The organism is Noviherbaspirillum aridicola (assembly GCF_019656455.1).
Taxonomy (GTDB): Bacteria; Pseudomonadota; Gammaproteobacteria; order Burkholderiales; family Burkholderiaceae_D; genus Noviherbaspirillum; species Noviherbaspirillum aridicola.
In genome coordinates, this window is sequence record NZ_BPMK01000017.1 from 1 (window position 1) to 53,431 (window position 53,431).

Below are 53,431 nucleotides of genomic sequence, written 5' to 3' on the forward strand. Positions count from 1 at the left end.
GGCGATAACGTCTCGATCACGGTCAAGCTGATCAACCCGATCGCGATGGAAGAAGGTCTGCGCTTCGCCATCCGCGAAGGCGGCCGTACCGTCGGCGCCGGCGTCGTTGCCAAGATCATCGAGTAATTCGCGCACGGATCACTCTGTCGCTCTTTGACTGAAATCGCCGCGGGCGCACCCCGTCCGCGGCTCGCTCTTTTTAAGGAATTAGCATGCAAAACCAGAAAATCCGTATCCGCCTCAAGGCATTCGACTATCGCCTGATCGACCAGTCCGCACTGGAAATCGTCGAGACCGCCAAGCGCACCGGTGCAGTCGTCAAGGGCCCGGTTCCGCTGCCCACCCGCATCCAGCGTTTCGACATCCTGCGTTCCCCGCACGTCAACAAGACCTCGCGCGACCAGTTCGAGATCCGCACCCACCAGCGTCTGATGGACATCGTCGACCCGACCGACAAGACGGTCGACGCGCTGATGAAGCTGGACCTGCCGGCCGGCGTCGACGTCGAGATCAAGCTGCAGTAATCACCGCATCGTGACCCTGCACATACCACAACTCAAGCGATTAGTGGTTGTGGTGTGAAAAAACGCGGGTTATAATGCTCGGCTTCGGTACTGGCACGGAAAGTCCGTGCCAGTACGTTTTTGTAGTACAAACATCAGCCCCGCCCAATCGCAGGCGGGAATGGAGAAAACAATGACCCTCGGCCTTGTTGGTCGCAAGGTTGGCATGATGCGCATCTACACGGATGACGGCGATACGATCCCCGTTACCGTGCTCGACGTGTCGAACAACCGCGTGACGCAAATCAAAACTGACGAAACCGACGGCTATACTGCTGTTCAGGTCACCTACGGTCAGCGCCGTGCTTCCCGCGTCAACAAAGCGGCAGCCGGTCACCTCGCCAAGGCGGGTGTGGAAGCTGGTACCGTCCTCAAGGAATTCCGTATCGAGGCAGCGAAAGCAGCCGAACTGAAGGCTGGCGACACCATCGCTGTCAGCATCTTCGAAGCAGGCCAGAAAGTGGACGTGCAGGGCGTGTCCATCGGTAAGGGCTATGCCGGTACGATCAAGCGTTACAACTTCGGCTCCGGCCGTGCAACCCACGGTAACTCCCGTTCCCACAACGTTCCTGGCTCCATCGGTATGGCGCAGGATCCGGGTCGCGTGTTCCCGGGTAAGCGCATGACCGGTCACCTCGGTGACGTCACCACCACCGTCCAGAACCTGGAGATCGCCCGCATCGACGCAGAGCGTCAGCTGATCCTGGTCAAGGGCGCAGTGCCGGGTGCAAAGAACGGTCAAGTCATCGTTCGTCCCGCAGTCAAAGTCAAAGCAAAGAAGGGAGCGTAATCGATGGAACTCCAGCTCCTGAATGAACAAGGTCAAGCTGCTTCCAACGTCGCAGCGCCGGATACGATTTTCGGCCGCGACTACAACGAAGCGCTGATCCACCAGGTCGTCGTCGCCTATCAGGCGAATGCTCGCAGCGGCAACCGCAAGCAGAAGGACCGTGAAGAAGTCAGCCACACGACCAAGAAGCCGTGGCGCCAGAAGGGCACCGGCCGCGCTCGTGCAGGTATGTCCTCCTCCCCGCTGTGGCGCGGAGGCGGTCGCATCTTCCCGAACAGCCCCGACGAAAACTTCTCGCACAAGCTGAACAAGAAGATGTATCGCGCAGGTGTCTGCTCGATCCTCTCCCAGCTCGCTCGCGAAGGCCGCCTGTCGGTCGTCGAGAACCTGTCGGTCGAAGCGCCGAAGACCAAGCTGCTGGCGCAAAAGCTGAAGGGCATGGGCCTGGACTCCGTGCTGGTTATTACCGACAACGTCGACGAAAACCTGCTGCTCGCTTCGCGCAATCTGCCGAACGTGCTGATCGTCGAGCCGCGTCATGCCGATCCCGTGTCCCTGGTGTTCTACAAGAAGGTCCTGATCACCAAGCCGGCATTGGCCAAGATTGAGGAGATGCTGGCATGAGCGCGACCGTGAAGCATAGCGAAGAGCGTCTGATGAAAGTGCTGCTGGCTCCGGTGATTTCGGAGAAGGCCACCTTCGTCGCTGAGAAAAACGAGCAAGTTGTTTTCCGCGTCGCCCCGGACGCAACCAAGCCGGAAATCAAAGCGGCTGTCGAGTTGCTGTTCAAGGTGCAGGTGGATTCCGTGCAGGTCGTGAACCGTCAGGGCAAGCAGAAGCGTGCCGGTCGTTTCATCGGTCGCCGCAACCACACCCGCCAGGCATATGTCTGCCTGAAGCCGGGTCAGGAAATCAACTTCACCGAGGAGGCTAAATAATGGCACTCGTGAAAATGAAACCGACGTCGGCAGGCCGCCGCGGCATGGTCAAGGTCGTCAACCCCGACCTGTACAAGGGCCGTCCGCTCGCCTCGCTCGTCGAAAAGAAGTCCAAGACCGCCGGTCGTAACAACAACGGCCACATCACCACCCGTCATATCGGTGGCGGTCACAAGCAGCACTACCGCGTTGTCGACTTCCGTCGCAACAAGGATGGCATCCCCGCCAAGGTCGAGCGTATCGAATACGACCCGAACCGCACCGCGCACATCGCACTGCTGTGCTACGCGGACGGTGAGCGTCAGTACATCATCGCTCCGAAGGGTATCGCTGTCGGCGACCAGGTCATGAACGGCTCGGAAGCGCCGATCAAGGCCGGCAACTGCCTCCCGATCCGCAATATCCCGGTCGGTACCACGATGCACTGCGTCGAAATGCTGCCCGGCAAGGGCGCCCAGATGGCCCGTACCGCGGGCGCCGGCGTTGTGCTGATGGCACGCGAAGGCACCTACGCTCAGGTCCGCCTGCGTTCCGGCGAAGTGCGTCGCGTGCACATCGAGTGCCGCGCCACCATCGGCGAAGTCGGCAACGGCGAGCACAACCTGCGCAAGATCGGCAAGGCCGGTGCAATGCGTTGGCGCGGCGTGCGTCCGACCGTCCGCGGTGTCGTGATGAACCCGATCGACCACCCGCACGGTGGTGGTGAAGGCCGCACCGCTGCAGGCCGTCACCCGGTGTCGCCGTGGGGCCAGCAGACCAAGGGCAAGAAGACGCGTAGCAACAAGCGCACGACTTCGATGATCGTCTCGCGCCGTGGCAAGAAATAAGGGGTAACACATGACACGTTCATTGAAAAAAGGGCCGTTCTGTGACGCCCACCTGGTGAAAAAGGTCGAAGCTGCGCAAGCAACGAAGGACAAGAAGCCTATCAAGACTTGGTCCCGTCGTTCGACCATCCTGCCGGACTTCATCGGCCTGACGATCGCAGTGCATAACGGCAAGCAGCACGTGCCGGTTTATGTATCCGAGAACATGGTTGGTCACAAGCTCGGCGAATTCGCGCTGACCCGCACGTTCAAGGGTCACGCCGCTGACAAGAAGGCTAAGAAATAAGGTCCGATATGGAAACTAAAGCTTCCCTGCGTGGCGCACGCCTGTCGGCCCAGAAAGGCCGTCTGGTCGCCGACCTGATCCGCGGTAAAAAAGTTGATCAGGCGTTGAATATCCTGGCCTTCAGCCCGAAAAAGGGCGCGGTCATCATCAAGCAGGTTCTGGAGTCCGCAATTGCGAACGCCGAACACAATGATGGCGCGGATATCGACGAACTGAAAGTCAAGACGATCTACGTCGAAAAAGGTGCGGTCCTCAAGCGCTTCATCGCGCGTGCCAAGGGCCGTGGTGATCGCTTCTCGAAGCAAACCTGTCACATCTACGTGACTGTCGGTAACTAAGGAGTCACGATGGGACAGAAAATTCATCCGACCGGTTTCCGTCTTTCGGTGACGCGTAACTGGGGCTCGCGCTGGTATGCAGGCAACACCAATTTTGCCTCCATGCTGAACGAAGACCTCAACGTTCGCACCTACCTGAAGAAGAAACTGAAGAACGCCTCGGTGGGCCGCATCCTGATCGAGCGTCCGGCCAAGAACGCCCGCATCACGATCTACAGCTCCCGTCCGGGCGTTGTGATCGGCAAGAAGGGCGAGGACATCGAAGTCCTGAAGTCCGAGCTGACCAAGCTGATGGGCGTGCCCGTGCACGTCAACATCGAAGAAATCCGCAAGCCGGAAGTCGATGCGCAGCTGATCGCCGACTCGATCGCTCAGCAGCTGGAAAAGCGGATCATGTTCCGCCGTGCCATGAAGCGCGCGATGCAGAACGCGATGCGTCTCGGTGCCCAGGGCATCAAGATCATGTCGTCGGGCCGTCTGAACGGTATCGAAATCGCCCGCAAGGAGTGGTATCGCGAAGGTCGCGTGCCGCTGCACACCCTGCGCGCCGACATCGACTACGGTTTCAGCGAAGCCGAAACGACCTACGGCATCATCGGCATCAAGGTCTGGGTCTACAAGGGCGATCGCCTCGCCAGCGGCGAAGCGCCGACCATCGAGGCACCGGCCGAGGAAGACAAGAAGCGCCGCGGCCCGCGCCGCGACGATGGCAAGCCGGGCGGCCGTCCGCGTCCCCGTGGCGCCGAAGGTGCAGGGGCACCGGGTGCCAAGCGCGTTCGTGCCTCCGCTCCCAAGAGCGGTGCGCCGGCTGAGAAAGCAGGAGAATAATCATGCTGCAACCCGCACGCAGAAAATATCGCAAGGAACAGAAGGGCCGCAACAAGGGCATCTCGCACGAGCGCGGCACCGGTGTGTCGTTCGGCGAGTACGGCCTGAAGGCTGTCGGCCGCGGCCGTATCACGGCGCGCCAGATCGAAGCGGCACGTCGTGCCATGACCCGTCACATCAAGCGTGGCGGCCGCATCTGGATCCGTATCTTCCCGGACAAGCCGATTTCGCAGAAGCCCGCTGAAGTTCGTATGGGTAACGGTAAGGGCAGCCCGGAGTACTACGTCGCCGAAATCCAGCCCGGCAAGGTGCTGTACGAGATGGACGGTGTCGACGAGGCGCTTGCACGCGAGGCGTTCCGCCTGGCCGCCGCCAAACTGCCGCTGGCGACCACGTTCGTGCTCCGCCAAGTCGGTCAATAACAGGAGTGAAACATGAAAGCATCTGAACTCCGCGGCAAGGACCAGGACGCTCTGCAGAAAGAGCTCAACGAGCTGCTCAAGGCCCAATTCAGCCTGCGCATGCAGATCGCAACGCAGCAGCTGAACAACACCGCGCAGCTGAAGAAGGTACGCCGCGACATCGCGCGCGTGAAGACCGTCATGAACCAGAAGGACGCCAAATAATGAACGATCAAGTGAAACAGTCGCTCAAGCGCACCCTGGTCGGCAAGGTGGTCTCCGACAAGATGGACAAGACCGTGACCGTTCTGGTCGAGCGTCGCGTCAAGCATCCGCTGTACGGCAAGATCGTCATCCGCTCGAACAAGTATCACGCGCATGACGAAGCCAATCAGGCCAAGGAAGGCGACACCGTCGAGATCCAGGAAGGTCGTCCGATCTCCAAGACCAAGGCATGGACCGTCACCCGCGTGGTGCAGGTCGCCCAGGTCGTCTGAAGATCGAAAATAGTAGTTGCGTGCCCGGCCTTGTGGTGACATAATGCCGGGCTTGGTTCCCGCAAAGCCATTTTGCGGGAATCTCGTTTGCAGTACCCTGCAGTTCGAAAAGATTGCGCAGCAGTCAGGCGCTCCAAGTAGTTTTGTAACCGTCCACCTAATCGGCGTGGCTTAGCTCTAAGTCGGCTGACAGGACCAAGACTGACCGCGGGCCCGCATTAGGCGGATGAGCGGATTAAGTTGGGAAAGAAAATACTATGATTCAAACTGAAAGCCGGCTCGAGGTAGCCGACAACACGGGTGCGCGTGAAGTCCTGTGCATTAAGGTGCTTGGCGGTTCCAAGCGCCGTTACGCCAGCATCGGCGACATCATCAAGGTCACTGTGAAAGACGCTGCGCCGCGCGGTCGTGTGAAGAAGGGCGAAATCTACAACGCCGTGGTGGTGCGTACCGCCAAGGGCGTGCGTCGCCAGGATGGCTCGCTCGTCAAGTTCGACGGCAACGCCGCCGTTCTGCTGAATAACAAGCTCGAGCCGATCGGCACCCGTATCTTCGGGCCGGTCACCCGCGAGCTGCGCACCGAGCGTTTCATGAAGATCGTCTCGCTCGCGCCTGAAGTTCTGTAAGGAGTCGTGATGGATAAGATTCGGAAAAACGACGAAGTCATCGTCCTGACCGGTAAAGACAAGGGCAAGCGCGGTGTGGTCAAGCAGCGCGTCGACGCCGAGCACGTCGTGGTTGAGGGTATCAATGTCGCCAAGAAGACCGTGCGGCCGAACCCGATGACCGGTGCTACCGGCGGTATCGTCGACAAGGCGATGCCCATCCACGTGTCCAACGTCGCGCTGTTCAATGCCGCTACCGGCAAGGCAGATCGCGTGGGCGTCAAGATTGTCGACGGCAAGAAGGTGCGCGTCTACAAGTCCAACGGCGAAGTCGTTAAGGTGTAAGCATCATGGCCCGTCTCCAACAATTTTACAAAGATAAGGTCGTCGCCGAGCTGACCTCCAAGTTCGGCTACAAGTCGGTGATGGAAGTGCCGCGTCTGACCAAGATCACGCTGAACATGGGTCTGTCGGAAGCGGTCGCTGACAAGAAGATCATCGACCACGCCGTCGGCGACATGACCAAGATCGCCGGCCAGAAGCCGGTCGTGACCAAGGCTCGCAAGGCAATCGCCGGTTTCAAGATCCGCGAAGACTATCCGATCGGCTGCATGGTGACCCTGCGTGGCGCCCGCATGTACGAATTCCTGGATCGTCTGATCACCGTCGCGCTGCCGCGCGTGCGTGACTTCCGTGGCGTGTCCGGTCGTGCATTCGATGGCCGTGGCAACTACAACATGGGCGTCAAAGAGCAGATCATCTTCCCGGAAATCGAGTACGACAAGATCGACGCGCTCCGTGGCATGAACATCAGCATCACCACGACCGCCAAGACCGACGATGAGGCGAAAGCACTCCTCGCCGCATTTAAATTCCCGTTCAGAAACTGAGGCTGCCATGGCAAAACTGGCACTGATTAACCGTGAACAAAAGCGCGCAGACCTGGTGAAGAAGTACGCCGGCAAGCGTGCCGAGTTGAAGGCAATCATCGACGACCAATCGAAATCGGAAGAAGAGCGCTACGAAGCGCGCCTGAAGCTGCAGGCGCTGCCGCGCAACGCCAATCCGACTCGTCAGCGTAATCGCTGCTCGATGACCGGTCGTCCCCGTGGCACTTTCCGCAAGTTCGGTCTGGCCCGTACCAAGATCCGTGAAATCGCCATGCGCGGCGAGATCCCGGGTGTAACCAAAGCTAGCTGGTAATAGGAGAACACAGTATGAGTATGAGCGATCCTATCGCCGACATGCTGACCCGCATTCGCAATGCCCAGGGCGTGCAGAAGACGAGCGTCGTGATGCCGTCGTCGAAAGTCAAGGTTGCGATTGCCAACGTCCTCAAGGACGAGGGTTACATTGAAGATTTCGCAGTCTCCGAAGCCGAAGGCAAGGCCGAACTGAAGATCGGCCTGAAGTACTACGCCGGCCGTCCGGTAATCGAGCGCCTGGAGCGCGTGTCCCGTCCGGGCCTGCGCATCTACAAGGGCAAGAACGATATCCCGAACGTGATGAACGGCCTTGGTGTGGCAATCGTGTCCACCCCCAAGGGTGTGATGACCGACCGCAAAGCGCGCGCAACCGGTGTCGGTGGCGAAGTGATTTGCTACGTGGCCTAAGGAGTGCAAGATGTCTCGTGTAGGTAAGATGCCGATCGCGCTTCCGGCTGGAGTGGAAGTCACGATCACCGCTGACAGGATCACTGTCAAGGGACCCCAGGGTACCCTGTCCATGCCGCTCAACGGCCTGGTCAAAGTTGTGAACGAAAACAATACGCTGCTGTTCACGCCGGCTAACGATTCCCGTGAAGCCAATGCGATGTCGGGTACCCTGCGCGCACTGGTGAACAACATGGTCACCGGCGTGACCAAGGGCTTCGAGCGCAAGCTGTCGCTGGTTGGCGTGGGCTTCCGTGCCCAGGCGCAGGGCGACACCCTGAACCTGTCCCTCGGTTACTCGCACCCGGTCGTGCACAAGATGCCTGCGGGCGTCAAGTGCGCTACCCCGAGCCAGACCGAGATCGTGATCTCGGGCGCCGACAAGCAGAAAGTCGGTCAGACTGCTGCTGAAATCCGCGCCTACCGCGAACCCGAGCCCTACAAGGGCAAGGGCGTCCGCTACTCGGACGAAGTGGTGGTCATCAAAGAAACCAAGAAGAAATAAAGGGGCTGACGATGGACAAGAAACAATCCCGTCTGCGTCGTGCAACGCAAACTCGCGCCAAGATCGCAGAGCTGAAGGTGGTCCGCCTCGCGGTGCACCGTACCAACCTGCACATCTACGCGAACATCATCGGCCCGGACGCGAAGATCCTGGCCTCCGCATCGACCGTCGAAGCGGAAGTGCGCAAGGAACTGGCCGACAAGTCGGGCAAGGGCGGCAACGTCGCTGCTGCCGCGCTGGTTGGCAAGCGCGTTGCGGAGAAGGCTCTCAAGGCCGGCATCTCCGAAGTCGCGTTCGACCGTTCCGGTTTCCGTTACCACGGCCGTGTGAAGGCGGTGGCAGACGCTGCGCGTGAAGCCGGTCTGAAGTTCTAAGGAAGAATTGTCATGGCAAAAATGCAAGGTAAGCCGCAACAAGGCGAAGAACGCGACGACGGCATGCGCGAGAAGATGATTGCGGTCAACCGTGTGACCAAGGTGGTCAAGGGTGGCCGGATCATGGGTTTCGCCGCGCTGACCGTGGTCGGTGATGGCGATGGCCGCATCGGCATGGGCAAGGGCAAGTCGAAGGAAGTGCCGGTGGCCGTGCAGAAGGCGATGGAAGAAGCCCGCCGCAAGATGATCAAGGTGTCGCTCAAGAACGGCACGCTGCAGCACACCGTGACCGGCCAGCATGGCGCGTCCAAGGTCATGATTTCGCCGGCCAAGGATGGTACCGGCGTGATCGCCGGCGGTCCGATGCGCGCGATTTTCGAAGTGATGGGTGTGACCAACGTGGTGGCCAAGTCCTACGGCTCGACCAACCCGTACAACATGGTCCGCGCAACGCTCGACGGCCTGTCGAAGATGAACACCCCGTCCGAAATTGCTGCCAAGCGCGGCAAGTCGGTCGAAGAAATTCTCGGTTGAGGTGATCAGCATGGCAAACACAATCAAAGTGAAACTGGTGAAGGGCCTGATCGGCACCCGCCAGGACCACCGCGCCACCGTTCGCGGTCTCGGTCTGCGTCGTGTGAACTCGGTTTCCGAGCTCCAGGACACGCCGGCGATCCGCGGCATGATCAACAAGGTTGCGTATCTCGTTAAGGTTGTCGAGTAAGCCTAGCGCTTGCGATCGATACGGAGTAGAACATGGAATTGAACACTATCCGCCCGGCAGAAGGCGCCAAGCATGCGAAGCGTCGCGTGGGCCGCGGTATCGGCTCCGGCCTGGGCAAGACCGCGGGTCGCGGTCACAAGGGCCAGAAGTCCCGTTCCGGCGGCTTCCACAAGGTCGGTTTCGAAGGCGGCCAGATGCCGCTGCAGCGCCGTCTGCCCAAGCGTGGCTTCAAGTCGCTGGCAACGCCGTTCAAGGCTGAAGTCCGTCTGGGCGACCTGGCAAACCTGCCGGTCGAAGAGATCGACATGCTGGCCCTGAAGCAGGCTGGTCTGGTGCCCGAGCTGGCACGCAGCGTGCGCATCATCAAGGCTGGCGAAATCAGCAAGAAGGTGACGGTCAAGGGCCTGGTTGCGACCAAGGGCGCCAAGGCTGCCATCGAAGCCGCAGGTGGTTCGGTTGCTTAAGCAACCGGTTCGTTCGGAGCGTTAATTGGCGACTTCACCGCAACTTGCCAAGAGTGCAGCAAGCGGTTTTCCGTGGGGCCGCCTGTGGTTCCTGCTTGCTGCGCTGGTGGTTTACCGCATCGGCGCGCATATCCCGGTTCCGGGTATCGACCCTGATCAGCTGGCTGAGCTGTTCCGCCAGAACCAGGGCGGCATCCTGGGCATGTTCAACATGTTCTCCGGCGGTGCCCTGTCTCGCTTCACGATCTTCGCACTGGGGATCATGCCGTACATCTCGGCATCGATCATCATGCAGCTGCTGACGGTGGTTTCGCCGCAGCTGGAAGCGATCAAGAAGGAAGGCGAGGCGGGACGGCGCAAGATCACCCAGTACACCCGCTACGGTACGCTGGTGCTGGCGCTGTTCCAGGGCCTGGGTATCGCAGTGGCTCTGGAATCGCAGCCGGGGCTGGTGATCGATCCGGGTCTCGCATTCCGTTTCACGACGGTGGTGACGCTGGTGACCGGCACGATGTTCCTGATGTGGCTGGGTGAGCAGATCACCGAGCGCGGTCTGGGCAACGGCATCTCGATCATCATCTTCGCGGGTATCGCGGCAGGTCTGCCGAGCGCCCTCGGCGGTCTGTTCGAGCTGGTTCGTACCGGGTCGATGAGCGCGCTGTCGGCGATCCTGATCTGCGTGATCGTGGCTGCCGTGACTTACCTGGTGGTGTTCATCGAACGCGGCCAGCGCAAGATCCTCGTGAATTATGCAAAGCGCCAGGTCGGCAACAAGATCTACGGCGGGCAAAGCAGTCACCTGCCGCTGAAGCTGAACATGGCAGGCGTGATTCCGCCGATCTTCGCATCGTCGATCATCCTGTTTCCGGCGACGATCACGAGCTGGTTCACTTCGGGCGACGCAACCAATGGTTTCGTACGCTTCCTGAAGGACCTGGCTGCGTCGCTGGCGCCGGGCGAGCCGATCCATGCCCTGTTGTATGCGGTTGCCATCGTGTTCTTCTGCTTCTTCTACACCGCACTGGTGTTCAACAGCAAGGAGACCGCGGACAACCTGAAGAAGAGCGGCGCGTTCGTTCCGGGTATCCGCCCGGGTGAGCAGACGGCGCGGTACATCGACAAGATTCTGATGCGTCTGACCTTGGTCGGCGCGCTGTATATCACGCTGGTGTGCCTGTTGCCCGAGTTCCTGATCGCGCGCTGGCAGGTGCCGTTCTACTTCGGTGGCACGTCGCTGCTGATCATCGTTGTCGTGACGATGGACTTCATGGCGCAGGTTCAGAACTATGTGATGTCGCAGCAGTACGAGTCACTGCTTCGCAAGGCGAATTTCAAGGGCGGCATCCCGATGCGCTGAAGCGATCGGCACCCAGGATAACGAGCGGAACGAATGGCAAAAGACGACGTAATTCAGATGCAGGGGGAGATCCTGGAAAATCTTCCCAATGCAACATTTCGAGTCAAGCTGGAAAACGGGCATGTGGTTCTCGGACACATCTCGGGGAAGATGCGGATGAATTACATCCGTATCCTCCCCGGGGATAAAGTGACGGTGGAATTGACACCCTATGATTTGAGCCGGGCACGCATCGTGTTCCGAACCAAGTAAGAGTAACTAGAACTGGAAGAAAGAGGGCAAACATGAAAGTGCTCGCATCAGTCAAGCGGATCTGCCGCAACTGCAAGATCATCAAGCGCAAGGGTGTCGTTCGCGTCATTTGCACCGAACCGCGCCATAAGCAGCGCCAGGGTTAATTAACGTTATTGATCGAGGAATAACGAATGGCACGTATTGCAGGGGTCAACATCCCCAACCACCAACACACTGTTATCGGCCTGACCGCCATCTATGGCATCGGCCTGTCGCGCTCCAAGCTGATCTGCGAGCAGACCGGTGTGCCGACCAACAAGAAAGTCAAGGATCTCGACGACAGCGAGCTCGAGCGCCTGCGCGACGCGATCGGCAAGTTCGTGGTCGAGGGTGACCTGCGTCGTGAAGTGTCGATGAGCATCAAGCGCCTGATGGACCTTGGTTCCTATCGCGGCCTGCGTCATCGCAAGGGCCTGCCGGTCCGCGGTCAGCGTACCCGCACCAATGCTCGTACCCGCAAGGGCCCGCGCAAGGCAGCCCAGTCGCTGAAGAAATAATCCCGCTCGTCTGAGCAGCAGTCGGATTCAAGGAAATCATCATGGCAAAAGCCCCGAATAACGCCGCAGCAGCACGCGCGCGCAAGAAAGTTAAGAAGAACGTCGCCGAAGGCGTCGCGCACATCCACGCGTCGTTCAACAACACCATCATCACCATCACCGATCGCCAGGGCAACGCCCTGTCGTGGGCGACCTCCGGTGGCGCCGGCTTCAAGGGCTCGCGCAAGTCCACCCCGTTCGCGGCACAGGTTGCTGCCGAAGCGGCTGGCCGCGTTGCGCAGGAATGCGGTGTGAAGAACCTGGAAGTGCGCATCAAGGGCCCGGGCCCGGGTCGCGAGTCCGCTGTTCGCGCACTCAACAACCTCGGCATCAAGATCACCGTGATCCAGGACGTCACCCCGGTTCCGCACAACGGCTGCCGTCCGCCGAAGCGTCGTCGTATCTGATTCGCGACTTTCGCGTACAATCAGCTGTTTTTCGCAGTAAAGCAGCCCGCCAGCAGTTTGGCGGGTTTTGTTCTTAAGACCACCGTCTGACCGCAGGCAGATCAGACTAGCGCCCGCCGGCCTTTCCGCGGCCGGGGCGTCATTTGAATAAGGAAATTAACGTGGCACGTTATATCGGACCGAAAGCAAAACTGTCCCGCCGTGAAGGCACCGACCTGTTCCTGAAGAGCACCCGCCGCTCGCTGGATTCCAAGTGCAAACTGGATTCCAAGCCTGGTCAGCACGGCCGCACTTCGGGTGCCCGCACCTCCGACTACGGCAACCAGCTGCGTGAAAAGCAGAAGGTCAAGCGCATCTACGGCATCCTCGAGCGCCAGTTCCGTCGCTATTTCGCCGAAGCCGACCGCATCAAGGGCAACACCGGTGAGAACCTGCTCAAGCTGCTGGAGTCCCGCCTGGACAACGTCGTCTACCGCATGGGCTTCGGCTCGACCCGCGCTGAAGCGCGCCAGCTGGTCAGCCACAAGGCCATCACGGTCAACGGCCAGGTCGTGAACATCCCGTCCTACCTCGTCAAGGCCGGTGACGTCGTCGCCGTTCGCGAGAAGGCCAAGAAGCAGGCACGTATCGCCGAATCCCTCTCGCTGGCCGAGCAGAGCGGCTTCCCGAGCTGGGTCGCCGTCGACGGCAAGAAGATGGAAGGCACCTTCAAGTCGCAGCCGGACCGCTCCGAAATCGCCAACGACGTCAACGAGTCGCTGATCGTCGAATTGTATTCGCGCTAATCCGCAGTTCCCGCCCGCCTCGTCTCCGACGGGGCGGGTTTCTTTGTAATGCCATCAGCCTTATCGGTGTAACGAGCCGAGGGTATTGAAAAGGACATTCATTCATGCAAAACAGCCTGTTGAAACCCCGTATTATCGAAGTCGAGGCACTCGCTCCCGGCCATGCCAAGGTCGTGATGGAGCCGTTCGAGCGTGGCTACGGCCACACGCTCGGCAACGCGCTGCGCCGCGTATTGCTGTCGTCGATGGTTGGCTATGCGCCCACCGAAGTGACGATCGCCGGCGTCGTGCACGAGTATTCCTCGCTCGACGGTGTGCAGGAAGACGTCGTCGACATGCTGCTCAACCTCAAGGGCGTGGTGTTCAAGCTCCACAACCGCGATGAGGTGACGCTGTCGCTGAAGAAGGAAGGCGAAGGCGCCGTGCTGGCATCGGATATCGATCTGCCGCATGACGTCGAGCTGATCAACCCGGATCACGTGATCGCCCACCTCACCGCGGGCGGCAAGCTGGACATGCAGATCAAGGTGGAGAAGGGCCGCGGCTATGTGCCCGGCAACGTGCGCCGCCTGTCCGAAGATGCGAACAAGACCATCGGCCGCATCATCCTCGACGCTTCGTTCTCGCCGGTTCGCCGCGTGTCCTATGCGGTCGAGTCCGCCCGCGTGGAACAGCGTACCGACCTCGACAAGCTGGTCATGAACATCGAGACCAACGGCGTGATCTCACCGGAAGAAGCGATCCGCCAGTCGGCGCGGGTGCTGGTCGACCAGCTCAACGTGTTCGCCGCGCTCGAAGGCACGGAAGCCGCCGCCGAAGCACCGCAGCGTGCGCCGGCAGTCGACCCGATCCTGCTGCGTCCGGTCGACGACCTCGAGCTGACGGTCCGTTCCGCGAACTGCCTCAAGGCCGAGAACATCTACTACATCGGCGACCTGATCCAGCGCAGCGAGAACGAACTGCTGAAGACGCCGAACCTGGGCCGCAAGTCGCTCAACGAGATCAAGGAAGTGCTTGCTTCCCGTGGCCTCACCCTGGGCATGAAGCTCGAAAACTGGCCGCCGGCCGGTCTGGAGAAGTAATACCGCCGGGAGCCGTTATAATGCCGCTCCCGAATTTTCAGCTGTACCAACCCAAGTATTTACCGGCCCGCGCCGGGCGACAGCCCGAGCGATAGAAGAGCTGGATTCAAAACTCAACGAAAGGAAATACCATGCGCCACCGTCACGGCCTCCGCAAACTGAACCGCACCTCGTCGCACCGCCTCGCGATGCTGCGCAACATGACCGTTTCCCTGCTGCGCCACGAAGCGATCAAGACCACCCTGCCGAAGGCGAAGGAACTGCGCCGCGTGGTCGAGCCCATCCTCACCCTGGGCAAGACCGACAACCTGTCGAACAAGCGCCTGGCTTTCTCGCGTCTGCGCGATCGCGAAATCGTCGTCAAGCTGTTCTCCGAACTGGGCCCGCGCTACGCCAACCGCAACGGCGGCTACCTGCGCATCCTGAAGATGGGCTTCCGCCAGGGCGACAATGCGCCGATGGCCTTCGTCGAACTGGTTGACCGTCCGGAAATCAGCGACGCATCCGACGTTCCGACCGCCGAGTAATACCGGCGCACCGTCAAGAAGCCAGGCCGAGCGCCTGGCTTTTTTGCTTTCTGAGCCCTTGTCCACAATATGGCAAGATGAGGCTTTCGCTCTTCGACTGTGGGCATGAGCAATCCCGACATTCTCTCCGTCTCCGGCCTGCGCAAGTGGTTCGGCAGCGGTGCCGCACGCACCGTCGTCGTCGACGGGCTCTCGTTCGCGCTCCGGCGCGGCGAGTGCTACGGCCTGCTCGGGCCGAACGGCGCCGGCAAGACAACCACGCTGAGGCTGTGCCTCGGCCTGACCGCGCCCGACGGCGGCAGCATCACGCTGGTCGGTCATCCGGTTCCCCAGCAGGCCCGGGCCGCGCGGCTGCGCGTCGGCGTGGTGCCGCAGGCGGACAACCTGGATCCCGACTTCACCGTGGCCGAAAACCTGATGGTCTTCGGTCGCTACTTCGGACTGCGGGACGACTGGATCGCCCGGCGCATTCCCGGCCTGCTCGAGTTCGCCAGCCTCACCGCCAAGAAGGATGCCACCATCGCCGAGCTTTCCGGCGGCATGAAGCGCCGGCTCACGCTCGCGCGGGCACTGATCAATGACCCCGACCTGATTTTCATGGACGAGCCGACCACCGGGCTCGATCCGCAGGCCCGGCACCTGATCTGGGACCGGCTCAAGACCCTGCTGGCACAGGGCAAGACCATCTTGCTGACGACGCATTTCATGGACGAGGCGGAGCGGCTGTGCGATCGCCTGGCCGTCATCGATCACGGGCGCATGATCGCGGAGGGCGCGCCGCGCGATCTCATCCGGCAACATATCGAGGCCGAGGTGGTCGAAGTCTACGGCGAGAAAGCCCGTGCCTGGGCCGAGCGCGACGGCCGCGGCCGCTCCGCCCGGCTGGAGACCAGCGGCGAGACGGTCTTTTGCTATACCGAAGATGCGGGGGACCTGCTCGCCAGCCTGCAGCATGAAACCGGCGTGCGCTATCTGCATCGGCCTGCCAATCTCGAGGATCTTTTCCTGAAGCTTACCGGGCGCGAAATGCGCGACTGAGGACGATACGATGCAAGCCGCCATCTATGCCGTGCCCAGCTTTTCGCTGCGCTTCCTGCCGATCTGGCGCCGCAACTTCCTGGTCTGGAAGAAGCTCGCCGTCGCCAGCATCCTCGGCAACATCGCCGAACCGCTGATCACCCTCGTCGCGTTCGGCTACGGTCTCGGCAGCCTGCTGCAGACGGTGGACGGGATCCCCTACATCCAGTTTCTTGCATCGGGCTCGATTTGCATGTCGGTGATGATGGCGGCATCCTTCGAGACGCTGTACTCGGCTTTCTCCCGCATGCATGTCCAGAAGACCTGGGACGCGCTGCTGAACGCGCCGCTCGCACTCGACGACGTGGTGCTGGCCGAAATGCTGTGGGCCGCGACCAAGTCCATGTTTTCCGGGTTTGCGATTCTGGCGGTGATCCTGATGCTGGGCATCGGCTGGCACCCGCACACGCTGCTCGTGCTGCCGCTGCTGTTTCTGATCGGGACCACCTTCGCTTCGCTCGGGCTGATCATCAATGCGCTCGCCAAGGGTTACGATTTCTTCACCTACTACTTCACGCTGGTGGTCACGCCGATGATCTTCGTCTCCGGCGTGTATTATCCGACCGCCCAGCTGCCGGGCTGGCTGCAGCGCATCAGCGAGATGCTGCCCCTGACGGCGGCGGTCGACCTCATTCGCCCCCTGTTGCTCGGACAATGGCCCGAGGCGCCGCTGACCAGGATCGCAGTGCTGCTTGCCTACCTGGCCGCAGGATTTTATGTGGCCAGCGTCGTGACCCGGCGACGACTGCTGAAATGACGGGAGAACGCCCATGGACCAGACGCTGCTGGTGATATCCAACCTGCCTGACGCGCAGAGCGCGGAAACGCTCGCCCGCGCCCTCGTCGAACAGGGACTCGCGGCCTGCGTAAACATCCTGCCTGCGGTACGATCCGTCTACCGTTGGCAGGGGGCAATTGAGGACGCGACCGAAGTGACCCTGTTCATCAAGACCGCCGCGCACAGATACCCGGAACTCGAAACGGCGGTGCGCCGGCTGCATCCCTATGAGGTGCCGGAATTGATCGCCCTGCCGATTACGGCGGGACTGCCGGCTTACCTGCAGTGGGTGATCGGGGAAACCAGGAAGGATGTGGATGTTTAAGCAGTTCATGCAGTCCGTGCGCGCCGTGCGCCTGCTCGCATTGTGCTGGGCGGTGCTGGCCTTTGCCGTCCTGCCCGCGCAGGCGGATGAATTCCTGCCGCCGGAAAAGGCGTTTCGTTTTTCCGCGCGCATGGTCGATCCCGGCCATGCGGAGCTGACCTGGCGCATCGCCGACGGCTACTACATGTACCGTGATCGCTTTGCGTTCAAGGCGGAGGGCGCGCGCCTCGGCCAGCCTTCCATCCCGGCCGGCAAGGTCAAGTATGACGAGACCTTCCAGAAGGACGTGGAGACTCACCGGGGAACGGTGGCCGTCATCGTGCCGGTGGAGGCGCAGGGGCCGTTCACGCTCATCGCCACCAGCCAGGGCTGCGCCGACCAGGGCCTGTGCTATCCGCCCATGGACCAGCGCGTGAGCCTGACGCCCACCGCGGGCGGCGCCATGCAGACGGCGGCCGGCGCACTCGCCCCCGATGCGGAAATGGGGCGCATCGAAGCGTCGCTCCAGAGCGGGCGGCTGCTGACCATCCTGCCGCTGTTCCTGCTGCTCGGTATCGGCCTGTCGTTCACCCCCTGCGTGCTGCCGATGGTGCCCATCCTGTCGTCCATCATCGTGGGCGAGGGCGCGCAATCCAGCCGCAGCCGGGGCCTGCTGCTGTCGGCCAGCTACTCGCTTGGCATGGCGCTGGTCTATACCGTGCTCGGCATCGCCGCCGGCCTCGTGGGCGAAGGTCTGGCCGCCGCCCTGCAAAGCCCGTCGGTGCTCGGTGCCTTCGCCCTGCTCATGGCGCTGCTGTCGCTGTCGATGTTCGGCGTCTACCAGCTGCAGGTTCCGGCGGCGCTACAGTCGCGCCTCACCCAGGTCTCCGGCCGCTTCTCCGGCGGCAAGCTCGCCGGCGTGTTCGTCATGGGCGCGCTGTCGGCGCTGATCGTCGGTCCCTGCGTGGCGGCGCCGCTCGCCGGCGCGCTGCTCTACATCAGCCAGACCCGCGACGTGGTCATCGGAGGCAGCGCATTGTTCGCGATGGCCGCCGGCATGAGCGTGCCGCTGCTGCTGGTCGGCGTATCCGCCGGGGCGCTGCTGCCGCGCGCCGGCGCATGGATGGCGTCGGTCAAGGTGTTCTTCGGCGTCCTGATGCTCGCGCTGGCCTTGTGGATCGTCACGCCGGTACTGCCGGGCTGGATCATCATGCTCGGCTGGGGCATGCTCGCCGCCGGCTACGGCGTGCGCCTGCTGTTTTCGCCGCGTTTCGGGTGGCGGGCGCGGGCCGCCGGTCTGCTGTTCGCCGCCGCCGGCGCCGTGCAGCTGGCGGGCGCGGCCACCGGCGGCCTCGACCCGCTGGCGCCGCTCGCCCACCTGCGCGAGGGCGGCGCTCACACCACCGCTTTCAGGCGCGTGGCCTCGATCGCGGAACTCGACGCCGCGATCGCCGGAGCCGCCGGCAAGACAGTGATGCTCGACTTCTATGCTGACTGGTGCGTCTCCTGCAAGGAGATGGAAAAGCTCACCTTCACCGATGCGCGCGTGAAGGCTCACTTCGACGAGATGGTGCTGCTGCAGGCCGACGTGACCGCCAACAACGAGGATGACAAGGCACTGCTCCGGCGCTTCAACCTGTTCGGCCCGCCGGGGATCATCTTCTACGACAAGCAGGGACGGGAGATTCCCGGCGGGCGGGTGATCGGCTACCAGGACGCCGACAAGTTCAGCCAGGTGCTGGAGCTGGTGCGGCAGTTCTAATGCCTCATCCGCATAAGAATCTGACGACTTTGTATTTTGCAAAGAGGGCGGGTGAATCTATAGTGTCTGCTCCTCAACTATGACGGGAGAAGAACATGACCCTGCGACTCGGAGACACCGCGCCGGATTTCGAACAGGATTCCTCGATCGGCAAGCTGCGCTTCCACGAATGGGCGGGCGATTCCTGGGTAGTGCTGTTCTCCCACCCGGCGGACTTCACCCCGGTCTGCACCACCGAGCTCGGCCTCACCGCCCGCCTCAAGCCGGAATTCGACAAGCGCAACGTGAAGGCGCTCGCGCTGTCGGTCGATCCCGCCGACAAGCACACCTCGTGGATCAAGGACATCGAAGAGACCCAGAAGACGGTGGTCGGCTTCCCCATCGTCGCCGATGCCGACCGCAAGGTATCGCAGCTGTACGACATGATCCATCCCAACCAGTCCGAGACGATGACGGTGCGCTCGTTGTTCGTGATCGATCCGAAAAAGAAGGTGCGCCTGATCATCACCTACCCGATGAGCACCGGCCGCAATTTCGATGAAGTGCTGCGCGTGATCGACGCCCTGCAGCTCACGGATGGCTATACGGTGGCGACCCCGGGCAACTGGCGCGATGGCGACGATGTCATCATCCCGCTCAGCGTCCAGGATGAGGAAGTCATCCGGCAGAAGTACCCCAAGGGCTACACCGCTCCCCGGCCCTATCTGCGTCTGACACCGCAGCCCAACAAGTAAGACACCGCCACGCCCGCCGATGCGGGCGTTTTTGCATCAGCCGTCCCGCCCCCGGTCCTCCAGGTAGCGCTTGCGCCGGAACAGCAGCAGCAGGACCACCACGATCACGGCCATCATGCCCATCGTGATCCAGAAGCCGAGCCGGTCCTCCAGCAGCGGCATCTGCGCAAAGTTCATCCCGAAGATGCCGGTGACGAGTGTCAGCGGCATGAACAGCGCGGTGATCACCGTCAGTGTGCGCATGATTTCGCTGGTGCGATGGGCCATCGCGGAGAAGTGGATCTGCACCGCGGACTCAATCGTGGCCTCCAGCCGCTGTGCATGGTTGAGCACCCGGGTGATGTGCTCCATCACGTCATTGATCCGTACCAGCATCAGATCCGTGCTGCGGTTGTTCTCGTCCTGGGTATCGACGATATAGTCGCGCAGCTCCTGCATCGCATCGCGCTGGCCCTCGCACAGGTGGTCGAGCTTGCGCAGTTCGATGCGGGCGTCGAGCAGTGCGATCCAGTCCTGGAACGGCGAGCGCGGATCGAGCAGCGCGCGCTGCCAGCGGTCGATCTGCCCCGTCAGCGGCTGACGCAGATCCAGATACTGATCGACCATCGCGTTGAGCATGCGCAGCATCAGGTCCCCCGGGCTGGAGGGCGGCCGCCCACTGTGGCCGTTGCCGTTCTCGCGCCTGCGGTACTCCAGCAGGCGGGTACGCATGGTTTCGATGGTGCGGCTGTTGGGCGCGTGCACGGTGATGAGCGCGTTTTCCATCAGCAGGAAAGTCACCGGCCGGGTCGTCAGTTTCGACAGCGCCGGCGGAATCCTGCGCTTGCCCTCGGCGCTCGGCGCCGCCTCCGGCGCGCCCGCGGTATCGAGTGCCAGCTTGCGAAATACCACCATCGCATAGTCCTGGGTGGAGTCGAAATACGAGGGATGCGCGGGATTGACCGCATCGGTGAGGTGAGGGTCGTAGATCTGGATGCCGGTGATGCGCGCCACCGCGTCCCGCCATGCGCCGAGGTCGGCCCCGACTTCTTCATGCGTGGCGTCGAGCCAGAGAAATCCCTGGCCGGGGACGGCGTCGAACGGCTGCTGCAGTTGGGTGACTTGCTGACTATTGATGAGAAAGATGTCCATGCACCGGGGGCAGGGGTTTGAATACGAGCCAAAGCGCCAGCAGCGACACGACGGCGGCGACCGCGACCGCGCCCTGGGCCGCAACGGGCAGGGGCACGGGGCCGAACCAGGCGCCGGCGGCGAGCACGCCCGCCGCGGTAAGCACCAGCCGCAGCGCTTCGCCCGCCGCGTACAGGCGGCGCCCTTCGAGCATGCCGCCGATCAGCCAGAGCGAAGCCGCGAGCCAGCCCGCGTAGGCCGCCAGCTGCGCGGACGACATCGCATTGTACCCGGTGAGGAAATGGGTGGTCACCAGCAGCACGATGCCGAACTGGGCCAGGCAATACAGCTGCGCGCCCAGGCCAAGTGGCGGATCGTAGCGCGGACGGGTGATGTCGAAGGGGCGCGAGGGATAGCGTTCGATGACGTCGGCCGGCTTCCATCCCGGCGGCTTGAACCATATGCGCAGCTTGTCCTGCCAGCGCCGGGCGCGCCATGCATCGACGCTGATCGCCTTGTACACCTCGAGGTTGGCCCATACCGGATTCCAGCTGCGCAGCGGGCTGCGGGTGCCGTAGACGATGGTCTCGTCGTCGCGCTCATCGATGAAGGTGCCGAACAGCCGGTCCCACACGATCAGGATGCCGCCGTAATTCCTGTCGAGATAGATGTCGTTGACCGCGTGATGCACACGGTGGTTGGACGGCGAGACGAAGACACGGTCGAACCAGCCGAGCCTGCCGACCTGCTCCGTATGCACCCAGAACTGGTAGAGCAGGTCGATCAGCCCGACCACCACGAAGACTTCGACCGGATAGCCGAGCACCGCCATCGGCAGATAGAAGATCCATCCGAGCAGCGCGCCGCTGCTGGTCTGCCGCAGCGCGGTCGAGAGGTTGTACTGCTCGCTTTGATGGTGCACCACATGCGCGGCCCACAGCACATTGACCTCATGTCCCATGCGGTGCAGCCAGTAGTAGCAGAAATCGTAGAGCAGCAGCCCGGAGACCCAGACCCATAGGCTGTCGGCAGGCAGGCGCCAGAGCGCCACGTGCTCCACCAGCCAGGCATAGATGCCGATGCGCAGCAGCGTCATGAAAACGCCGCTGACCTGGCTGAGCACGCCGAGGCTCAGGCTGTTGATGGTGTCGTTGAGCCGGTAGCCGTTGCGGCCGCGCCGGATGCCGACCACGAGCTCGATGAGGATCAGCAGCAGGAAGACCGGCGTGACCAGCGTGATGATTTTTTCGTGCATTGCAGTCTCCATGCATGCAGAAGCGACGCGTGCCGGGGATCCGGTCGCGCTTGTGGTTATAGCGGCAATGGTAGCCGATGCCGCAAGGCGTGGCGCGGCCCGGATTAGAGGAGGGATTCGGTTTGAGGCGGCGCAAAGGCGGGCCGGCCGGCCCGCCTTGCCGTGACGGGCGGGTCAGCCCTGGCGCAGCAGGCGCGCGATGTCGCGCGCGAAATAGGTCAGCACGCCGTCGGCGCCGGCGCGCTTGAAGGCCAGCATGGCCTCCATCATCGTCTTGTCGTGGTCGAGCCAGCCGTTCTGCGCGGCTGCCTTGATCATCGCGTATTCGCCGCTGACCTGGTAGGCGAAGGTCGGCACCCGGAACTCGTCCTTCACGCGGCGCACGATGTCGAGATAGGGCATGCCCGGCTTGACCATCACCATGTCCGCGCCTTCGGCCAGGTCGTGCGCGACTTCGCGCAGCGCCTCGTCGCTGTTGGCGGGGTCCATCTGATAAGTCGCCTTGCTGCCCTTGCCGAGATTGGCAGCCGAGCCCACCGCATCGCGGAAGGGGCCGTAGAAGGCCGACGCGTACTTGGCCGAGTAGGCCATGATGCGGGTGTGGATGTGATTCTGGTCTTCGAGCGCCGAGCGGATGGCGCCGATGCGGCCGTCCATCATGTCCGACGGCGCGACGATGTCCACGCCCGCGTCCGACTGCACCAGCGCCTGCTTCACCAGGATCTCGCAGGTCTCGTCGTTGAGCACATAACCCTGCTCATTGATGACGCCGTCCTGGCCGTGGCTGGTATAGGGATCAAGCGCCACATCGGTGAGGATGCCGAGTTCGGGAAAGCGCTGCTTCAGCTCGCGGACCGCGCGCGGCACCAGGCCTTCCGCATTGGTCGCCTCGAGGCCGTCGGGCGTCTTGAGCGAGGGATCGATGACCGGGAACAGGGCCAGCACCGGAATGCCGAGGGCCACGCAGTCTTCCGCCACCGGCAGCAGCTGGTCGACCGAGAGACGCTCCACGCCCGGCATCGAGGCCACCTGCTGGCGCTGGTTTTTGCCATCGAGAATAAACACGGGATAGATCAGGTCGGCGCTGGTCACTACATGCTCGCGCATCATCGCGCGCGAGAACGCGTCCCGGCGCATGCGGCGCATGCGGGTTGCGGGAAACTGCTGGGCATACGGATTGGTCGGCATGGCGTATCTGCTGGAAAAAAAGGAATGGTGAAGTTTGTACGAAACCCTGAAACTTTTCTGGCGGAGTCCTATCTTATCGGCAGGTGATTTATTCACCTCCCGCTTCTCCTCCCTGAGCGGGGCCTATCGTGGCATTAGCGATAAGGCGTTACTACCCTGGAGATCTTCCCCTTTCTCCAGGGTTTTTTTTGCCCGGACGATTTTCATTCTGCGGCCGCGGTCTTTTCCGCGTTCAGCCCGAGCAGTTCGAGAATCCGGGCATCCGCTTCTTCCAGGCCCACCCTTTTCAGCGCGGAAAACAGCTGTGCCGTGAACGGGAAGGGCTGGCCCTGTTCATCCACGTAGCTCGACAGCACCGTGTGCGTCTGCCGCAGCGCGTTGACCGATTCGCTGCGGGTGAGCTTGTCGGCCTTGGTCAGCAGGCAGTGCACCGGCTTGCCGCTGGGCGCGAACCACTCCAGCATCTGCACGTCGAGGTCGGTGAACGGCCGCCGCGCATCCATGATCAGCACCAGTCCGGCGAGCTGCTCGCGTGTCTGGACATAGGTCCCGAGCAGTTCGTTCCAGTGGGCCTTGGCCTGGCCCGGCACTTCGGCATAGCCGTAGCCCGGCAGGTCGACCAGCAGCGCGCGGATCTCGTCGACGCGGGTCGGATCCTTGCGGTGCTGGGCGACGTGCGCGCCGCCTATCGAGAAATAATTGATGTGCTGCGTGCGTCCGGGCGTCTTGGAGGCGAACGCGAGCCGCTTCTGGTTGCACAGGATGTTGATCGCGGTCGACTTGCCGGCGTTGGAGCGGCCGGCGAAAGCGATTTCCGGGACTTGCAGCTTTGGCAAATCGCGAAGGTGGTTCACCGTGGTGAAAAAGCGGGCTTGCCAGAGGAGGGACATGGGCGGGCGAGAAATTGCTGCAAGGGAGGGAAAAACGACAAGAACCTATTGTACAATAAGAGGTTATGTGCATCGCGCTGCTGCGAAGGTACAAATGAGGTACGAATGCGGCGCACGACGACGAGCAACAAGCGCACAGAGTGCGTCAGGGAGCCGACAGCGCAGACTGGCTGCGCCCACGCCACCGAGGCAAGAATCTTAAAATCAAGTCCCCAGGGTGTTTGAATGAACCGTGTGTTTTCCCCGTTTGTGAAGTCCTTGTTTGTCGCGCTGATGGCGGTGTCCTCCGTGGCAACCGCCGCAGAAGAGAAAAAAGCACCGGCTGCCGATCCGGCCAAGGGCGAACAGCTGTACACCAGCGGGGATGCCTCGCGCAACATCATGGCCTGCGTCGGCTGCCACGGCGCCGCCGGCAATTCCACCATCGTTCAGAACCCCAAGCTCGCCGCGCAGCACGCCGAATACATCGCCAAGCAGCTGAACGACTTCAAGAGCCCGAACCGCAACAACCCGGTCATGAGCCCGATCGCCAAGGCCATGTCGGATGAAGACATCAGGAACGTCTCCGCCTACCTCGACCGCCAGGCATCCAAGCCCAACGCGGCCAAGAACCGCGAAACCATCGAGCTCGGCAAGAAGATCTACCGTGCCGGCATCGCCGACAAGAAGGTCCCGGCCTGCGCGGCCTGCCACGGCGCCAGCGGCGGCGGCATGCCCGCCCAGTTCGCGCGTCTTGCGGGCCAGCACCAGGATTACACGGTGGCCCAGCTGACCAGCTTCCGCGCCGGCACCCGCAAGAACAGCGCGCAGATGACCACCATCGCCAAGCGCATGTCGGACGAGGAAATCCAGGCTGTGGCAGACTATGTGGCCGGCCTGAGGTAAATCAGACAAAGCAACACAAGAACAGGGAGGGGGTGGCAGATGCCACCCCTTTCTCTTTTGGGCAAACAGATGAGCACTCCTACTTCCGGACTCCACCTGCACACCCGGCGCCGCTGGGTCGCCGACCTGGTGGAACTGGTTTCCTCGATGCGTTTCGCGATCAGCCTGCTGACGCTGATCGCGATCGCTTCCGTCATCGGCACCGTACTCAAGCAGAACGAGCCGATGCCCAATTACGTCAACCAGTTCGGGCCGTTCTGGTTCGCGGTGTTCGACAAGCTCAACCTGTACACGGTGTACTCGGCATGGTGGTTTCTGCTCATCATGGCCTTCCTGGTGGTCTCGACCACGCTGTGCATCGTGCGCAATACCCCCAAGATGCTGCGCGACATGCGCAGCTGGCGCGAGAATGTGCGCGAGCAGTCGCTGCGCAATTTTCCGCACAAGGCGGAATGGGCGAGCGGGCTGCCGCTGCGGGACAACGCCCGCTCGCTCGCGCAGCGTGTGGCCGGCAGCGGCTACAAGCTGAAAGTGATCGAGAAGGACGACGCGGTGCTGATCAGCGCCAGGCGCGGCGCGGCCAACAAGTGGGGCTATATCTTCGCCCACAGCGCCATCGTCATCATCTGCCTGGGCGGACTGCTCGACTCCGACCTGCCGATCCGCTTTCAGCAATGGTTCGGCGGGAAGACGCCATTCGCCGGTACCGGCGCGATCGCCGACATCGCGCCTCAGCACCGGCTCGGGCTGGGCAATCCCAGCTTCCGCGCCAATGCCTTCATCCCCGAGGGCGCGACCACCACCACCGCGGTGATCCCGCAGCAGGGCGGCGTGTACATCCAGGAGCTGCCGTTCGCGATCGAGCTCAAGCGCTTCATCGTCGATTTCTACTCCACCGGCATGCCCAAGCTGTTTGCCAGCGAAGTGGTCGTTCACGACCGCGAGGCGGGCAAGACCTTCCCCGCCACCATCAAGGTCAACGAGCCGCTGATCTACAAGGGCGTGGCCGTCTATCAGTCCAGCTTCGACGACGGCGGCAGCAAGCTCAGGCTGGCCGCCTATCCGATGACCGGTGTGCTGTCCGAGCCCTTTCCGGTCGAAGGCGAGGTCAACGGCAGCACCCAGCTGGGCAGCAGCAGCGGCAACGAGTACACGATCGAATGGTCCGGCTTCAAGGTGTTCAATGTCGAGAACATGGCCGAGGCGGGCCAGGACGTGCGCGCGGTGAATCCCAACCAGAGCTTCAATGAAAAGGTGACCGCGGGACTGGGCAAGCAGCTCGGTTCGGCAGCCAGGCCCGATGCCAACAAGGATCTGAAGAACGTCGGCCCGAGCGTGCAATACAAGCTGCGCGACAAGACCGGCCAGGCGCGCGAATATCACAACTACATGCAGCCGGTGCAGCTGGAAGGCGCCTGGGTATTCCTGACCGGGATGCGCGCCGCGCCGAGCGAGCCTTTCCGCTACCTGCGCATTCCGGCTGACGAGAACGACAGCGTCGAGGAGTGGATACGCCTGCGCGCGGCGCTTGCCGATCCCGCCCTGCGCGAGCGGGCCTCGCACCGCTATGCGCAGCAGGCGGTGCCGGCCAATCGCGAGAACGCCGAAGCCATGCGCGACCAGTTGCAGAAGTCGTCGGCGCGTGGACTCGAAATCTTCGCCGGCGATGGCAGCCAGTCCGGCTATATGGCGGTGTCGCGCTTCCTCGAACGGGTGCCCGCATCGGACCAGGAGAAAGCCGCCGAAATCTTCATGAAAATCCTGAACGGCAGCATGTGGGAGCTGTGGCAAGCTGCGCGGGAAAAAGCGGGAGCCAGGCCGGCGGAGCAGAATGAAAAGAACGTGCGCTTCCTGCAACTGGCCACCAATGCAATCTCCGACGCCGCCTTCTATGGCGCGCCGGTCTTCCTGCAACTGAAGGAATTCGAAGAAGTCAAAGCTTCCGTGCTGCAAGTGACGCGTTCGCCGGGCAAGAACATCGTCTACCTCGGCTGCCTGTTCCTTACGCTCGGCGTGTTTGCGATGTTCTACATTCGCGAGCGCCGGCTCTGGATCTGGCTGAAGCCGGACGGGCAGGGCGGCTCGCAGGCGCTGATGGCGCTGAGCACGCAGCGCCGCACGCTGGACTTCGAGAAGGAATTCGAATCGCTGAAAGCACAGCTGGCGAAGCCGGCCTGAAGGAGCAAATCATGGATGTGACACAGAACCCCCGGGCGCCGATCGACACGCCGATCTACACCGCGCCACCCGGATATTTCCGCCGCCTCTCCGTCCTCGACTGGCTGTATGCCCTGGCGCTCGCGGCCGGCGCGCTGTTCGCGCTGCAACGCTTCGGCGATTACATGGATGTGTACGAGAAGGGCATCCTGCTGCTGTCGGCACCCACTTTCGCCTGGCTCGGCTGGCAATGGAAGCCGATACGCGGATTGATGGCGCTGCTGGCGCTGCTGTCGCTGGCAGCGATCGCCCAGTACGGCGGCGCGCTCGATGCCGCCGAAAACAAGTTCTTCCTCAAGTACGCGCTGTCGAGCCAGTCGGCCATCCTCTGGATGAGCACGCTGTTCTTCCTCTCCACGCTGTTCTACTGGGGCGGCCTGGCGATGCGCTCGCAATTCGGCGGCGCGGTCGGCAGCAAGCTGTGCTGGGCGGCGGTGGTGATCGGCTTCACCGGCATGCTGGTGCGCTGGTACGAGTCGTATCTGCTGGGCACCGACATCGGCCATATCCCGATCTCCAACCTGTACGAAGTCTTCATCCTGTTCTGCCTGATCACCGCGCTGTTTTACCTGTACTACGAACAGCAGTACCAGACGCTGCAGCTCGGGGCCTTCGTGATGCTGGTGATCTCGGCCGCGGTCGGCTTCCTGCTCTGGTACACCGTCAGCCGCGAGGCGGCCGCGATCCAGCCGCTCGTGCCGGCACTGCAGAGCTGGTGGATGAAGATCCACGTGCCGGCCAACTTCATCGGCTACGGCACCTTCGCGCTGGCGGCGATGGTGGCGATCGCCTGGCTGCTCAAGTCGAAAGGCGTGCTGGCCGACAGGCTGCCGGCGCTGGAAGTGCTCGATGACGTGATGTACAAGGCCATCGCCGTCGGCTTCGCCTTCTTCACCATCGCCACCATCCTCGGCGCGCTGTGGGCGGCCGAGGCCTGGGGCGGCTACTGGTCCTGGGACCCCAAGGAAACCTGGGCCCTGATCGTCTGGCTCAACTACGCGGCCTGGCTGCACATGCGCCTGATGAAGGGCCTGCGCGGCGCGGTGGCGGCCTGGTGGGCGCTGGTCGGCCTGCTGGTCACCACCTTCGCCTTCCTCGGCGTCAACATGTTCCTCTCCGGGCTGCATTCCTACGGCGCCCTCTGACGCGAACCGGCGCTCGCGGGCGGCAGTCGAAATTGTTGTAAGGTTACGGCGCACAGTCCGACCAAGCATCATCGACAACGCCCGGGAGCGACCATGTTCATCAAGCGACAGCCCAACGGGATGGATATCCCGTTCAGTTCCGAAATCACCCCCCGCGAAGTTTTCGAGTCGCGCCGCCGTTTCATCCGCCAGCTTGCGCTCGGCTCCATCGCGGGCAGCGCGCTCGCCGACATGGCCCTGCGCGAGGCATTCGCGCAGTCGCCGGGCGCGCAGAAGCTGCCGGCGAAACCGAATCCGTCCTTCGTGGTCATGGACAAGCCCACCGATTACAAGGACGCGACCGGTTACAACAATTTCTACGAATTCGGCACCGACAAGGACGATCCCGCGCGTCATGCCGGCAGCCTGCAGACCCGTCCGTGGACGGTCGCGATCGAAGGCGAGGTGAAAAAGCCGCTGACGCTCGATATCGACAGCCTGCTGAAACTGGCGCCGCTCGAGGAGCGTATATATCGCTTGAGATGCGTGGAAGGCTGGTCCATGGTGATTCCCTGGGTGGGCTACCCGCTGTCGGAACTGATCAGGAAAGCCGAACCCAACGGCAACGCCAAGTACGTGGAATTCGTGACCCTGGCGGACAGGAAGCAGATGCCGGGGCTGCGCAGCCCGGTGCTGGAGTGGCCGTACGTGGAGGGCCTGCGGCTGGATGAAGCCAATCACCCGCTGACCCTGCTCACGCTCGGCATGTATGGCGAAGTCCTGCCGAAGCAGAACGGCGCGCCGGTGCGCATCGTGGTGCCCTGGAAGTACGGCTTCAAGTCGCCGAAATCCATCGTGAAGATCCGCTTCGTGCGCGAACAGCCGAGGACCGCGTGGAATATTTCGGCGCCGCAGGAATACGGGTTCTACTCCAACGTCAACCCGGAAGTCGACCATCCGCGCTGGTCCCAGGCCACCGAGCGGCGGATCGGTGAAGACGGCTTCTTCACGCGCAAGCGCAAGACGCTGATGTTCAACGGCTACGACGTCGGCTCCCTGTATGCGGGAATGGATCTGAAGAAGTTTTACTGAGCCGGCGCGAGGCCGGCAGGAGATGGAGTGGAAGCGATGCGCAATCCGACCCCCAGGCAACTGACCGTCATCAAGTCGCTGTTATTCATCGCGGCCCTGCTGCCGTTTTCGCGACTGGTGCTGTTTGCGTTCGTCGACCCCGACCGCCTCGGCGCCAATCCGATCGAGTTCATCACGCGCGACACCGGCGACTGGACGCTCTATCTGCTCTGCCTGGCACTGGCGGTGACGCCGCTGCGGCGGCTGACCGGCTGGAACTGGCTGGTCAGGCTGCGGCGCATGATCGGCCTGTTCGCCTTCTTCTACGCGGCCCTGCATTTCACCACCTTCCTCTGGTTCGACCATTTCTTCGACTGGCAGGCCATGCTCAAGGACGTGGTCAAGCGGCCGTTCATCACCGTCGGCTTCGTCGCCTTCGTGCTGCTGATCCCGCTGGCCGTCACCAGTACGCAGGGCATGGTGCGCCGCCTCGGCGGCAAGCGCTGGCAATGGCTGCACCGCCTGGTCTACCTGATCGCGCCGCTCGGCATCCTGCACTACTGGTGGATGAAGGCCGGCAAGAACGACTTCGAGCAGCCGATCGTCTGGGGGCTGGTGGTGGTGGTGCTGCTCGGCATGCGGCTGTGGTGGCAGGTGCTGCAGCCCAGAATGCAAAAGCGCCGGACTCAGCCGGCGCCCGGATAACGCGGGTCAGCCCCGCGGCAGGACCGATTCGAGCGCAAACAGCGCGCCGGCGTCTTCCCGTTTGCGGATCAGGTGCGCCCGGTCGCCGTCGACCATGACTTCCGCGGCACGGCCTCGCGTATTGTAGTTGGACGACATCGTCATGCCGTAGGCGCCGGCCGACATGATCGCCAGCAGGTCGCCCTGCTCGATCGCCAGGCTGCGCTCGCGGGCCAGCCAGTCGCCCGATTCGCACACCGGTCCGACGATGTCGTAGACCCTGGCGCCGTCCGCGCGCTGCTGCACCGGCTGCACGCCGTGCCAGGCTTCATACATCGCCGGCCGCATCAGGTCGTTCATCGCCGCGTCCACGATCGCGAAGTTCTTCGCCGCGCCGTGCTTGAGGTATTCCACCCTGGTCAGCAGGATGCCGGCATTGCCGACGATGGAGCGGCCCGGCTCGAACATCACCTGGATCGGCTTGCCGGCGTAGCTCAACCGGCGCCATGTGTCGATGCGCGCGAACAGCCGCGACAGGTAGTCGCCCACCGCGACCGGCTTGTCCTGGTCGTAGGTGATGCCGATGCCGCCGCCGATATCGAGATGATGGATGACGATGCCTTCCTTCTCCAGCCTGTCGATCAGCTCGATCAGGCGCTCCAGCGCTTCGAGCAGCGGCGCGTCGTCGAGCAGCTGCGAGCCGATATGGCAGTCGATGCCGGCCACCCTGATGTGCGGCAGGGCAGCGGCGGTGCGGTAGGCGTCGAGCGCTTCCTCGTAGGCGATGCCGAACTTGTTCTCCCTGAGGCCCGTGGAGATGTAGGGATGGGTCTTGGCATCGACGTTGGGATTGACCCGCAGCGAGACCGGCGCCTGCTTGCCCATTTCGCCGGCCACTTCATTCAGGCGCCTGAGTTCGGCGGTCGACTCCACGTTGAAGCACAGGATGTCATGGGACAGCGCCAGCCGCATTTCATCTGCCGACTTGCCGACGCCGGAAAAGATCACCTTGCGCGGATCGCCGCCGGCCGCGATCACGCGCAGCAGTTCGCCGCCGGACACGATGTCGAAGCCTGAGCCGAGGCTGCCGAGCAGGTTCAGCACCGCCAGGTTGGAATTGGACTTGACCGAATAGCAGACCAGCGCGCTCTTGTCGTCGCGGCCGTTGGCGCGGCAGGCGTCGGCATAGGCGGAGAAATTCTCCACCAGCGCAGCCCTCGAGTACACATAGGTCGGCGAGCCGAACTGGCGGGCGATTTCGGAAAGCGGGAGGTTTTCGGCGTGAAGCGCGCCGTTCTTATAGCTGAAATGCGACATGGCGATGAGCGACTAGCGGGAGGCGGGGGCGGGCTCGGCGGCTTCCGGCGTCGAAGGCGCGGGAGGCGGTGATACGCGCGGCCCGGGATTGGCGACCGGCGCCGGCTTGGCCGGCAGGTAAAGCGGCCCTTTCTGTCCACACGCCGCCAGCAGGCAGATCAGCACGGTCAGCAGCGGGAGATGGAAAGCGGGCTTCACGATTAGAATCACGGTTTTGAGAGTTGACGGGAGTGTAGCATGACTGAATCGGAATTCCTGGCGCTGGCCGAGCGTACGCTGGCCTCGATCGAGGCCTCGCTGGAACACATCGCGGACTCCTCGGACCTGGACGTCGAGTGCAGCCGCAGCGGCAATGTGCTGACGATAGAACTGGTCGACAACGGCTCGAAGATCATCGTCAACAGCCAGGCGCCGATGCAGGAAATGTGGGTGGCCGCGCGCTCCGGCGGTTTTCACTATCGCCGCGAGGGCGACCGGTGGGTCAACACGCGCGACGGCTCGGAACTGTATGCGGCGTTGTCGCGGATGCTGAGCGAGCAGGCCGGAGAGACCGTCCTGATCGAGGCGCCGAAATGAAAAATGCCGGGTTGCCCCGGCATTTTTCCTGGCGACCGGCTTAGAACAGTTCGTTCTTCACCTCGTCCCTTGCGCCTTCCTCCACGACAGGCTGTTCGCCGAGTCCCAGGCTGCGCACGCCGGTGCCCGGCGGGTTCTCCGCGTAGTAGTAGTCGCCCGCGACCTGGATCACGCCCGGCGGCATCGGCCGCTCCTCGATCGGCACATCCTTGAGCGCCTTCTGCATGTAGCTGATCCAGATCGGCAGCGCGAGACCGCCGCCGGTTTCCTTGTTGCCGAGATTCTTCGGCTGGTCGAAGCCCATCCATGCCACGCCGACGAGCTTCGGCGTGTAGCCGGCGAACCAGGCGTCGAAGGAATCGTTGGTGGTGCCCGTCTTGCCCGCGATGTCGGAGCGCTTGAGCACCAGCGCGCGCGTGGCGGTGCCGAACTTGACGACATCCTTGAGCATGCTGTCCATCAGGAAGGCGTTGCGCGCATCGATCACACGGTTGGCTTCGTCGCCCGCCCGCTCGGGGGTGACCTGCGACAGCAGCCGGCCGCTGGAATCGGTGATGCGCGAGATGATGTACGGATTGATCCTGAAGCCGCCGTTGGCGAACACGGCATAGCCTCCGGCGACCTGCAGCGGCGTGACCGCGCCGGCACCGAGCGCCAGCGTCAGATAGGCCGGATTCTTGTCGGCCTCGAAGCCGAAGCGGGTCGCGTACTCCTGGCCGTACTTGGCGCCGATCTTGTGCAGGACGCGGATCGAGACCATGTTCTTCGACTTGGTCAGGCCCTTGCGCATCGTCATCGGCCCTTCATACTTGCCGTCGTAGTTCTTCGGCTCCCACGGCTGGCCGCCGGTCTGGCCGGCATCGAAGCTGATCGGCGCATCGGCGATCAGGGTCGCCGGCGACAGGCCCTTTTCGAGCGCGGCGGAATAGATGAAGGGCTTGAATGACGAGCCCGGCTGGCGCCAGGCCTGGGTCACGTGATTGAACTTGTTGCGGTTGAAATCGAAACCGCCGACCAGCGCCCGGATCGCGCCGTCCTCGGTGTTGGCCGCCACGAAGGCGGATTGCACTTCCGGCATCTGCGTGATCGTCCACACCTTGTTTTCCAGGGTGACGCGGATGATCGCCCCGCGCCGCACGCGCTTGCCCGGCGGCGCCTTGTCCGACAGCAGATTGGTGGCGAACGACAGGCCGGGGCCGGTGATCTCGATCTCTTCGCCGGAGGAGAGCATGGCGCGCACCAGCTTGGGCGTCGCGTGCAGCACGACGGCCGCCACCAGATCGTCGCTGTCCGGGTGCTCGGCCAGCTCCTGCTCGATCGCGGTATCGGCGTCTTCCTTGGACTGCGGAATCTCCATGAAGCCCTCGGGGCCGCGGTAGCCGTGCCGCTTTTCGTAGTCCATCACGCCGCGCCGCAGCGCGAGGTAGGCGGCGTCCTGGTCGGCCTTGGTGATCGTGGTGTAGACATTCAGGCCGCGCGTATAGGTCTCTTCCTTGAATTGTTCATAGACCATCTGCCGCACCATCTCGGCAACGTACTCGGCGTGGATGCCGAACTCGCTGCTGTCGGTCTTGACCTTCAGCACCTGATTCCTGGCCTGCTCGTATTCGTCCTGCGTGATGTAGCCGAGGCCCGCCATGCGCTCCAGGATGTACTGCTGGCGCGCCCGCGCGCGCTTGGGATTGGCGACAGGATTGTAGGCGGAAGGCGCCTTGGGCAGGCCGGCGAGCATCGCCGCTTCGGCGATGGTGATGTCGGACAGCTTCTTGCCGAAATAGATCTGCGCGGCCGAGGCGAAACCGTAAGCCCGCTGGCCGAGATAGATCTGGTTCATGTAGACCTCGAGGATCTGGTCCTTGCTGAGGTTCTGTTCGATCTTCCAGGCGAGCAGGATTTCGTAGACCTTGCGCTTGAAGGTCTGCTCCGACGACAGGAAGAAATTGCGCGCGACCTGCTGGGTGATGGTGGAGGCGCCCTGGCGCGTGTTGCTGGTCAGGTTGTGCAGCGCGGCGCGCGCGATGCCGAAGTAATCGACGCCGCTGTGATCGTAGAAGCGGTCGTCTTCGATCGCCAGCACCGCCTTTTTCATGATGTCCGGCACGTCCTTGATGCGCACCAGATTGCGCCGCTCCTCGCCGAATTCCCCGATGAGCACGTTATCGGCCGAGAAGATGCGCAGCGGGATCTTGGGCCGGTAATCGGTCAGGGAGTCGAGCGCGGGCAGGTTGGGATAGGCCAGGGCCAGCGCGAAGGCAATCGTCAGCACGCCGGCGAGAGCGAGGCCGAAAACGCCGGCCACCGCGCCGAAAAACAGGCGCAGGAAGAGGGAAGCCCGGCGGGGCGGCTTCTTTGGGGTATCGCCGGCGGCGTTTTGACGGGTCATGCGAGAGCGAGATGAAGGGGATTCGGGTCGCTGAATTATAGCGGCGGGCCGGGCCGCTACCTATGTATGGTTGGGCGAGGGCGTCGGGTTCCGGCGTGGGCAATTGGCAACGCCTTACCCTGTTACTCAGCGGAAATTACTTTACACCTGCGGAAACTTGTTGCTAGGATTTAATGTAACCTTGGATGTATTACACCTAAATGTTTGTTTCGTAATGTCTTTTTCGCAGCAACCTCAGGTTGGCGGAAGATTCGACACGTAAAGAAGTCGTGCGTTCACGCAATATTCCACATTTTTTCGGGGAGTAACCCTTGGCCATTGATCTCGGACTGTTGCTCGGGAATAAAAATCCGCCTCTGATCGGCCTGGATATCAGCACCTCGGGCGTGAAGCTGGTCGAGCTGGCGGATGCGGGCAAGAACGAATACCGCCTCGAGCGCTTTGCCAGCGAGCCGCTGCCGCGCGGCGCGGTCGTCGACGGCAACATCGAGAATATCGAGCAGGTGTCGGAGGCGGTGCGCCGGGTCTGCAAGAAGAGCGGCACGCGCGCCCGCCACGTGGCGATCGGCATGCCGCCGGCCTCGGTCATCACCAAGAAAATCGTGCTCCCCGCCGGCCTGTCCGAGGACGAACTGGAAGTCCAGGTCGAGAGCGAGGCCAACCAGTACATTCCGTTCGCGCTGGAAGAAGTCAGCCTGGACTTCGACGTGATCGGCCTGGCGCCGAATTCGCCCGACGACGTCGAAGTGCTGATCGCCGCCACCCGCAAGGAAAAGGTCGAGGACCGGGTCGCGGTGGTCGAGGCCGCCGGTCTCAAGCCTTTGGTGATGGATATCGAATCCTATGCCGCCCGCGCCGCGATCGACCGCGTCACGGCGCAGCTGCCCAAGGGCGGCCAGGGGCAGATCGTGGCGCTGTTCCAGATCGGCGCCCAGGCCACCCACGTCTCGGTGCTGCTGGACGGCCAGACGATCTATGAGCGCGAGCAGCCGTTCGGCGGCAACCAGCTGACACAGGACATCGTTCGCGCCTACGGCATGACGTTCGAGGAAGCGGAGACCAAGAAGCGCGCCGGCGATCTGCCCGAGGGTTATCAGCAGGAGCTGCTCGAACCCTTCCTCGACAACGCGGCGCTCGAAGTCACGCGCGCGATCCAGTTCTTCTTCACTTCCACCCCGTTCACCCACATCGACCAGATCTTCCTCGCCGGCGGTTGCGCCAATATTCCGGGGCTGGTGGAGATGGTGGCGGAGCGGACCAAGATATCGACCTCGGTTGTCAGCCCCTTCAAGGGCATGCAGCTGGGGTCCAACCTGCGCGAGAAGCAATTGCGCGCTGAAGCCCCCGCCTTTCTGGTCGCATGCGGGCTGGCGATGCGGAGGTTCGACTGATGATACGCATTAATCTGCTTCCGCACCGGGAAGAGAAACGCAAGCGCCGCAAGGAAGCCTTCGTGCGGCTGCTGGCGCTTGCCGGCGTCGGCGGTCTCGCCATCGTGGTGGGCGTGGGCGGCATCATCGCATCGCAGATCGCCGGCCAGAACCAGCGCAACGACTTCATCCGCGCCGAGAACGTCAAGCTCGACGCGGAGATCAAGGAAATCGCCTCGCTCAAGGAAGAAATCGATGCCCTCAAGGCGCGCCAGCAGGCGGTCGAGGACTTGCAGAGCGATCGCAACCAGCCGGTCTACCTGATGGATGAGCTTGTCAGGCAGACGCCGGAGGGTATCTACCTGCGCTCCTTCAAGCAGGAGGGGCAGCGGGTGGCGCTGACCGGCTATGCGCAATCCAACGAACGCGTCTCCGAACTGCTGCGCAACCTCGGCAACAATTCGCCCTGGCTGGAGCGGCCCGACCTGGTGGAGATCCGCTCCGCCTCCGTCGGCCAGGCCAAGGACATGAAGAAGGTGTACGCCTTCACCGTCAACGTCGGCATCAAGCGGCCTCGCGACAAGGAGGCGGCGATGGACGGCAAGCAGCACGCCGCCGCGGCCTCGCCCAAACCGCAGTGAGGATGAACCCAACATGGCAGATCTGAAAAACATCGGCGAGTCGGTCGCCAGCCAGTTCAGGGGCCTCAACGGCAGGCACCCGGGGCAGTGGCCGCTCATCCCGCGCATGCTCTGTGCGCTCGGCGTCGTGCTCGGCGTGGGCGTGCTCGGCTGGTTTTTCTACCTGAGCGACCAGATCGATGCGCTCGAGGCGGCCGAGCAGCAGGAAGTCAAGCTGCGCGACGAGTACAAGAGCAAGCTGCAGCAGGCGGTCAACCTGCCGGCGCTGCGCAAGCAGAAGGAGCAGGTCGGCGAATACGTGGCCACGCTCGAGAAGCAGCTGCCGAGCAAGGCAGAGATGGATGCGCTGCTGTCGGACATCAACCAGGCGGGCCTCGGCCGCGGCCTGCAGTTCGAGCTGTTCAAGCCTGGCCAGGTGGTGGTCAAGGACTACTACGCCGAGCTGCCGATCGACATCAAGGTCACCGGCAACTATCACGATGTCGGCGCCTTCACCAGCGACATCGCCAACCTGCCGCGTATCGTCACGCTCAACAACATGAACCTCCAGTCCGGCAAGGACGGCGTCCTGACGCTGGAAGCGGTGGCCAAGACCTTCCGTTACCTCGACAAGGAAGAAGTCGATGCGCAGAAGGCCGCGGCAAAGAAAGACAAGAACGCGAAGAAGGGAGCGAAGAAATGACGAGCTCGCGCGGCATTGCACGCCTGCTTCCGCTTGCCCTCCTCGGCGTTCTGCAGGGCTGCGGCGACGGCGGCGTGCAGGAAGTGAAGCAGTGGATGGACGACGTGCGCAGGCAGACCCCGGTCAAGGTGGAGAAGATCTCGCCGCCGAAAACCTTCACGCCCTTCACCTACGACGCCAAGGATCAGCCGGATCCGTACAGCCCGGCCAAGCTCGATGTTGCCCTGGCCAAGCTTGCCGGCAAGTCGAGCAGCCCGATCAAACCCGACCTGGAGCGCCGGCGCGAAGTGCTGGAAAGCTTCCCGCTCGATACCGTCAAGATGGTCGGCACCCTGCAGAAGCCGGGGCTGAACTACGCGCTGCTGCAGGTGGACAAGTCGGTGTACCAGGTCAAGGTGGGCAATTACGTGGGTCAGAATTTCGGCATCGTCACACGCATCACCGAAACCGAAGTGGAATTGAAGGAAGTCGTCCGGGACGCGGCCGGTGAGTGGACCGAACGCAAGGCCAAGTTAGAGTTGCAGGAGAACCAGCAATGAATGCAGTGAATCTTTCCCTTCAGGCGCTGCGCGCATGCACCCATCTGGTGCCGCGTTCCGCTCTCCTGTGCCTCCTCGCCGTGAGCGGACTTGCCGCGGCCCAGGAAAACGCCATCGAATCCATCCAGGCCAACCAGCAGGGCTCCAACGTGGTCGTCAAGGTCACGCTCAAGGACAAGCTGGCCAAGCCGCCGATCGGCTTCTCCGTCACCAGCCCGGCGCGCATCGCGCTCGATTTCGGCGCGACCGCCAATGCGACCGGCAAGTCCGCGGTCGACATCGGAATGGGTGACGTGCGCAATGTGAACGTGGTGCAGGCCGGCGACCGCTCGCGGCTGGTGTTCAACCTGCTCAAGCCGCTGAACTACGCAACCGCCGTCGACGGCAACGTGGTCGTCGTCACCATCGACGGTTCCGGCGGGGTCGCAACGCCGGTCAACGCGGCAGGCGTCCCGGTAGCGGCGCGCGCCGCTTCCGCCCCCGTCGCCCGCACCGCCCTGCGCGACATCGACTTCCGACGCGGCAGCAACGGCGAAGGACGCGTGGTCGTGGATCTGCCGAACAAGGATGTCGCCGTCGACGTGCGCCAGCAGGGACAGAGCATCGTGGTCGACTTCCATAAGACCGCGCTGCCCGAAGTCCTGCGCCGCCGCCTCGACGTCACCGATTTCGGCACCCCGGTGCAGAACATCGTGACCACCCAGAGCGGCGAGAACGTCCGCATGGTGATCTCGCCGACCGGGCTGTGGGAGCACAGCGCCTACCAGAGCGACACCCAGCTCGTGGTCGAGGTCAAGCCGATCAAGGAAGATCCCAACAAGCTCGTCCAGGGTACCCAGGGCTATCGCGGCGAGCGCCTGTCGCTGAACTTCCAGAACGTGGAAGTGCGCGCGGTGCTGCAGGTGATCGCCGATTTCACCGGCCTCAACATCATCACCAGCGACACCGTCAGCGGCAACCTGACCCTGCGCCTGAAGGACGTGCCCTGGGACCAGGCGCTCGACATCGTGATGCAGGCCAAGGGCCTCGACATGCGCAAGAACGGCTCGGTACTGTGGATCGCGCCCAAGGATGAACTCCTGACGAAGGAAAAGCTGGAACTCGAACAGCGCGCGCAGATCGCCGAGCTCGAACCCCTCAAGACCGAGACCTTCCAGCTGAACTACCAGAAGGCCGAGGCCTTCAAGCAGATCTTCGGCATCGAGGGCGGCAGCGGCGGCAGCGGCGGACGCAGCATCCTCACCAAGCGTGGCAGCGCCGTGGTCGATCCGCGTACCAACCAGCTGTTCGTCACCGACATTCCGTCCAAGCTGGAGGAAATCCGCGCGCTGGTGCAGAAGACCGACATCGCCAGCCGCCAGGTGCTGATCGAGGCGCGCATCGTCGAAGCCGACGACAAGTTCAGCCGCAATCTCGGCGCCAAGCTTGCCTTCGGTTTCCGCGGAAACCCCGACAGCGGCACCTTCGAGGCAAGCGGTCAGCAAACGGGCACCGTCAGTGCCGCCGGCGGTTCGGGCACCGCCATCGGACTGAATTCGCGGGCCCTCAGCACGGTCAACGGCAACGCGGTCAATCTGCCGGCTCCCGGCATCAACGGCAGCACGCCCGGCTCGCTGGCGCTGACGCTGTTCAATGCCGCCGCCTCGAAGTTCATCGGCCTGGAACTCTCCGCACTGGAAGCCGACGGCAAGGGCAAGATCATCTCCAGCCCGCGCGTGGTCACCGCCGACCAGCTCAAGGCACTGATCGAGCAGGGCACCGAGCTGCCTTACCAGCAGGCCACCAGCAGCGGCGCCACCAGCATTGCATTCCGCAAGGCAAATCTGAAGCTGGAAGTCACCCCGCAGATCACGCCCGACGGCAACGTGATCCTCGATGTCGACGTCAGCAAGGACAGCGTCGGTACCGAGACCCGCGCCGGTTTCGCGATCGACACCAAGCATGTCAAAACCCAGGTCCTGATCGATAATGGCGGAACCGTCGTCATCGGCGGCATCTTCCAGCAGGTCGAACGCAATGCGGTGACCAAGGTGCCGCTGTTCGGCGACATCCCGGTAGTGGGCAACCTGTTCAAGACTACCGGCGTGACCAACGACAAGACCGAGCTGCTGATCTTCCTGACGCCGAAGATCGTCGACAACAAGGTGGCGCTGCAATAAGGGGCGCCGCGGCCCGGCGAGGGAAGAAGGATGCGATGACGTGGTAGACAACATATTCCTGGTCGGCCTGATGGGGGCCGGCAAGACCACCATCGGCCGTGCCCTCGCCCGGCGACTCAACAAGACCTTCATCGACTCGGATCACGAGATCGAGGCCCGCACCGGCGCCTCGATTCCGCTCATTTTCGAGATCGAGGGCGAGGCCAGTTTCCGCCACCGGGAGGCCGAGGTCATCCGCGACCTCACTGCGCGCAGCAATATCGTGCTCGCCACCGGCGGCGGCGCCATTCTGAAGCCGGAAAATCGCGAGCTGCTCAAGGCACGCGGAACGGTCATCTACCTGCGCGCCAGCGTCGCCAGCATCCTTGCCCGCACGGCCCACGACAAGAACCGTCCGCTGCTGCAGACCGCCGATCCGCGTGCCCGGCTCGAACAGCTGACCCGGGAACGCGAGCCGCTTTACGAGGAAGTCGCCCACTTCGTGGTCGAAACCGGCCGTCCTAACGTACAATTGCTGGTCAATACCATCGTCGCCCAGCTGGAAGCAGGCTCCGCCAACCAGCCGCGCGACTAGCCCAGATTGCCAGATGACGCAGCACATTTCCCCGATCACCCTGCAGGTCGATCTCGGGGAGCGCAGCTATCCGATCACCATCGGCCAGTCGCTCCTTTCCGATCCTGACCTGATTGCCCGCCACGTCGGACGCCGCGCGGCCATCGTCACGAACACGACGGTGGCGCCGCTCTACCTCGAGCGCCTCGCGCAGGTCCTGGCCGCCGCCGGCAAGGAAGTCACCACCATCGTCCTGCCGGACGGCGAGGAAGAAAAGAACTGGGCCTCGCTGATGCAGGTGTACGACGTGCTGCTGCGGGAGAAATGCGATCGCAAGACGACCCTGATCGCCCTCGGCGGCGGGGTCATCGGCGACCTCACCGGGTTCGCGGCCGCCACCTACATGCGCGGCGTGCCTTTCGTGCAGGTGCCGACCACCCTGCTGGCGCAGGTGGATTCCTCGGTCGGCGGCAAGACCGGCATCAACCACCCGCTCGGCAAGAACATGATCGGCGCCTTCTACCAGCCGCAGGCAGTGATCGCCGACACCGCCACGCTCGACACCCTGCCGGCGCGCGAGCTTGCCGCCGGCCTGGCCGAAGTGATCAAGCATGGCGCCATCATCGATGCCGGCTTCTTCGACTGGATCGAGGCCAACATCGGGCGGCTCGTCGGCCGCGACCCCGCCGCGCTCGCCTGGGCGGTGCAGCGGTCCTGCGAGATCAAGGCCGACGTGGTGCGCCAGGATGAGCGCGAGGGCGGCCTGCGCGCCATCCTCAACTTCGGCCACACTTTCGGCCACGCGATCGAGGCCGGCCTCGGCTACGGCGAATGGCTGCACGGCGAAGCCGTCGGATGCGGCATGGTCATGGCCGCCGACCTCTCGCAGCGGCTGGGTTTCATCGAGGCCGGTGCCGCGCGCAGGATACGCGGGCTGGTCGAGGCCGCCGGCCTGCCCGTGGTGGCGCCCGACCTCGGTCTCGAGCGCTGGATCGAACTGATGCAGGTCGACAAGAAGAACGAGGGCGGCCAGATCAAGTTCATCCTGCTCAGGCCGCTCGGCGCCACCGTCATCATGCCGGTGCCTTCCGAAGCCCTGCACGCCACCATCAGCGCCTGCACCCGGTGATGGACGTCGAAGCGCATCTCGCCCCCTATGCTGCCCGATCGGCCGCATCGCGCGGGCGGTGCTTCCCCGAACCGGCGCCGCCGACACGCAGCGAATTTCAGCGCGACCGCGACCGCATCATCCATTCCACCGCTTTCCGCCGGCTTGAATACAAGACCCAGGTCTTCGTCAATCACGAGGGCGACCTGTTCCGCACCCGCCTCACGCACAGCATCGAAGTCGCGCAGATCGCGCGCTCCATCGCCCGCAACCTGCACCTGAACGAAGACCTGGTGGAAGCCATCTCCCTGGCCCACGATCTCGGCCATACCCCCTTCGGCCATGCCGGGCAGGATGCGCTCAACGACTGCATGAAGGACTACGGCGGCTTCGAGCACAATCTGCAGAGCCTGCGCGTGGTCGACGAGCTGGAAGAGCATTACGGCGCCTTCGACGGCCTCAACCTGAGCTTCGAGACGCGCGAGGGCATCCTCAAGCATTGCTCGCTGGCGAACGCGCGCAGGCTCGGCGATGTCGGCCAGCGCATCATCGACAAGCATCAGCCTTCACTGGAAGCGCAGCTGGCCAATCTTGCCGACGAGATCGCTTACAACAACCACGACATCGACGACGGCCTGCGCTCCGGCCTGCTGACCACGGCGCAGCTCGACGAGATCGGATTCTGGACGCGGCATCGCCGGGAAGTGGAGCAGGCCTACCCGGGCATCGGCGGGCGCCGCGCCATCCACGAAACGATACGCCGCATGATCAATGCGCTGATCATGGATCTGATCGCCGCCTCGCAGGAACGCATCGCCGGCCACGCGCCGAAGAACATCGACGAAGTGCGCCGCGCGCCGCCGCTGATCGCGTTTTCAGCGCGGATGAGCGAGGAAGCGCTGCAGCTCAAGCGCTTCCTGCGCGCCAATCTCTACCAGCACTATCAGGTCAATCGCATGACCAGCAAGGCGCGGCGCATCGTGCGCGAACTGTTCGCCGCCTTCATGGAAGAGCCGCGGCTGCTGCCGCCTGACTATCAGCTGCCCGGCGGCGACACGATGCGCCAGGCGCGCAAGGTGGCCGACTATATCGCCGGCATGACGGACCGCTACGCCATGCGGGAGCACCGCAGGCTGTTCATGGTCGACGAGCCGCAGAACTAGGCCAGGTCGCGCAGCGGATGCGCATGATCCGGCCAGGGCGGCGCGAAAAATGCCGCCACCCGCGCGTCATCCACTTCTTCCAGCGAGCCGGGATTCCATTGCGGCGCATTGTCCTTGTCGATCACCAGGGCCCGTATGCCTTCCAGCACCTCGCCGTATTCGAAGCTGCGGCGCACCATGTTGCGCTCCATCCGCAGGCACTCCGCCACGCTCATCGAGGCGCCGCGGCGAAGCTGCTCGAGCGTCACGCACATCATCAGCGGCGATCGCTTGCGCATCACCTCGGCCGTCTTCTGCGCGAAGGGCGAGCTGTCGGCGGCAAGCGCGGCGAGAATCGCCGGAACATTGTCATGTCCGAAGCAGCGGTCGATCGTTTCATGCGCGGCGCTCAGCGTGCTGCCGGCCGGATCGCACTGGTCGCGGAAGGGCGCGGCGAAGCCGCGGACCGCTTCGCGCATGTCCGGTCCCTCATGGGCGGCGAGGCTCGCGATCAGCGTTTCCAGCTCCGCCGCCGGGATGAAGACATCGGCCAGGCCGGCGTACAGCGCGTCGGCCGCCGAAATGGTTTCGCCGGTCACGCCGAGATAGGCGCCGACACAGCCGGGCGTGCGCGCCAGGAAGTGGCTGCCGCCGACGTCCGGGAACAGGCCGATATTCACTTCCGGCATGGCCATCTTCGTCCGCTCGGTGACGACCCGCATCCGGTTGTCCGGACCCGCCTGCGCGACACCCATGCCGCCCCCCATCACGATGCCATCCATCAGCGCGATATACGGCTTCGGGTAGAAATGGATCAGGTGATTGAGCGCGTATTCCTCGGAAAAGAAATCCTCGAGCAGGGTGCTGCCGCCGCCGGGCGTCGCCCGGCCCGCGTCATGGAAGAAGCGGATGTCGCCGCCGGCGCAGAATGCGCGGTCGCTGCTGCTGCGGATCAGGACGGCATGCACGGCCGCATCCTCCCGCCATGCAAGCAGTTGCGCGGTCAGTGCGCGCACCATGTCGAGCGACAGCGAGTTGAGTGCCTTGGGACGATCGAGGGTGAGCAGGCCGAGGCGGCCGCGGACTTCTGCTTGCAGGTGTTGGGTCATGGTTGTTGTAGTCGTCGGCAGGAAGAATATTGTAGCCAGTGTCGGTCCGGGGCGTCAGTCGCGCCGCCGACAGTCCGGCGAGGGGCAAACAAAAAGGGCGCATCGCTGCGCCCCATGGTCTTGCCCGACTACCGGATATCAGGCGACGCTTGCCTCGCCCGGCATGCGCTTGATGGCGTCATGCTGATAGTCCTGAAGCTTGGTCTTGTACCTGAGGACCTGGCGGTCCAGTTTGTCGATCAGGCTGTCGATGGCTGCGTAAAGGTCTTGCGCAAAGCTCTCCACATGAATCACGTTTCCCCTGAGCCGGACGTTGACTTCGGCTCTCTGGCGCTTGTCCTTTTCGGCGGGCTTTTCCACCCCGAGGATGACGGCAATATCAATGACATGGTCGAAATGACGAAGAACTCGATCGAGCTTGGCCTTCACATATTCGCGAATGGCGGGTGTCAGTTCGAGGTGATGTCCACTGATCATGAGATTCATACAGCGCTCCTAAATTTGGCGTCGCTGGCGGTTCTCGTCGTGCCCGCGTAACCCAGGGCTACGGCGGAACACAGCAACTCAACACACTACACGGACCTACAGGGATTTGCGCAGATTGACCGGCGGGATCTTGAGGGCCTCGCGGTATTTCGCGACTGTGCGCCGCGCGACGACCATTCCTTGTTCCCCCAGCATATCCGCGATCTTGCTATCAGAGAATGGATTCTTCGGGTCTTCGGCTCCTATCAACTGTTTGATCAGCGCGCGAATTGCGGTGGAGGACGCTTCGCCCCCCGCCTCCGTCGCAACGTGGCTGCCGAAAAAGTACTTCAGCTCGAACATGCCGTGAGGGGTAAGCATGTACTTCTGCGTCGTTACGCGAGAGATAGTGCTCTCGTGTAAGCCCAGTGTATCAGCAATTTCACGCAAGACAAGGGGCCGCATGGCAACCGCGCCGTGGGAGAAAAAATTTCGTTGACGGTCGACAATTGCTTGTGCAACGCGCAATATCGTGTCGAAGCGCTGCCGCATGTTCTTGATCAGCCACTTCGCTTCCTGCAGCTGTGAACTGAGCGAGCCTTCGCCCTTGTTCTGCTTGAGGATGCTGGCGTACATCGCGTTCACGCGCAGGCGCGGCATGACGTCGTGGTTGAGCATCACCTGCCAGCCGTTCTTGCCCTTCTTGACGATCACGTCGGGCACCACGAAGTCGGAGGCGTCGGATGCGAACAGGGCGCCCGGATGCGGATTGCAGCAGCGGATCACCTGCTGCGCCTCGCGCAGGTCCTCGTCGTCGCAGTCGAGCGCCTTCTTGAGCTTGTTGAAGTCGCGCTGCGCAAACAGCGTGAGGTGGTTCTCGACGATCTGCAGCGCGCGCCGCCGGGTCACCAGCGCGACCTTCGGCATGCGGCGGATCTGCAGCGCCAGGCATTCCGACGGGGTGCGGGCTCCGATGCCGGCCGGCTCGAAGCTCTGCACGAGCCTGAGCGCGACCCTGAGTTCTTCCAGTTCGACGCCGAGCTCTTCAGGCAGACGGGCGTGGATCTCTTCCAGCGGTTCTTCCAGATAACCGTTGTCGTCGAGCGCGTCGACGATGAGTTCCACCAGCGCGCGGTCGCGCGTCTCCCTTACCGTTACCCGCATCTGCTCGAGCAGGTGTTCCCGCAGCGTGACTTCGTGGGCTTCCAGCTGCGGCCGCGCATCGTCGTCCTCCGGCGCCTTGGAGGTGCGCGCGACGTCGTCGAAGCTCCAGTCGCTGTCGGCACCGCCGCCCTCGGCGGATTCGCCTCCCTCGAAGCCGGCTTCGGCCTCCTGGCCGCTTGCCGGCGCGGCGTCGGCGGCCGGCGCTTCGGATGATGCCGAGCTGCTTGCCGCGGTACTGATGGCGCCGTCGGCGAGCAGCCGCACGGAGTGGTCCAGCGGGTCGTCCACCCGTTCCAGCATCGGGTTTTCGGACAGGATCTGTTCCAGCTCCTGGTGCAGTTCCAGCGTCGACAGCTGCAGCAGCCGGATCGACTGCTGCAGCTGCGGCGTGAGCGCAAGATGCTGCGATATGCGAAGTTGGAGGGTCTGTTTCATTTTGCTGAGTCTCTTCCCTACATCCGGAAGTGTTCGCCCAAGTAGACGCGCCGCACCGACTCGTTGGCAATGATGTCGTCCGGCAGCCCGCTGGCCAGCACCGATCCCTGGTTGATGATGTATGCGCGGTCGCAGATGCCCAGCGTCTCGCGCACGTTGTGATCGGTGATCAGCACGCCTATTCCACGCTCCTTCAGGAAGCGCACGATGCGCTGGATTTCGATCACCGCGATCGGATCGACGCCCGCGAACGGCTCGTCGAGCAGCACGAAGCGCGGATTGGTCGCCAGCGCGCGTGCGATCTCGACCCGCCGGCGCTCGCCGCCGGACAGGGACAGGGCCTGGTTTTCCCGCAGGCGTTCGATCTGCAGTTCCGACAGCAGCCGGTCCAGCCGCTTGTCGATTTCCGCCTTGGACAGCGGCTTGTCGTCGATGCGCTGCAGTTCGAGCACCGCGCGGATATTGTCCTCGACCGTCAGCTTGCGGAAAACCGATGCTTCCTGCGGCAGGTAGGACAGGCCGAGCACCGCGCGGCGATGGATGGGCAGGCGCGAGATCGGCGCGCCGTCGAGATCGATCTCGCCGGCGTCCGACGGCACCAGGCCGACGATCATGTAGAACGACGTGGTCTTGCCCGCGCCGTTGGGTCCGAGCAGGCCGACCACTTCGCCGCTCTTGACCTCGAGCGAGACGTCGCGCACCACCTGCCTGGCGCCATAGCTCTTCTGCAAGCCGCGGACGACGAGTGTGCTCACCATGTCACTTGCCCTGTGCTTCGTTGCGCGGCTGGATCACCGCCTTGATGCGGCCGCCGCCCGGCTTGCTTTCGCCGGTGTTGGTGTTGTGCACGGTGAAGAATTCGGCCCGGCTGTCGTAGGAAATGAATTCCCCCTCGACCTCGTCGGTGACCTTCTGCGCTTCGAGTCGGCGCATCTTGGCGCGGGTAAACAGTTTCACGATCTCGATCTTGCCGTCGTACTCGATGCGCTCCGCCTCGCCTTCGATCCACTGGTCGTTGCCGGCGTCGCGCTTCTGCCGGAAAGTGGCCACGCCCTTGGCGCCGCCGAGCAGCGTCGCGTACTGGTAGCCCTGCGGATCCTGCGTCACGATCAGCTTGTTGGCGCGCATGAGCAGCGTTCCGCGGGTGAGCACGACGTTGCCGGTGAAGGTGTTCACCTGCTTCACGTCGTCATAGGCCATCTGGTCGGCTTCGATATTGGTCGGCTTGGTGCTGTCTGCCTTTTCCGCATGCAGCGGGCCGGCGACCGCGCCGAGAACCAGAAGCAACAGAAAGAAACGTGTCATGAATGATCCTGAAGGGTTGGCTACAAGTTATCTTGATTCAGCGCGGCGGTGCTTGATACGTGCCATGGACATCGTTCGCCAGCCGCAGCTCGCGGGTGGCATTGTTGGCCCACATGCCGGTACCGTTCAGCACTGACTGTCCTACCGTGATCTCGACCGGGACGTCGGTCTTGACCACGTCCTCGTCCGGCAGGATCAGCAGATGCGACGACCGCAGATGCATCTCGCGCGAGTCGGCCGACGCGGCGCGGTCCATGCGCACATTGTCGTACAGGTTCACTTCGCTGTAATCGCTGTTGGCGGTGCCGCGGTCGCCGCGCAGCGTGGTCGGCGGCTTGCCCTCGCTGCGGTTGGTGATGACCGGGGCGGTGATGTCGTAGGAATCGTCAAGCGGGTTGTGCACCAGCTTCGCCCCCGAGAAGTGATACGAGGTGCGGCCGGTCGTCCTGGAAATTTTCACGTAGCTGAAATTCTCCAGGTAAAAATCCGGTTCGGTCCGCTGCGCACGCTGGCCCTGCTCGTCGTCGCCGCGCCGGATCACCTCGAACAGCCAGAAACTGCCAAGCGCGAGCACGGCGAGAAGCACGATCACGATCGCGCTGCGCACGTGTCGGGCATTGTCTCTCATGCGAGGTAGGGCGCCAGCGCCGACTCGTATTGGCCCTGCGCCCGCATGATGAAATCGCACAGTTCGCGCGCCGCGCCCCGGCCGCCGCCGGCCTGCGTCACGTAATGGACGCGGCTGCGCACCTCGGGATGGCCGTTCGGCACGCTGGCGGCGAATGCAACGCGGGTCAGGATGGGCAGATCGATGACGTCGTCGCCGACGAATCCGCAGGCATCGGCGCCGACGCCCGCCTGGGCGAGCAACTGCTCGAAGGCCTGGCGCTTGTCATGCGCGCCCTGGAACAGGTGCATGATGCCGAGGTCGGCCGCGCGGCGCGCCACGATCTCCGACTTGCGCGCGCTGATGATGGCCGTGGCGACGCCCGAGCGCTGCAGCAGCTTGATGCCGTGGCCGTCGAGTACATTGAAGGTCTTGATGAGTTCGCCGTCGGCTCCGTAGTGCAGGCTGCCGTCGGTGAGAATGCCGTCGACGTCGAAGATCATCAGCCGCACGCGGGCGGCGCGGGAAGCGGCGTCCTGCATCAGATCACCTTCGCACGGGTCAGGTCGTGGATATGCAGCGCGCCGACCAGGCGTCCGTCGGCATCGGTCACGAGCAACTGGTTGATGCGGAATTCTTCCATCTTCTCGACCGCTTCCACCGCCAGCTGATCGGGACCGACGGTACGCGGATTGCGGTGCATGACATCGGACATCTTCAGCGCGCCGAATTCATGCGCGCCTTCGATCAGGCGGCGCAGGTCGCCGTCGGTGAATACGCCGAGGACGCGGAAATTCTCGTCCACCACCGCCGTCATCGCCAGGCCCTTGCGGGTGATCTCAAGCAGGGCGGTGGTCAGCGGCACTTCCGGGCGCACGGCCGGAATCGCGTCGCCGGTGCGCATGACGTCGCGTACATGCGTGAGCAGGCGCCGGCCGAGCGCGCCGCCCGGGTGTGACATCGCGAAGTCCTCTTCCCGGAAGCCGCGCGCATCCAGCAGGGCCACCGCCAGCGCATCGCCGAGCGCGAGCGCCGCCGTGGTGCTGGCCGTCGGCGCCAGGTTAAGCGGACAGGCTTCCTTGTCCACCTTCGCATGCAGATGGATGTCTGCCAGCTGCGCCAGGCGCGACTTGTCGTTGCCGGTGATGGCGATCAGCGGCGCGCCCATGCGCTTGAGGAAGGGGATGATGGAAATGAATTCGTTGGCTTCGCCGGAATACGAGATGGCGATCATCGCATCGTGGCGGGTGATCATGCCGAGGTCGCCGTGCAGCGCCTCCGCCGCGTGCACGAACATCGCGGGGGTGCCGGTGGAGGCGAGGGTGGCCGCGATCTTGCGCGCGATATGGCCGGACTTGCCGATGCCGGAGACGACGACGCGGCCCGTGCAGGCGAGCAGGACTTCCATCGCGCGCGCGAATTCCGCGCCGACGTCCCCCGCGAGCCGGTCCTTCAGCGCGAGAATGGCATCGGCTTCGATCTGCAGGGTTTCACGGGCGAGCTCCAGGCCGCGCGTGGCCGTTTTTGTATTGAAAGCTTTCGGCAAGCTTTTTGCATCGGTTACACTCATGCGCGCAGTATAAACTAATTGCGCAAGCAAAAAATCTGCCAGTCATAACAAAAATTCCAGCCTTGAGCTGACTCAAGCGGAGGGCGCAGCGGCTAAGTCTTTCATTCTGAAGAGAAAATTGCCGGTGCTCACATCGTCGCGGCGATCGTCGCGATGCTCCGCCAGCTTGCTCGGGCCGGCCCGACAACCCACGCGCCGCCACCCGTCGCGATGCATTGCCGAACATGTTTTCAGCACTAGAACTGACGCTCATGCTGCTCGGATCCGCCGTGCTCGGCGTCGTGGCCTTCCGCATGCTGCACCTGCCCCCGATGCTCGGCTATCTCGCCGTCGGCATCGTGATCGGTCCGCACGGGCTCGGCCTGGCGAGCGAAAACCATACGACCCACACCCTGGCGGAATTCGGCGTCGTCTTCCTGATGTTCTCGATCGGGCTCGAGTTCTCGCTGCCGAAGCTGACCGCCATGCGGCGGACTGTGTTCGGCCTCGGCATGGCGCAGGTGCTGCTGACCATCGTCGCGGTCATGCTGTTCGGCTGGCTCGTCGCCAGCCTGCTGCCGGGCGTGATCGACATCTCCTGGCGTGCGGCGTTCGCGCTCGGCGGCGCGCTGGCGATGTCCTCGACCGCCATCGTGTCGAAGATGCTGACCGAGCGGCTCGAACTCGACAGTCCGCACGGCCGCCAGATTTTCGGCATCCTGCTGTTCCAGGACCTCGCGTTCGTGCCGCTCCTGATCCTGGTGCCGGCCCTGGCGACCAACAGCGACGACCTCGGCCTGACGCTGTCGCTGGCGGCGATGAAGGCCGGCATCGTGCTCGTGCTGCTGCTGGTGATCGGTCAGCGCCTGATGCGCGGCTGGTTCCGCATCGTGGTCAAGCGGCGTTCGCAGGAACTGTTCATGCTGAACCTGCTGCTGATCACGCTCGGCGCCGCCTGGATCACCGAGCAGGCGGGGCTGTCGCTGGCGCTCGGCGCCTTCGTCGCCGGCATGCTGATTTCGGAAACCGAATACCGCCACCAGGTGGAAGAAGACATCAAGCCCTTCCGCGACGTGCTGCTCGGCCTGTTCTTCATCACCATCGGCATGCTGCTCAACGTGCGGCTGGTGCTGGAAAACTGGTGGCTGGTGCTGCTGTTGCTGACCGGCCCGGTGCTGATGAAATTCGCGCTCATCGCGGCACTGGCGCGGCTCACCGGCGCCACCACCGGCACCGCGCTGCGGACCGGCCTGGCGCTGGCGCAGGCCGGCGAGTTCGGTTTCGTGCTGCTCAGCCAGGCCGGCGGCCTGCGCCTGATGGACCAGCAGCTGATCCAGCTGATCCTGGCATCGATGGTGCTGTCGATGCTGCTGGCGCCGCTGATCATCGCCAAGTCCGACCGGATCGTGCTGAAGCTGTCGGCCAACGAATGGATGATGCAGTCGCTGACGCTGACCCAGATCGCCGCCCGCACCATGACCACGCAGAAGCATGTGCTGATCGCCGGCTTCGGCCGCAGCGGCCAGAGCCTGGCGAAGCTGCTGGAGGAAGAGGGCATCGCCTACCACGCGCTCGACCTGGATCCCGACCGGGTGCGGGAGGCGCAGGCGGCGGGCGCGGCGGTCTCCTACGGCGACGCAGGGCGGCGCGAGAGCCTGGTGGCGGCCGGCATTCATCGCGCCGCGGCCCTGGTCATCACCTTCGCCAGCACGCCGTCCGCGCTGAAGGTGCTGCACTTTGCGCATGAGCTCGCGCCCGAACTGCCGGTGGTCGTGCGCAGCCACGACGATTCGGACCTGGAACGCCTGCGCGAGGCGGGCGCGGCGGAAGTGGTGCCGGAGGCGATCGAAGGCAGTCTCATGCTGGCCTCGCATGCGCTGGTCATGCTCGGCGTGCCGCTGCGGCGCGTCGTGCATCGCGTGCAGGCCGCGCGCGACGAACGCTATGCCTCGCTGCGCGGATACTTTCACGGCGTCAGCGACGCGCCGGAGGATGCCGAGCATCTGCATGTGCGGCTGCATTCGGTGACCCTGCATGAAGACGCGCGCGCCGTCGGCCTCGCGCTGTCGGAGCTGCGGCTGGCGGAAGTCGGTGCCGAGGCGACCATTCTGCGACGCGGGAAGTCGCGCGTCGACGTCAAGCCGGCCACCGTGCTGCAGGCCGGCGACATCGTGGTCCTGCGCGGCACCGCGGAGGGCGTGGCGCGCGCCGAAGAGCGCCTGCTCAAATAGCGTTTTTCCTGCAGAAAACGCGAGACGGGCGTTCTCGCTACAATGACCGGCGGCGTCCTACCTGTCGGAATTCCTCTTCATGCAAGTCTTCGAGCGCATCCTCGGCATCATCCTGCCGGTCTTCATCATCATCGCGGTGGGTTATGGTTACGGCCGCCTGCGGGGGGAGCGGGTGCGTAAGGACATGGGCTCGGTCAACCGGGTCAGCATGGATGTGCTGTGTCCGCTGCTGGTGTTTTCCGCGCTGGCAGCGAAGGAGTTCGATCTCGTTCACAACGGCAGTCTCATCCTCGCCGGCGTGCTGATCTCGCTTGGCTCGGGGCTGCTGGCCTGGCCTGTCGTGCGCATGCTCGGCTACGATGCGCGCACCTTCATCCCGCCGATGATGTACAACAATTGCGGCAACATGGGCCTGCCGCTGGCGGTGCTGGCCTTCGGCACTGCCGGGTTGTCCGCCGCGGTCGCGCTGTTCATGGCCTGCAACCTGATCTACTTCTCGGTCGGCATCAAGATCATCGAGAGCGGGCGCGACCGGCACACGCCTTTCTGGAAATTCCTGATGAGTCCGATGATGCTGGCCATGGCGCTCGGCATGGTGTTCGCGATCTTCCGCATCGCCCTGCCGCAGCCGCTGATGCTGGCGCTGAAGATGCTCGGCGATGCCTGCATTCCGCTCATGCTGTTTGCGCTGGGTGTGAGGATGCTGGATGTGAGTCTGAAGAGCTGGCACATCGGCCTGGTGGGCGCGGCCGTCTGTCCGCTGGCGGGACTGGCCGTGGCATGGATGCTCGACCGCATGGCGGGCGGCCTGCTGCCGCTGACGGACATGCAGCGCGGGCAGATGTATCTATTCGCCGCGCTGCCGCCCGCGGTGTTCTGCTTCATGGTGGCGGAGCAGTACAAGCAGGAACCGGACAAGGTCGCCTCCATTGTGCTGCTCGGGAATCTCGCGGCGCTCGCGTTCGTGCCGCTGGGCCTGTGGATGGGTATGTAGGGAAGCCGGCTGTCGCCGCCGCTATGCGGTGGGCAGTACCCGGAAGCCGCTGTTGCCAGGCTCCTCGGCCGGCGTCGCCTCGACATCGTCGACGCGGGACATCGCCGGTCCGCGGGCCGCGTCGGCAATGATCTGCTCCACGTCCGCCGCGCCACCCGTCACCAGCGCCTCCACCGAACCGTCCGCGCGGTTGCGCACCCAGCCCGACAGGCCGAGCGCGCGGGCCCGCGCCTCGAACCAGGCGCGGTAGCCGACGCCCTGCACGCGCCCGGTAATCCGCAGGTGCTTCGCCACCTTGCCCCCCTTACTTCTTCTTCAGCATCGGCGCGAGGTACCTGCCGGTGAAGCTGGCCGGATTCTTCGCCACGTCTTCCGGCGTGCCGCTGGCGATGATCTGTCCGCCGCCGGCGCCGCCCTCGGGACCGAGGTCGACGATCCAGTCCGCGGTCTTGATCACGTCCAGGTTGTGCTCGATGATGACCACGGTATTGCCCTGGTCGCGCAGACGGTGGATCACCTTCAGCAGCAGGTCGATGTCGTGGAAGTGCAGGCCGGTGGTCGGCTCGTCCAGGATGTAGAGCGTGCGCCCGGTATCGCGCTTGGACAGTTCCAGCGACAGCTTGACGCGCTGCGCCTCGCCGCCCGACAGCGTGGTCGCGCTCTGGCCGAGGCGGATGTAGCCGAGGCCGACGTCGAGCAGGGTCTGCAGCTTGCGCGCGATGACCGGCACCGGCTTGAAGAACTCGTGCGCTTCCTCGACCGTCATCTCCAGCACTTCATGGATGTTGCGGCCCTTGTACTGGACTTCCAGCGTCTCGCGGTTGTAGCGCTTGCCGTGGCAGACGTCGCAGGGCACGTAGACGTCGGGCAGGAAGTGCATCTCCACCTTGGTCACGCCGTCGCCCTGGCAGGCTTCGCAGCGGCCGCCCTTGACGTTGAACGAGAATCGGCCGGCGGAATAGCCGCGTTCCTTGGCGGTCGGCACCGTCGAGAACAGGTCGCGGATCGGCGTGAACACGCCGGTGTAGGTCGCCGGATTGGAGCGCGGCGTGCGCCCGATCGGCGCCTGGTCGACCGAGATCACCTTGTCGAAATGCTCGAGGCCGCTGATGCTTTCATAGGCTGCCGGTTCCGTCTGCGAGCCGTAGAGATGGCGCGCGGCCGCATGATAGAGCGTGTCGTTGACCAGCGTCGATTTGCCCGAGCCGGATACGCCGGTGACGCAGGTCAGCAGGCCGACCGG

Annotated in this window: 66 protein-coding genes and 1 pseudogene (1 of these 67 cut by a window edge); 50 read left to right on the forward strand and 17 right to left on the reverse strand. The window is 63.5% G+C overall.

The window, feature by feature from the left end; translation table 11 throughout:
* The 35 genes from NCCP691_RS17230 to NCCP691_RS17400 all read left to right on the forward strand — a co-directional run.
* On the forward strand, positions 1-126 hold a 126-nt coding region (locus NCCP691_RS17230), incomplete at its 5' end, for an EF-Tu C-terminal domain-related protein (RefSeq protein WP_455431989.1).
* A gap of 86 nt (positions 127-212) precedes the next feature.
* A complete protein-coding gene (rpsJ, locus tag NCCP691_RS17235) occupies positions 213-524 on the forward strand; it encodes a 30S ribosomal protein S10 (protein ID WP_220809802.1) in 312 nt (103 codons plus the stop codon).
* Between the two features lie 172 nt (positions 525-696).
* Positions 697-1,353 carry a 50S ribosomal protein L3 gene (rplC, locus tag NCCP691_RS17240; RefSeq protein ID WP_220809803.1) on the forward strand — a complete coding sequence of 219 codons (657 nt, stop codon included), beginning with the start codon at positions 697-699 and terminating at the stop codon, positions 1,351-1,353.
* 3 nt (positions 1,354-1,356) lie between these two features.
* On the forward strand, positions 1,357-1,977 hold the full coding sequence (gene rplD, locus NCCP691_RS17245; protein ID WP_220809804.1) for a 50S ribosomal protein L4: 621 nt from the start codon (positions 1,357-1,359) through the stop codon (positions 1,975-1,977).
* Positions 1,974-2,291, forward strand: a complete 318-nt coding sequence (gene rplW, locus NCCP691_RS17250; protein WP_220809805.1) for a 50S ribosomal protein L23 — start codon at positions 1,974-1,976, stop codon at positions 2,289-2,291. The genes rplD and rplW overlap by 4 nt, the downstream gene beginning before the upstream one ends.
* Positions 2,291-3,118, forward strand: a complete 828-nt coding sequence (gene rplB, locus NCCP691_RS17255) for a 50S ribosomal protein L2 (protein ID WP_220809806.1) — start codon at positions 2,291-2,293, stop codon at positions 3,116-3,118. Before rplW ends, rplB begins: the two co-directional genes overlap by 1 nt.
* Before the next feature lie 10 nt (positions 3,119-3,128).
* Positions 3,129-3,404, forward strand: a complete 276-nt coding sequence (gene rpsS / locus NCCP691_RS17260; protein WP_220809807.1) for a 30S ribosomal protein S19 — start codon at positions 3,129-3,131, stop codon at positions 3,402-3,404.
* Positions 3,405-3,412: 8 nt separating this feature from the next.
* The gene (gene rplV, locus NCCP691_RS17265; RefSeq protein WP_220809808.1) at positions 3,413-3,742 is read left to right on the forward strand and encodes a 50S ribosomal protein L22; all 330 of its coding nucleotides are present in this window, start codon (positions 3,413-3,415) and stop codon (positions 3,740-3,742) included.
* Between the two features lie 9 nt (positions 3,743-3,751).
* On the forward strand, positions 3,752-4,570 hold the full coding sequence (gene rpsC, locus NCCP691_RS17270) for a 30S ribosomal protein S3 (RefSeq protein WP_220809809.1): 819 nt from the start codon (positions 3,752-3,754) through the stop codon (positions 4,568-4,570).
* Positions 4,571-4,572: 2 nt separating this feature from the next.
* Positions 4,573-4,992 (forward strand): 50S ribosomal protein L16, encoded by a 420-nt coding sequence (rplP, locus tag NCCP691_RS17275; RefSeq protein ID WP_220809810.1) that lies wholly within the window; start codon positions 4,573-4,575, stop codon positions 4,990-4,992.
* A gap of 12 nt (positions 4,993-5,004) precedes the next feature.
* On the forward strand, positions 5,005-5,196 hold the full coding sequence (gene rpmC / locus NCCP691_RS17280) for a 50S ribosomal protein L29 (protein WP_220809811.1): 192 nt from the start codon (positions 5,005-5,007) through the stop codon (positions 5,194-5,196).
* Positions 5,196-5,468 carry a 30S ribosomal protein S17 gene (rpsQ, locus tag NCCP691_RS17285; RefSeq protein WP_220809812.1) on the forward strand — a complete coding sequence of 91 codons (273 nt, stop codon included), beginning with the start codon at positions 5,196-5,198 and terminating at the stop codon, positions 5,466-5,468. Before rpmC ends, rpsQ begins: the two co-directional genes overlap by 1 nt.
* A gap of 257 nt (positions 5,469-5,725) precedes the next feature.
* Positions 5,726-6,094 (forward strand): 50S ribosomal protein L14, encoded by a 369-nt coding sequence (gene rplN, locus NCCP691_RS17290; protein WP_220809813.1) that lies wholly within the window; start codon positions 5,726-5,728, stop codon positions 6,092-6,094.
* A 9-nt stretch (positions 6,095-6,103) separates the two neighbouring features.
* A complete protein-coding gene (gene rplX, locus NCCP691_RS17295; protein ID WP_220809814.1) occupies positions 6,104-6,418 on the forward strand; it encodes a 50S ribosomal protein L24 in 315 nt (104 codons plus the stop codon).
* 5 nt (positions 6,419-6,423) lie between these two features.
* Positions 6,424-6,963, forward strand: a complete 540-nt coding sequence (gene rplE, locus NCCP691_RS17300) for a 50S ribosomal protein L5 (protein ID WP_220809815.1) — start codon at positions 6,424-6,426, stop codon at positions 6,961-6,963.
* A 7-nt stretch (positions 6,964-6,970) separates the two neighbouring features.
* Positions 6,971-7,276, forward strand: a complete 306-nt coding sequence (gene rpsN / locus NCCP691_RS17305; protein ID WP_220809816.1) for a 30S ribosomal protein S14 — start codon at positions 6,971-6,973, stop codon at positions 7,274-7,276.
* A 14-nt stretch (positions 7,277-7,290) separates the two neighbouring features.
* Entirely contained in the window at positions 7,291-7,686 is a 396-nt protein-coding gene (gene rpsH, locus NCCP691_RS17310) for a 30S ribosomal protein S8 (protein ID WP_220809817.1), read from the forward strand.
* A gap of 10 nt (positions 7,687-7,696) precedes the next feature.
* Positions 7,697-8,230: a 50S ribosomal protein L6 gene (gene rplF, locus NCCP691_RS17315; protein WP_220809818.1), complete on the forward strand. Its 534-nt coding sequence runs from the start codon at positions 7,697-7,699 to the stop codon at positions 8,228-8,230.
* Positions 8,231-8,241: 11 nt separating this feature from the next.
* A complete protein-coding gene (rplR, locus tag NCCP691_RS17320; RefSeq protein ID WP_220809819.1) occupies positions 8,242-8,604 on the forward strand; it encodes a 50S ribosomal protein L18 in 363 nt (120 codons plus the stop codon).
* Positions 8,605-8,616: 12 nt separating this feature from the next.
* Positions 8,617-9,138, forward strand: a complete 522-nt coding sequence (rpsE, locus tag NCCP691_RS17325; protein ID WP_220809820.1) for a 30S ribosomal protein S5 — start codon at positions 8,617-8,619, stop codon at positions 9,136-9,138.
* A 10-nt stretch (positions 9,139-9,148) separates the two neighbouring features.
* Positions 9,149-9,328: a 50S ribosomal protein L30 gene (gene rpmD, locus NCCP691_RS17330; protein WP_220809821.1), complete on the forward strand. Its 180-nt coding sequence runs from the start codon at positions 9,149-9,151 to the stop codon at positions 9,326-9,328.
* Positions 9,329-9,360: 32 nt separating this feature from the next.
* Positions 9,361-9,792, forward strand: a complete 432-nt coding sequence (rplO, locus tag NCCP691_RS17335) for a 50S ribosomal protein L15 (protein ID WP_220809822.1) — start codon at positions 9,361-9,363, stop codon at positions 9,790-9,792.
* Positions 9,793-9,817: 25 nt separating this feature from the next.
* Complete coding sequence (gene secY / locus NCCP691_RS17340; RefSeq protein WP_220809823.1) at positions 9,818-11,149, forward strand: preprotein translocase subunit SecY; 1,332 nt, start codon at positions 9,818-9,820, stop codon at positions 11,147-11,149.
* Between the two features lie 33 nt (positions 11,150-11,182).
* Positions 11,183-11,401, forward strand: a complete 219-nt coding sequence (infA, locus tag NCCP691_RS17345; RefSeq protein WP_005663428.1) for a translation initiation factor IF-1 — start codon at positions 11,183-11,185, stop codon at positions 11,399-11,401.
* Positions 11,402-11,433: 32 nt separating this feature from the next.
* Positions 11,434-11,547 carry a 50S ribosomal protein L36 gene (gene rpmJ, locus NCCP691_RS17350; protein WP_014004415.1) on the forward strand — a complete coding sequence of 38 codons (114 nt, stop codon included), beginning with the start codon at positions 11,434-11,436 and terminating at the stop codon, positions 11,545-11,547.
* 27 nt (positions 11,548-11,574) lie between these two features.
* Complete coding sequence (gene rpsM / locus NCCP691_RS17355; RefSeq protein ID WP_220809824.1) at positions 11,575-11,940, forward strand: 30S ribosomal protein S13; 366 nt, start codon at positions 11,575-11,577, stop codon at positions 11,938-11,940.
* A 41-nt stretch (positions 11,941-11,981) separates the two neighbouring features.
* Positions 11,982-12,386 (forward strand): 30S ribosomal protein S11, encoded by a 405-nt coding sequence (gene rpsK, locus NCCP691_RS17360; protein WP_220809825.1) that lies wholly within the window; start codon positions 11,982-11,984, stop codon positions 12,384-12,386.
* 161 nt (positions 12,387-12,547) lie between these two features.
* Positions 12,548-13,171 (forward strand): 30S ribosomal protein S4, encoded by a 624-nt coding sequence (gene rpsD, locus NCCP691_RS17365; protein ID WP_220809826.1) that lies wholly within the window; start codon positions 12,548-12,550, stop codon positions 13,169-13,171.
* A 104-nt stretch (positions 13,172-13,275) separates the two neighbouring features.
* On the forward strand, positions 13,276-14,253 hold the full coding sequence (locus NCCP691_RS17370) for a DNA-directed RNA polymerase subunit alpha (protein ID WP_220809827.1): 978 nt from the start codon (positions 13,276-13,278) through the stop codon (positions 14,251-14,253).
* A 131-nt stretch (positions 14,254-14,384) separates the two neighbouring features.
* Entirely contained in the window at positions 14,385-14,780 is a 396-nt protein-coding gene (gene rplQ / locus NCCP691_RS17375) for a 50S ribosomal protein L17 (protein ID WP_220809828.1), read from the forward strand.
* A gap of 105 nt (positions 14,781-14,885) precedes the next feature.
* Positions 14,886-15,818, forward strand: coding sequence for an ATP-binding cassette domain-containing protein (locus NCCP691_RS17380; protein ID WP_220809829.1), 933 nt, complete (start codon positions 14,886-14,888; stop codon positions 15,816-15,818).
* A 10-nt stretch (positions 15,819-15,828) separates the two neighbouring features.
* Entirely contained in the window at positions 15,829-16,614 is a 786-nt protein-coding gene (locus tag NCCP691_RS17385; protein WP_220809830.1) for an ABC transporter permease, read from the forward strand.
* A gap of 13 nt (positions 16,615-16,627) precedes the next feature.
* A complete protein-coding gene (gene cutA / locus NCCP691_RS17390; RefSeq protein ID WP_220809831.1) occupies positions 16,628-16,960 on the forward strand; it encodes a divalent-cation tolerance protein CutA in 333 nt (110 codons plus the stop codon).
* Positions 16,947-18,701, forward strand: coding sequence for a protein-disulfide reductase DsbD (gene dsbD / locus NCCP691_RS17395; RefSeq protein ID WP_373870370.1), 1,755 nt, complete (start codon positions 16,947-16,949; stop codon positions 18,699-18,701). The genes cutA and dsbD overlap by 14 nt, the downstream gene beginning before the upstream one ends.
* Positions 18,702-18,796: 95 nt before the next feature.
* Positions 18,797-19,435 (forward strand): peroxiredoxin, encoded by a 639-nt coding sequence (locus tag NCCP691_RS17400; RefSeq protein WP_220809832.1) that lies wholly within the window; start codon positions 18,797-18,799, stop codon positions 19,433-19,435.
* A gap of 36 nt (positions 19,436-19,471) precedes the next feature.
* Here the strand turns inward: NCCP691_RS17400 and NCCP691_RS17405 are convergent, their stop codons facing one another.
* The 4 genes from NCCP691_RS17405 to yihA form a co-directional block, all read right to left on the reverse strand.
* Positions 19,472-20,566, reverse strand: coding sequence for a magnesium transporter CorA family protein (locus tag NCCP691_RS17405; RefSeq protein WP_220809833.1), 1,095 nt, complete (start codon positions 20,564-20,566; stop codon positions 19,472-19,474).
* On the reverse strand, positions 20,544-21,800 hold the full coding sequence (locus NCCP691_RS17410) for a sterol desaturase family protein (protein ID WP_373870371.1): 1,257 nt from the start codon (positions 21,798-21,800) through the stop codon (positions 20,544-20,546). The genes NCCP691_RS17405 and NCCP691_RS17410 overlap by 23 nt, the downstream gene beginning before the upstream one ends.
* 174 nt (positions 21,801-21,974) lie before the next feature.
* Positions 21,975-22,988 carry a porphobilinogen synthase gene (gene hemB / locus NCCP691_RS17415; protein WP_220809835.1) on the reverse strand — a complete coding sequence of 338 codons (1,014 nt, stop codon included), beginning with the start codon at positions 22,986-22,988 and terminating at the stop codon, positions 21,975-21,977.
* A 203-nt stretch (positions 22,989-23,191) separates the two neighbouring features.
* Positions 23,192-23,878 carry a ribosome biogenesis GTP-binding protein YihA/YsxC gene (yihA, locus tag NCCP691_RS17420; protein ID WP_220809836.1) on the reverse strand — a complete coding sequence of 229 codons (687 nt, stop codon included), beginning with the start codon at positions 23,876-23,878 and terminating at the stop codon, positions 23,192-23,194.
* A 225-nt stretch (positions 23,879-24,103) separates the two neighbouring features.
* On the opposite strand from yihA, the gene NCCP691_RS17425 reads away from it, so the two are divergent.
* The 5 genes from NCCP691_RS17425 (at position 24,104) to msrQ (ending at position 29,880) form a co-directional block, all read left to right on the forward strand.
* Complete coding sequence (locus NCCP691_RS17425; RefSeq protein ID WP_220809837.1) at positions 24,104-24,763, forward strand: c-type cytochrome; 660 nt, start codon at positions 24,104-24,106, stop codon at positions 24,761-24,763.
* A gap of 69 nt (positions 24,764-24,832) precedes the next feature.
* Entirely contained in the window at positions 24,833-26,941 is a 2,109-nt protein-coding gene (locus tag NCCP691_RS17430) for a cytochrome c biogenesis protein ResB (RefSeq protein ID WP_220809838.1), read from the forward strand.
* Between the two features lie 11 nt (positions 26,942-26,952).
* Positions 26,953-28,125, forward strand: a complete 1,173-nt coding sequence (gene ccsB / locus NCCP691_RS17435) for a c-type cytochrome biogenesis protein CcsB (RefSeq protein WP_220809839.1) — start codon at positions 26,953-26,955, stop codon at positions 28,123-28,125.
* A gap of 93 nt (positions 28,126-28,218) precedes the next feature.
* A complete protein-coding gene (msrP, locus tag NCCP691_RS17440; protein ID WP_220809840.1) occupies positions 28,219-29,196 on the forward strand; it encodes a protein-methionine-sulfoxide reductase catalytic subunit MsrP in 978 nt (325 codons plus the stop codon).
* A 36-nt stretch (positions 29,197-29,232) separates the two neighbouring features.
* Complete coding sequence (msrQ, locus tag NCCP691_RS17445; RefSeq protein ID WP_220809934.1) at positions 29,233-29,880, forward strand: protein-methionine-sulfoxide reductase heme-binding subunit MsrQ; 648 nt, start codon at positions 29,233-29,235, stop codon at positions 29,878-29,880.
* Between the two features lie 6 nt (positions 29,881-29,886).
* Here msrQ and lysA read toward each other — a convergent pair whose 3' ends face one another.
* Positions 29,887-31,176 (reverse strand): diaminopimelate decarboxylase, encoded by a 1,290-nt coding sequence (gene lysA, locus NCCP691_RS17450; RefSeq protein WP_220809841.1) that lies wholly within the window; start codon positions 31,174-31,176, stop codon positions 29,887-29,889.
* A 12-nt stretch (positions 31,177-31,188) separates the two neighbouring features.
* The gene (gene lptM, locus NCCP691_RS17455; RefSeq protein ID WP_220809842.1) at positions 31,189-31,374 is read right to left on the reverse strand and encodes an LPS translocon maturation chaperone LptM; all 186 of its coding nucleotides are present in this window, start codon (positions 31,372-31,374) and stop codon (positions 31,189-31,191) included.
* Between the two features lie 39 nt (positions 31,375-31,413).
* Here lptM and cyaY point away from each other — a divergent pair, with 39 nt between their 5' ends.
* Positions 31,414-31,752 (forward strand): iron donor protein CyaY, encoded by a 339-nt coding sequence (cyaY, locus tag NCCP691_RS17460; RefSeq protein ID WP_220809843.1) that lies wholly within the window; start codon positions 31,414-31,416, stop codon positions 31,750-31,752.
* Positions 31,753-31,792: 40 nt separating this feature from the next.
* Here the strand turns inward: cyaY and NCCP691_RS17465 are convergent, their stop codons facing one another.
* Positions 31,793-34,135 (reverse strand): penicillin-binding protein 1A, encoded by a 2,343-nt coding sequence (locus tag NCCP691_RS17465; protein ID WP_220809844.1) that lies wholly within the window; start codon positions 34,133-34,135, stop codon positions 31,793-31,795.
* Between the two features lie 311 nt (positions 34,136-34,446).
* On the opposite strand from NCCP691_RS17465, the gene NCCP691_RS17470 reads away from it, so the two are divergent.
* The 7 genes and pseudogenes from NCCP691_RS17470 to NCCP691_RS17500 all read left to right on the forward strand — a co-directional run bounded on the left by NCCP691_RS17470 (position 34,447) and on the right by NCCP691_RS17500 (position 42,350).
* Positions 34,447-35,526, forward strand: coding sequence for a pilus assembly protein PilM (locus NCCP691_RS17470; RefSeq protein WP_220809845.1), 1,080 nt, complete (start codon positions 34,447-34,449; stop codon positions 35,524-35,526).
* Positions 35,526-36,146, forward strand: coding sequence for a PilN domain-containing protein (locus NCCP691_RS17475; RefSeq protein WP_220809846.1), 621 nt, complete (start codon positions 35,526-35,528; stop codon positions 36,144-36,146). Before NCCP691_RS17470 ends, NCCP691_RS17475 begins: the two co-directional genes overlap by 1 nt.
* Before the next feature lie 13 nt (positions 36,147-36,159).
* Positions 36,160-36,828 carry a type IV pilus inner membrane component PilO gene (locus NCCP691_RS17480; protein WP_220809847.1) on the forward strand — a complete coding sequence of 223 codons (669 nt, stop codon included), beginning with the start codon at positions 36,160-36,162 and terminating at the stop codon, positions 36,826-36,828.
* Entirely contained in the window at positions 36,825-37,367 is a 543-nt protein-coding gene (locus NCCP691_RS17485; RefSeq protein ID WP_220809848.1) for a pilus assembly protein PilP, read from the forward strand. The genes NCCP691_RS17480 and NCCP691_RS17485 overlap by 4 nt, the downstream gene beginning before the upstream one ends.
* On the forward strand, positions 37,364-39,526 hold the full coding sequence (locus NCCP691_RS17490) for a type IV pilus secretin PilQ (RefSeq protein WP_220809849.1): 2,163 nt from the start codon (positions 37,364-37,366) through the stop codon (positions 39,524-39,526). The genes NCCP691_RS17485 and NCCP691_RS17490 overlap by 4 nt, the downstream gene beginning before the upstream one ends.
* Positions 39,527-39,566: 40 nt before the next feature.
* Positions 39,567-41,208, forward strand: a pseudogene (gene aroKB, locus NCCP691_RS17495) (bifunctional shikimate kinase/3-dehydroquinate synthase AroKB).
* Positions 41,208-42,350, forward strand: coding sequence for a deoxyguanosinetriphosphate triphosphohydrolase (locus tag NCCP691_RS17500; RefSeq protein WP_220809850.1), 1,143 nt, complete (start codon positions 41,208-41,210; stop codon positions 42,348-42,350). The pseudogene aroKB and the gene NCCP691_RS17500 overlap by 1 nt, the downstream one beginning before the upstream one ends.
* Here the strand turns inward: NCCP691_RS17500 and NCCP691_RS17505 are convergent.
* The 8 genes from NCCP691_RS17505 to NCCP691_RS17540 form a co-directional block, all read right to left on the reverse strand.
* A complete protein-coding gene (locus NCCP691_RS17505) occupies positions 42,347-43,438 on the reverse strand; it encodes an enoyl-CoA hydratase/isomerase family protein (RefSeq protein WP_220809851.1) in 1,092 nt (363 codons plus the stop codon). The two genes, NCCP691_RS17500 and NCCP691_RS17505, sit on opposite strands and share 4 nt — an antisense overlap.
* A gap of 138 nt (positions 43,439-43,576) precedes the next feature.
* Positions 43,577-43,924, reverse strand: coding sequence for a ribosome hibernation-promoting factor, HPF/YfiA family (hpf, locus tag NCCP691_RS17510; protein ID WP_220809852.1), 348 nt, complete (start codon positions 43,922-43,924; stop codon positions 43,577-43,579).
* Positions 43,925-44,020: 96 nt separating this feature from the next.
* A complete protein-coding gene (locus NCCP691_RS17515) occupies positions 44,021-45,502 on the reverse strand; it encodes an RNA polymerase factor sigma-54 (RefSeq protein WP_220809853.1) in 1,482 nt (493 codons plus the stop codon).
* A 17-nt stretch (positions 45,503-45,519) separates the two neighbouring features.
* Positions 45,520-46,260, reverse strand: coding sequence for an LPS export ABC transporter ATP-binding protein (gene lptB, locus NCCP691_RS17520; RefSeq protein ID WP_220809854.1), 741 nt, complete (start codon positions 46,258-46,260; stop codon positions 45,520-45,522).
* A 1-nt stretch (position 46,261) separates the two neighbouring features.
* Positions 46,262-46,807 carry a lipopolysaccharide transport periplasmic protein LptA gene (gene lptA, locus NCCP691_RS17525; protein ID WP_220809855.1) on the reverse strand — a complete coding sequence of 182 codons (546 nt, stop codon included), beginning with the start codon at positions 46,805-46,807 and terminating at the stop codon, positions 46,262-46,264.
* 37 nt (positions 46,808-46,844) lie between these two features.
* A complete protein-coding gene (lptC, locus tag NCCP691_RS17530) occupies positions 46,845-47,435 on the reverse strand; it encodes an LPS export ABC transporter periplasmic protein LptC (protein WP_220809856.1) in 591 nt (196 codons plus the stop codon).
* Positions 47,432-47,956: a KdsC family phosphatase gene (locus NCCP691_RS17535; RefSeq protein ID WP_220809857.1), complete on the reverse strand. Its 525-nt coding sequence runs from the start codon at positions 47,954-47,956 to the stop codon at positions 47,432-47,434. The genes lptC and NCCP691_RS17535 overlap by 4 nt, the downstream gene beginning before the upstream one ends.
* A complete protein-coding gene (locus tag NCCP691_RS17540; RefSeq protein WP_220809858.1) occupies positions 47,956-48,984 on the reverse strand; it encodes a KpsF/GutQ family sugar-phosphate isomerase in 1,029 nt (342 codons plus the stop codon). Before NCCP691_RS17540 ends, NCCP691_RS17535 begins: the two co-directional genes overlap by 1 nt.
* A gap of 224 nt (positions 48,985-49,208) precedes the next feature.
* On the opposite strand from NCCP691_RS17540, the gene NCCP691_RS17545 reads away from it, so the two are divergent.
* Both NCCP691_RS17545 and NCCP691_RS17550 read left to right on the forward strand, forming a co-directional pair.
* Complete coding sequence (locus NCCP691_RS17545) at positions 49,209-51,194, forward strand: monovalent cation:proton antiporter family protein (protein ID WP_220809859.1); 1,986 nt, start codon at positions 49,209-49,211, stop codon at positions 51,192-51,194.
* Between the two features lie 79 nt (positions 51,195-51,273).
* Positions 51,274-52,188 (forward strand): AEC family transporter, encoded by a 915-nt coding sequence (locus tag NCCP691_RS17550; RefSeq protein WP_220809860.1) that lies wholly within the window; start codon positions 51,274-51,276, stop codon positions 52,186-52,188.
* Positions 52,189-52,209: 21 nt separating this feature from the next.
* Here NCCP691_RS17550 and NCCP691_RS17555 read toward each other — a convergent pair whose 3' ends face one another.
* Positions 52,210-52,482, reverse strand: coding sequence for an acylphosphatase (locus tag NCCP691_RS17555; protein ID WP_220809861.1), 273 nt, complete (start codon positions 52,480-52,482; stop codon positions 52,210-52,212).
* Between the two features lie 10 nt (positions 52,483-52,492).
* On the reverse strand, positions 52,493-53,431 hold the final stretch of the coding sequence (gene uvrA / locus NCCP691_RS17560) for an excinuclease ABC subunit UvrA (RefSeq protein ID WP_220809862.1). 1,914 nt of this gene lie beyond the right edge of the window; 939 of the gene's 2,853 nt are visible here — the last part of the coding sequence; its start codon lies beyond the right edge, outside the window; it ends in the stop codon at positions 52,493-52,495.

Excerpts from the sequence above, each read along its gene's own strand:
- rplO (WP_220809822.1), top strand. The coding sequence starts at position 9,361 with ATGGAATTGAACACTATCCGCCCGGCAGAAGGCGCCAAGCATGCGAAG.
- rplD (WP_220809804.1), top strand. The coding sequence starts at position 1,357 with ATGGAACTCCAGCTCCTGAATGAACAAGGTCAAGCTGCTTCCAACGTC.
- hemB (WP_220809835.1), bottom strand. The coding sequence starts at position 22,988 with ATGCCGACCAATCCGTATGCCCAGCAGTTTCCCGCAACCCGCATGCGC.
- rpsK (WP_220809825.1), top strand. The coding sequence starts at position 11,982 with ATGGCAAAAGCCCCGAATAACGCCGCAGCAGCACGCGCGCGCAAGAAA.
- rpsN (WP_220809816.1), top strand. The coding sequence starts at position 6,971 with ATGGCAAAACTGGCACTGATTAACCGTGAACAAAAGCGCGCAGACCTG.
- ccsB (WP_220809839.1), top strand. The coding sequence starts at position 26,953 with ATGGATGTGACACAGAACCCCCGGGCGCCGATCGACACGCCGATCTAC.
- NCCP691_RS17475 (WP_220809846.1), top strand. The coding sequence starts at position 35,526 with ATGATACGCATTAATCTGCTTCCGCACCGGGAAGAGAAACGCAAGCGC.
- NCCP691_RS17550 (WP_220809860.1), top strand. The coding sequence starts at position 51,274 with ATGCAAGTCTTCGAGCGCATCCTCGGCATCATCCTGCCGGTCTTCATC.
- rplF (WP_220809818.1), top strand. The coding sequence starts at position 7,697 with ATGTCTCGTGTAGGTAAGATGCCGATCGCGCTTCCGGCTGGAGTGGAA.
- NCCP691_RS17405 (WP_220809833.1), bottom strand. The coding sequence starts at position 20,566 with ATGGACATCTTTCTCATCAATAGTCAGCAAGTCACCCAACTGCAGCAG.
- NCCP691_RS17505 (WP_220809851.1), bottom strand. The coding sequence starts at position 43,438 with ATGACCCAACACCTGCAAGCAGAAGTCCGCGGCCGCCTCGGCCTGCTC.
- hpf (WP_220809852.1), bottom strand. The coding sequence starts at position 43,924 with ATGAATCTCATGATCAGTGGACATCACCTCGAACTGACACCCGCCATT.
- rpmD (WP_220809821.1), top strand. The coding sequence starts at position 9,149 with ATGGCAAACACAATCAAAGTGAAACTGGTGAAGGGCCTGATCGGCACC.
- rpmC (WP_220809811.1), top strand. The coding sequence starts at position 5,005 with ATGAAAGCATCTGAACTCCGCGGCAAGGACCAGGACGCTCTGCAGAAA.
- NCCP691_RS17400 (WP_220809832.1), top strand. The coding sequence starts at position 18,797 with ATGACCCTGCGACTCGGAGACACCGCGCCGGATTTCGAACAGGATTCC.
- rplX (WP_220809814.1), top strand. The coding sequence starts at position 6,104 with ATGGATAAGATTCGGAAAAACGACGAAGTCATCGTCCTGACCGGTAAA.
- rpmJ (WP_014004415.1), top strand. The coding sequence starts at position 11,434 with ATGAAAGTGCTCGCATCAGTCAAGCGGATCTGCCGCAACTGCAAGATC.
- msrP (WP_220809840.1), top strand. The coding sequence starts at position 28,219 with ATGTTCATCAAGCGACAGCCCAACGGGATGGATATCCCGTTCAGTTCC.
- cutA (WP_220809831.1), top strand. The coding sequence starts at position 16,628 with ATGGACCAGACGCTGCTGGTGATATCCAACCTGCCTGACGCGCAGAGC.
- yihA (WP_220809836.1), bottom strand. The coding sequence starts at position 23,878 with ATGTCCCTCCTCTGGCAAGCCCGCTTTTTCACCACGGTGAACCACCTT.
- lptB (WP_220809854.1), bottom strand. The coding sequence starts at position 46,260 with ATGGTGAGCACACTCGTCGTCCGCGGCTTGCAGAAGAGCTATGGCGCC.
- rplQ (WP_220809828.1), top strand. The coding sequence starts at position 14,385 with ATGCGCCACCGTCACGGCCTCCGCAAACTGAACCGCACCTCGTCGCAC.
- NCCP691_RS17430 (WP_220809838.1), top strand. The coding sequence starts at position 24,833 with ATGAGCACTCCTACTTCCGGACTCCACCTGCACACCCGGCGCCGCTGG.
- rpsC (WP_220809809.1), top strand. The coding sequence starts at position 3,752 with ATGGGACAGAAAATTCATCCGACCGGTTTCCGTCTTTCGGTGACGCGT.
- rplE (WP_220809815.1), top strand. The coding sequence starts at position 6,424 with ATGGCCCGTCTCCAACAATTTTACAAAGATAAGGTCGTCGCCGAGCTG.
- NCCP691_RS17545 (WP_220809859.1), top strand. The coding sequence starts at position 49,209 with ATGTTTTCAGCACTAGAACTGACGCTCATGCTGCTCGGATCCGCCGTG.
- NCCP691_RS17535 (WP_220809857.1), bottom strand. The coding sequence starts at position 47,956 with ATGCAGGACGCCGCTTCCCGCGCCGCCCGCGTGCGGCTGATGATCTTC.
- rpsJ (WP_220809802.1), top strand. The coding sequence starts at position 213 with ATGCAAAACCAGAAAATCCGTATCCGCCTCAAGGCATTCGACTATCGC.
- dsbD (WP_373870370.1), top strand. The coding sequence starts at position 16,947 with ATGTGGATGTTTAAGCAGTTCATGCAGTCCGTGCGCGCCGTGCGCCTG.
- NCCP691_RS17385 (WP_220809830.1), top strand. The coding sequence starts at position 15,829 with ATGCAAGCCGCCATCTATGCCGTGCCCAGCTTTTCGCTGCGCTTCCTG.
- NCCP691_RS17465 (WP_220809844.1), bottom strand. The coding sequence starts at position 34,135 with ATGACCCGTCAAAACGCCGCCGGCGATACCCCAAAGAAGCCGCCCCGC.
- NCCP691_RS17380 (WP_220809829.1), top strand. The coding sequence starts at position 14,886 with ATGAGCAATCCCGACATTCTCTCCGTCTCCGGCCTGCGCAAGTGGTTC.
- NCCP691_RS17500 (WP_220809850.1), top strand. The coding sequence starts at position 41,208 with ATGGACGTCGAAGCGCATCTCGCCCCCTATGCTGCCCGATCGGCCGCA.
- rplV (WP_220809808.1), top strand. The coding sequence starts at position 3,413 with ATGGAAACTAAAGCTTCCCTGCGTGGCGCACGCCTGTCGGCCCAGAAA.
- lptA (WP_220809855.1), bottom strand. The coding sequence starts at position 46,807 with ATGACACGTTTCTTTCTGTTGCTTCTGGTTCTCGGCGCGGTCGCCGGC.
- NCCP691_RS17515 (WP_220809853.1), bottom strand. The coding sequence starts at position 45,502 with ATGAAACAGACCCTCCAACTTCGCATATCGCAGCATCTTGCGCTCACG.
- rplB (WP_220809806.1), top strand. The coding sequence starts at position 2,291 with ATGGCACTCGTGAAAATGAAACCGACGTCGGCAGGCCGCCGCGGCATG.
- NCCP691_RS17490 (WP_220809849.1), top strand. The coding sequence starts at position 37,364 with ATGAATGCAGTGAATCTTTCCCTTCAGGCGCTGCGCGCATGCACCCAT.
- NCCP691_RS17480 (WP_220809847.1), top strand. The coding sequence starts at position 36,160 with ATGGCAGATCTGAAAAACATCGGCGAGTCGGTCGCCAGCCAGTTCAGG.
- lysA (WP_220809841.1), bottom strand. The coding sequence starts at position 31,176 with ATGTCGCATTTCAGCTATAAGAACGGCGCGCTTCACGCCGAAAACCTC.
- rpsQ (WP_220809812.1), top strand. The coding sequence starts at position 5,196 with ATGAACGATCAAGTGAAACAGTCGCTCAAGCGCACCCTGGTCGGCAAG.
- NCCP691_RS17370 (WP_220809827.1), top strand. The coding sequence starts at position 13,276 with ATGCAAAACAGCCTGTTGAAACCCCGTATTATCGAAGTCGAGGCACTC.
- msrQ (WP_220809934.1), top strand. The coding sequence starts at position 29,233 with ATGCGCAATCCGACCCCCAGGCAACTGACCGTCATCAAGTCGCTGTTA.
- rplN (WP_220809813.1), top strand. The coding sequence starts at position 5,726 with ATGATTCAAACTGAAAGCCGGCTCGAGGTAGCCGACAACACGGGTGCG.
- lptC (WP_220809856.1), bottom strand. The coding sequence starts at position 47,435 with ATGAGAGACAATGCCCGACACGTGCGCAGCGCGATCGTGATCGTGCTT.
- rplW (WP_220809805.1), top strand. The coding sequence starts at position 1,974 with ATGAGCGCGACCGTGAAGCATAGCGAAGAGCGTCTGATGAAAGTGCTG.
- rpsM (WP_220809824.1), top strand. The coding sequence starts at position 11,575 with ATGGCACGTATTGCAGGGGTCAACATCCCCAACCACCAACACACTGTT.
- rpsH (WP_220809817.1), top strand. The coding sequence starts at position 7,291 with ATGAGTATGAGCGATCCTATCGCCGACATGCTGACCCGCATTCGCAAT.
- NCCP691_RS17485 (WP_220809848.1), top strand. The coding sequence starts at position 36,825 with ATGACGAGCTCGCGCGGCATTGCACGCCTGCTTCCGCTTGCCCTCCTC.
- infA (WP_005663428.1), top strand. The coding sequence starts at position 11,183 with ATGGCAAAAGACGACGTAATTCAGATGCAGGGGGAGATCCTGGAAAAT.
- rplC (WP_220809803.1), top strand. The coding sequence starts at position 697 with ATGACCCTCGGCCTTGTTGGTCGCAAGGTTGGCATGATGCGCATCTAC.
- NCCP691_RS17540 (WP_220809858.1), bottom strand. The coding sequence starts at position 48,984 with ATGAGTGTAACCGATGCAAAAAGCTTGCCGAAAGCTTTCAATACAAAA.
- cyaY (WP_220809843.1), top strand. The coding sequence starts at position 31,414 with ATGACTGAATCGGAATTCCTGGCGCTGGCCGAGCGTACGCTGGCCTCG.
- rplP (WP_220809810.1), top strand. The coding sequence starts at position 4,573 with ATGCTGCAACCCGCACGCAGAAAATATCGCAAGGAACAGAAGGGCCGC.
- NCCP691_RS17425 (WP_220809837.1), top strand. The coding sequence starts at position 24,104 with ATGAACCGTGTGTTTTCCCCGTTTGTGAAGTCCTTGTTTGTCGCGCTG.
- rpsE (WP_220809820.1), top strand. The coding sequence starts at position 8,617 with ATGGCAAAAATGCAAGGTAAGCCGCAACAAGGCGAAGAACGCGACGAC.
- rpsS (WP_220809807.1), top strand. The coding sequence starts at position 3,129 with ATGACACGTTCATTGAAAAAAGGGCCGTTCTGTGACGCCCACCTGGTG.
- NCCP691_RS17410 (WP_373870371.1), bottom strand. The coding sequence starts at position 21,800 with ATGCACGAAAAAATCATCACGCTGGTCACGCCGGTCTTCCTGCTGCTG.
- rplR (WP_220809819.1), top strand. The coding sequence starts at position 8,242 with ATGGACAAGAAACAATCCCGTCTGCGTCGTGCAACGCAAACTCGCGCC.